The organism is Paenibacillus nitricinens (assembly GCF_052056485.1).
GTDB classification, from domain to species: domain Bacteria; phylum Bacillota; class Bacilli; order Paenibacillales; family Paenibacillaceae; genus Paenibacillus_AQ; species Paenibacillus_AQ nitricinens.
On sequence record NZ_CP183948.1, the window covers coordinates 2710563 to 2768233 of the forward strand.

The following is a 57671-nucleotide window of genomic DNA, read 5'->3' on the forward strand; positions in this document are numbered from 1 at the left end:
ATGGTGCACAACGGTATCGAATATGGTGATATGCAATTAATCTGTGAAGCTTACCAGTTGTTGAAAGACGTTCTGGGTCTGGATGCAAAAGAACTTCACAACATTTTCAAAGAGTGGAATAGCGGTGAGCTCGACAGCTATCTGATCGAGATTACTACAGACATTTTTGCTCAGTATGATGAAGAAACTGGTAAACCAATGGTTGACGTGATCCTTGATTCCGCTGGACAAAAGGGAACTGGTAAATGGACAAGCCAAAGCTCACTGGATCTTGGTGTACCTTTGTCCATGATTACCGAATCCGTATTCTCACGCTTCCTGTCTGCAATGAAGGATGAGCGCGTAGAAGCAAGCAAAGTGCTTAACGGACCAGAAGCTACACCATTTGATGGTGACAAAGCTGAATTCATCGAGAACGTGCGTAAAGCATTGTTCGCAAGTAAAATCGTATCCTATGCTCAAGGCTTCGCTCAACTTCGCGTAGCTTCTGACGAATACGGCTGGGATCTGAAATATGGTGAGTTGGCTAAAATTTGGCGCGGCGGTTGCATTATCCGTTCCCGTTTCCTACAAAACATCACGGATGCTTACGAGAACAATGCAGATCTTAAGAACCTGTTGCTTGATCCTTTCTTCAAGGATGTTATGGACAATTACCAGTCCGCATGGCGTAAAGTTATCGCTTCAGCTGTAACGATGGGTGTTCCAGTACCTGGATTCTCCAGCGCATTGGCTTACTATGATAGCTATCGTACTGAAAGACTGCCTGCGAACCTGCTTCAAGCACAACGCGATTACTTCGGCGCACACACATTCAAACGTGTAGACAAAGAAGGCGTCTTCCACCACAACTGGATGTCAGCTGAATAATTTAGTTCGTTACGTAATAAGCAAAAACGCCTTCCGCGTCCCTAAAAGACGGGTAAGTGTTTATGCGAGAAATATAAGGATAATGTATAACGTGAAACTTATACTTTCTTATATGTTAGAAAAGTGGCCCGAATTGCTTCACCAGAAATGGGGAGGCTTTCGGGCCTTTTTTGTTGAAATTTTGATGTGTATTTACTATGTGAAGCAGATTGTCTAATGTTTTGACCCTGTGTTATGATATGACAAATATCGCGGTTGGAGGATAGACATGGCTGGGGATACTGAAGAATTTAAAAAGTTGAACGAAGAGCAAAGAAATAAGAACATTATTTTAGTAGGGATGATGGCAACGGGAAAGTCAACGGTAGGTGCTATTTTGGCCGAGGAACTGGGCTATGAGCTGGTTGATTTGGATCATGTCATTGTTGAAACTGAAGGCCGAAGCATTGCAGAAATTTTCGCGGAAGATGGAGAGCATTACTTTCGAAGCGTGGAAACAGCAGTACTAAAGCGTATGCTAGAATCTGAGAATAAATTAATATCTACGGGTGGTGGCGCGGTATTGGCGCCGGGGAATACAGATTTAATGCTGAGTAAAGGGCATGTGGTTGCGCTAACGGCAACAGAAGAAGAGATTATTGCCCGCGTTAGCGGAGATCAGAATCGTCCGCTGCTCGCCGGCAATGCAGAAGAACGGGTTAGACGTATCATGGAAGACCGCCATGAAGCTTACCTGTTCGCGCATTACACGGTCGATACAACGGGACTGACAGCGGCAGAAGTGTCGCAACATATTTTAATGCATTACCGCGGCTGAGCTTTTAAGAGAGTGTTTCATTCCATTCAATCATACCGCCGTTTAAATTTGTAGCATGAATGCCAAACTGCTGTAGATATTCGCAGACACGTTGGCTTCGAGCACCGGAACGGCAGATGAAGATCACTTTGGCATCACTTGGAATATCCTCAGTGCGGTGTGGAATTTCTCCCATGGGGATATGCTGTGCACCGGGAATCATCCCGAAGGCGACCTCTTCGTCTTCACGAACGTCGATGAGTACAAGGTCTTCCCCTGTCTCTAGACACTGCCGCAATTCTTGCGGTGTGATTTGTGGAACATTATGCATGGTTGTGACCTCTTTTCATCAGAAGAATGGTTTAATGATAACACAAGCATAGAATACCCTGTCAAACAAGCACTACATACAACTATATCTACTAAGGAGAGTTTATATTATGGACGTTATTGTTAGGCCAACGCCATCCCTGCAAGGAGAATTTGGGGCCCTCTCTTCCAAAAACTATACCACTCGTTATTTGCTGGTTGCTGCATTGTCAGAAGGCGTAAGTACGATCTATCATCCGGCACATAGTGAAGATAGCGATGCCATCCGTCGTTGTATTGCAGATTTGGGAGCTGTACTCACAGAAGATGATGAGAAGATTGTGATTCAGGGCTTTGGACGTAAACCTAAGGATGTTAAGGAACTTAATGTGGGGAATGCTGGAGCCGTATTACGTTTTCTAATGGCTGTAGCTGCTTTAAGCCCTGAGGTCACATTCGTAAATACGTATCCTGACTCTTTGGGCAAACGTCCACATGACGACCTGATCGTGTCTCTAGAACAGCTTGGTGTGAAGGTAGAGCATAATGAAGGTAAGCTGCCGATCACGATCCGCGGTGGCAAACCTGTTGGGGGGAGAATTACAGTTTCAGGTGCTGTCAGCTCCCAGTTCCTAAGCGCTCTACTATTCTTGACACCATTGCTTGAAGAAGATAGTGAAATTATTGTCCTTGATGATTTGAAATCAAAGGTTGTCGTAGGTCAGACGCTAGAAGTATTGGAGCAGGCTGGAATTGTGGTTCATGCGGCGGATGATTATATGACCTTTAAAGTACCAGGTCGTCAAGCCTATGCGGCAAAGACATATACTGTTCAAGGTGACTATCCTGGCTCTGCGGCTATTCTTGCGGCTGCTGCTGTTACCAAATCAGATGTTAAGGTACATCGACTTGTGGAACAGAGTAAGCAGGGAGAAAGAGCCATTGTTGATGTGTTGCGAATGATGGAAGTACCACTTACTCATAACGAGGGAACAGTTCACGTACAAGGGAACGGCGTTCTAAAAGCTGTTGAATTCGACGGAGATGCTGCCACCGATGCAGTGCTGGCTATGGTAGCTGCTGCAGTATTTGCTGAAGGCACTTCACGATTCTATAATGTTGAGAACCTTCGGTATAAGGAATGTGATCGTATAACTGATTACTTGGCAGAATTGACTCGTGCTGGAGCCAATGTTGAGGAACGCCGCGATGAAATTATCGTTCACGGCATGCCTGAAGGCGTTGAAGGTGGTGTGACCATTAACGCGCATTACGACCACCGTGTAATTATGGCGTTGTCCGTAGTAGGTTTACGAGCGCGAAAACCACTTTTGATCAAGGATGCTCACCATGTCGCTAAGTCGTATCCACAATACTTTGATCATCTGCGTGCGCTTGGTGCGAATGTGGAGTGGGTACAATAGAAGTAAGGGAGCTAGTGAATTTAGCTTCAGTTATATAAGGATCATAAAGTGTAACTATGGAAAGGGGCACTATGTATGAGCTTTGAGAATCCAAGTCGGGAACAGATCGGAGATATCCTTGCTTCTGCAGGTAATATTGCAGTTGTTGGCCTGTCTGACAAAACAGACCGTACCTCCTATATGGTCGCGGGTGCTATGCAAAGTCGGGGATATCGGATTATCCCTGTAAACCCATTGGTTGATGGTGAAATATTGGGAGAAAAGTGCTATCATACGTTGGCGGAAATTCCAGAGCCGGTGGACATTGTCAATGTGTTCCGTCGAAGCGAATACTGCGCAAAGGTAGCACAGGAGGCCGCTGACATCGGCGCACGTGTGCTCTGGCTCCAGCAGGGTATCATTAGCCAGGAAGCCGCTGAAATCGCTGCTGAGCACGGTATGACGGCAATTATGGACCGCTGTATCAAGGTCGAGGAAGCAATCACGATGCATGGGCGTAAATAAGCGTTGTTTGATTACGACGGCTGTACAGGCTGTACAGCCTGTACAATTTCTAATGCAAATCACCATTTAAACTTGATATACTGAAGTTAGACGAAGAACGTCCTTTATCCGCATGATTTGCGGTGAAGGGCGTTTTTTTTTATTTTTATAGGGGAGGATACCATAATGGAATTTGAAGAAGCACATGGTTTGTTCATTAACAAGCACTTGAAGGAAAGATCAGGAGAAAGAAAGGGGAGGCTGGTTAGAGGTCATAATTATGCGGAGAAGTTGTTCTTGCAGAATGTATGGTGGCCATTGTTTGAGAGCCTTGATGATTTGCATCCAGAATACGAAGTGTACGACTGGAACCGTAAATCTCAATTTCTGGATTTCGCTTTTCTTCCGCAGAGCGGCGGTAGTCTCGGGATTGAGTGCGATGGGTTTCAAAGCCATGTGAAGGACATGGACCGAGAGAGATTCAACTATGCAGCTAATCGGGACACTTTTCTGACCGGAATGGGGTGGAAGATGGTTCATTTTTCTGTTGATGATCTTCAGCACCGCCCCGAGGTGTGCCGGATGCTTTTGCAATTGGTGCTGGCACCTCATTTAGCGCGCAAATCTGCAGGCGTGGATATTTTGTCTGAGGAGAAGGAGGTTCTGCGGTTGGCTTGGCGACTGGGTAGGGCGATCCGTCCAAAGGATGTGACCACCCATTTCAGCATTAACTTTCGAACGGCGCGCAGATTGTTGCACTCGTTGAGTGAGAAGGGACTAATAAAGCCTGTGATTACGGGAGAACGGGTTCGACAATACGAGGTGAAAGCTATGCGGCCAGATCAAATATGGTAGGAGTGGTAGAGTAATTGCACTATATACAACTATATCGGAAATACCTCTATTCTATTGTGGTTTAGTTGTACTTTGTACACTTATTACACACCAAAGGTAAGAAAAAGGGTGAAATTATTAAAAATAATTGCACAAAGTACACTTATATGGATTTCAGTGCTTCTAGGATATAAATAGTTGCACAAAGTACAATTAATTTCTTTTATAATCATCGGCAGCAAAAGAAAGAGACTCAGTCAGCATACAAAACTTCATTCAATAAATATAACTTATACACTTGAAGCATTATTAGAGACGCACATTCATTTAGAGCAACTTTTTATCGGTTTTAACCAACTTTAGCATTGTTTGCTTTAGTGCTTTGGAATCCCGAGCCCAGAGAATGGTGTTTCTAGGTGATTTTATTGAGGAGTGAGTGTGTATTTGTTTTAAATATACCCGGAACTTTTCCTTCAGTTTATTTTGACAAAAACCCCCGCAGCGCTTACCATTCAATATAGAAAGAAAGGAGAGGGTAGCCTTGAATTGGCTCGGATCATTGCAGCAATTGGGCAGAGCCATAATGCTTCCTACCATGGTACTGCCGGCGGCAGCCATTTTGCTTAGTTTGGGCAGCTTACCTTGGTCTGCATGGGGACTTTCTTCGGTATCCGAAGTGGCTACATACGCTGGGCAGGGAATCTTTTATTTTATGCCTTATTTATTCGCTGTGGGTGTAGCATGGGGATTATCCAATCAAGCTGGAACGGCGGGTCTTGCCGCATTGGCTGGAATGTTCACTTACGACCGGATTGTTACCCATATGGGAGAGGGGCTTGTACAACCTGCAACACTTATCGGAATTTTGCTGGGTATAGTTGCCGGTATTGCTCAAAACCGGTTCAAAAATATCAAGCTTCCAGAGGCGATACAGTTCTTTGGAGGGTCGCGTTTTGTTTTGCTGTTCATGGGATTGTTTTCGGCTGGCTTTGCATGGGTGATGTTAGGGATCTCTCCACTGCTGCAAAGAGGATTGGATGATCTTTTTCAAGGAATATTGCAGACAGGCGGATTTGGCGTTTTTATTTATGGAGTGCTATATAGAGTACTAACAGCCTTCGGTCTTCACCATATTCTCAACAATGTGTTTTGGTTTCAGTTTGGAAACTTTACAACTCCTGATGGTAGCACTGTCGTTCAGGGGGATTTGCCACGTTTTTTTGCAGGCGATCCTACGGCGGGCATTTTTATGGCGGGTTTGTTTCCGATTATGATGTTCGCACTGCCAGCCATTGCTTTTGCAATTATTCAGGAAGCGCGCGAGGACTTGAAGCCTAAAATTAAAAAGACTTTCATGCGAGCGGCTTTGGTTTGTTTTCTGACCGGGGTTTCAGAGCAGATTGAATTCGCGTTTTTGTTTGCTTCTCCGTATTTATTCGCGATACATACTGTAATGTCTGGTCTTGCTATGGTACTGACCTATATGCTGGGAATTCATCACGGGTTCTCTTATTCGGCAGGAGCGATTGACTTCTTTTTGAATATGCATCTGTCGCAGAGGGCTTGGCTTTTGATTCCGATCGGTATTGGTTATGGAATTGTATATTATAATTTATTCCGCTGGGCGATTCGCCGTTTTCAGATCCCGACACCAGGGCGTGAAGAAGGTTCCGAACTTGGTGATTGGGCAGGCAATATCCCATATCAGGCACCACTGATCTTGGAGGCGCTTGGTGGCAAGGAGAATATCGTACAAGTACAATCCTGTATCACTCGTTTGAGGCTAACCGTCCATAATGATCGATATATAGATACGGGGGCGCTAAAAGGTCTTGGCTCTGCTGGGATTATCAAGCTCGGTGGCGGGAATGTTCAGGTAGTATTTGGTACGTATTCAGAGCTTATCCGCGAGGAGATTAATAAGCTAATGCTTCGTGATTTGCCGCAGGTGTTGTTCAGTTCTCCGATGCAGGGTAGAATGATGCCCATTGAGGAAGTACCGGATCACATCTTTGCAGCGAAGCTAGTGGGTGATGGAGTTGCATTTTTGCCGGAAAAAGGGGAGCTTACATCACCTGTATTCGGGAAAGTTATGCACGTCTACCCTACAATGCATGCCGTTGGTATTGCTACACCGGAAGGGCTGGAGGTACTTATGCATATAGGGATCGACACTTCGCAGCTTAAAGGGCCATTTGAGGCGGTTGTAAAAGAAGGCGACAGTGTGGAACCAGGTCAATTGCTTGTTAAATTCGACCTCGCTTATTTGCGTGAGCATGCAGCTTCACTGGCTACACCAATGGTGATTACGAATCCTGATCGAGTAAAATCATGGAGCTATGCTCCATTTAAAAATGTTAAAAAGGGGCAATCTTCAGTAATGTCCGTAGTCTTACATGAAAGTAACGTTGGAGGGATAGAAGGATGATACAAGGCATAGGCGCAGCAGCAGGTGTAGCTATCGGGAAGGCCTTTGTCTTACCGAACTGGGAGTGGAGCTTACCAGACACACAAGTGAACCCAGTGGATCTAGCTAAGGAGTTTGAGCGTTTATACGAAGGTATCCGTACCTCTAAGGACGAGATTGAATTCATCAAAAAAGAATTCAGAGAAGTAGTCGGTCCAGAGGAATCCAGCATTTTTGATGCTCATCTGGCGATTTTGGATGATCCGGTGTTTATGAGTGAAATCCGGGGGATTATTGAACGCCAGTATAAGGCGGCGGAAGTAGCTGTTAAGGAAGCGATTGATCATTTTGTAGCGATGTTTGATCTGCTGGATGATGAATACATGAAGGAGCGGGCGGTTGATATCAAGGATGTCGGTAACCGTCTGTTAAAGCATCTTTTAGGTGCTCCTGAAGTCACGCTGCCATCGGATACACAGCCATATATTCTCGTCGCGAAGGAGTTGTCTCCTTCCCAGTTAGCTCACTTGAACCCAACTTATGTTCTAGGTATTGTTACTATGATGGGCGGTAAAACCTCACATTCCTCCATTATGGCTCGTGCGCTGGGCATTCCGCTCGTAGCAGGCTTGGAGAATAATTTGTCTAACCCAATTCAGACCGGAGACATGCTCGTGATAGACGGAGACACCGGATCTGTGCAAATTCATCCTGATGAGGTAACGATCAATGAATATGTGTCTCTTCGAAATAAGCAGCATAAAAAGAAAGAACAACTGGAATTGCTTGCTACAGTCGATGCCGTCACTAAAGATGGCGTTAACCTGCGATTGGCCGGTAATATCAGCTCCGTCAAAGAACTGAATTTAGCGCTCAAGTATGGAGCTGAGGGTGTAGGTCTATTCCGTACAGAGTTTCTTTATATGGATCGCAGTTCTTTTCCGACGGAGGATGAACAATTCGAAGTGTATAAACAGGTTGTCGAGAAGGTAGGCAGCAATATGGTTGTGATCCGTTCGCTGGATATAGGCGGGGACAAGCATCTGGATTACTTCCAGCTGCCAGAAGAGCAGAATCCGTTCCTTGGCTATCGTGCCATTCGAATCAGCTTGAATCGACAAGATATGTTCAAAACTCAGCTAACCGCCATTTTGCGGGCGAGTGCATATGGGAATGTAAAGCTAATGTTCCCTATGATATCTTCCGTAGAAGAAGTACAAGCGGCAAAAGCTGTATTGGAAGAAGTGAAGGCTGAACTGGAGCTTAGGGGCATACCTTTTAATCGGAATATTCCAGTCGGTATTATGATTGAAGTTCCAGCTGCGGTTATGATTGCGGATTTACTGGCTGAGGAAGTAGATTTTTTCAGTATTGGTACGAACGATTTGGTGCAATATGTACTAGCCGTAGACCGTATGAATGAACAAATTGCGCATATGTATCATCCATATCATCCAGCGGTTCTGCGAATGATCCGTATGACTGTAGAAGCAGCGCGTAATGCAAAAATAGATATAAGTGTATGTGGTGAAATGGCAGCAGATGAACGTTCTTTGCCACTTTGGCTGGAGCTAGGGATTAGTGATCTTAGCATGTCGCCGCAGGCACTGCTTAAGGTTAAACACCGTACCCTGAATACACTGGCTATAGACGCTACAAGGGTTGCCAAAGCTTGCTTCCATCATCGTACAAGCTCGGAGACGGAAGAAATCCTAAGTGCTTATGCTCAAAAAAGCGGTATTACACTTGGATCAAGCGTGGAAACAAAGGAGAAAGCTTCTTCATAGGTTATCAAGCGCTACATCATCAAGTCCACATCAAGGTTCGGCATTCTTGCCGAGCCTTTTTCTTTTGTACTAGATTGTTATAAAAAAACAAAACCGTTTGCGCTTCGGCGCAGTCTATACATAGAGCATGTTGTACAGGAATGATTTATGCGTGAAAGCAAGGGGGGAGGACAAAACAAGCATGGAACACATTATTAAAGACGAAATGGAAATAGTTGCTACGGAAGAAGATACATTCTACGAGCTGGTAGCTGAACAGAAAAAAAAGCTATACAGCATTGCTTACAGCTATTTGCGAAACGAAGCGGATTCTTTAGAAGTTTTGCAGGAGGCAACCTGCCGCGCATGGATTAAACGTAAAAGCTTAAAGGACTCCGAGAAGTTTGCTCCTTGGTTAACTCGTATTCTGATCAATTGCTGTAATGATGAGTTGAAGCGCAGAAATAGGAAGGCTGTCGCAGAAGTTGCTCGAAGTGATGTAGGGGTTATGGAGATGAAGAGTGACCGCAGGTTGGATATGGAACAAGCGCTGGATGGGGTTAAGCCGAAGTATCGGCAGGTGCTTATACTCAAATATTACAAGGATATGACTCTTTCAGAAATAGCAGAGGTTCTCGATAAACCGGAGGGTACCGTGAAGACTTGGCTGAACAAGGGACTAAAACAACTGCGTGACAAAATGAAACGGAAGGGGGAGCTATTTTATGGCTGAGTCGGAAGAACAGCTGCTGAACGATTATTTTCAGAAAATCAATATTGAGGCTGAGGAAATCCCGGAAGTTAAATTGGACATGGCGATCCGTAAGGGGATGTTGCAAGGTAACCGTAAAAGGTTGGCTTTTAGAAAAAGATACGCTGTTGTTGCGTTGGCGGTCCTAACTATCGCCTTATTGATTATTGTCCCATGGGTACATCAGATGGCCAATCCTGTTCGTGCGCAGTTACCACCAAAAAGCTGGGGGAAGCTTGAGGTATTTAGACCCATTATCGCTAATAATCTGACTATAACATCAGCACTTGATGCGGGAATAATGAAGGAAGTAAATATTTCTTCAGCTGAGGTGGACGGAATAAAGTGGACGGTTAACGGAATTATGGCCGATCGAAGAGGAATTGCGGTTCTGTATACAATTGAAAACAATACAGATCGGAAAATGCAACTGTTTGGACTATCCTTGAAAAAGACTCCTGAAAGTAATATTTATCGCACAGGATACAGCGGGTTTAGCACTATTAACGCACAAGAGGTTGGATCTCCTGGGACAACTCGTATGTACGAGCAAATCGTATGGGATGAATATCAGGATGAGTTGGAAGACCCGTTGAATATTTCTCTAAGGTTGCTTCCAGCACCTGATGATCCAGCTTTATCAAGCGGTGAGCTTAAATCTTTAAACATTCAGATTCCAATGGATACCAACAAGGTTTATATTCAAGGAAAAAGAGTTGATCTAAAGGATAATCTGTCCATCGCCGGACAGCAAATTAACATGGAGAATATCTATATTGGACCTACGGGTATTTATATGCGGGAAAGATATGACCAAAAGAATACAATGAGGATATTTAATATGCTTTCACCTAAGCTTGTCATCGGAAAAGGAGAGCAACAAGAGGAGTTAATGTGGGTAAGTGGATCGAATATTTATCATAATGATAATATGAGACCTGATGATCCGATTAAGTTTGAAATTGAAGGGATTTCTTCTCTAGATCTATCTAAGCTGGAGCTTGTGATTAATACCGAAACACAGCAGATTCTGAAGGTACCCGATAACAATCTGACGATTTCCAAACGAATGGAGAACGAAGAGCAGGGAATTTTGGTGTTAGATTACTTTATTCCTAAAGAAGAGGAGGACTCGCTTAATGATAGAGGTTTTGGATTGAGCGATTATTTTGAAGATAGCTCTGGAAGCGGGCATATGATGGAAACTATCAAAAATGATTACTCAGGGTATAGAGAGTTTAATGAAAGTAGTAAGGGAACTACAATAACCTATTTCTTCAATGTAGGTAAGGAGAAGTTACCCCAACCGTTGACTTTCTGGTTTAATTCTTATCCAAACGTAATCAAGGAGAAAGCGTCCATTCGAATGAATTGAGTAACTCGGATGTCGAGCGAATTAAATCTAAAGCCCTGTTCTTCACGTTTAGTGAGCAACAGGGCTTGTTTAATTGTTAGACTATAAATCTACCGTATTTTATTCCCCAGCTAACGCATCGCAAAAAGCTTTACCATAAGGCGGCAGATCTGGCGGGCGGCGAGCAGAAATAATATGTCCATCCGTAACCACAGCTTCATCCTTCCATATCGCTCCGGCATTCTCCATGTCATCACGGATGCCAGGTGTAGAGGTGACGGTTACACCTTCGAGAATTTTAGCAGAAATTAATACCCAACCTGCGTGGCAGATTTGCCCAATAGGTTTCTTAGCTGCATTGAAATCCTGCACAAGCTGTAGTACGGCACTGTATCTGCGGATTTTATCAGGGGCCCAGCCGCCAGGAACTAAAATCCCGTCATAATCTGCGGCATTAAGATCGTCCCAGGAGTACTCTGCTTTTGCAGGCACACCATATTTGCCGATATATGTTTTATCTTTTTCCAAACCTGCCAAGTGAACCTCAGCGCCTTCTTCTCTTACTCGGTACACGGGATACCAGAGCTCCAAATCTTCAAATTCATCGTCTACGAGTGCTATGACCTTTTTGCCAGCTAGTCTCATTTTGTTAAGCTCCTTTCGTATCACATGATCCTTCATATTCTATCAAATTTAAAATACGAAGTCATCTGAAGTGTTGTAAATTATAGACGAATTGCCAATTTAATCATTATATGCAATTAAGGAGGGTTTTAATCGAGAGAGGTCGAATATAGAAATTGAAAAGTCATACTTTGTACTTAATTCATTTCTTGCAAGAGGTGTAGAAGATGTATACAGATAACTTAATGGAGAAGTTGTGCAGCTGTAGTGGCCTCATGAACTTACATATGCATTCATTGATTTTTAATACGAGGGTGAAGATTACAAATGTCCCAGTCTATACTTGTCCGAAATGTACTAGTTATGAGCCCTTGTCGTTTATTAAAGCAGATCTAGGAAAGCTAGTGAAAGAACTGAATGCGGATTTGCCAAGACAAGATTTTTCGTTTACTCAAAGAAATGAATTAGCTAGTGTCCTAAAAGAATCTTTGACAGAGTTTATTGTCGGCGGATTTCAAGAATTAGAGTTGGCTATCCGAGAGACAATTCAGGCTAGAGTGGATATGTTACTTGATCTATACCGACTAGCTGAGGGGCTCGAAGACCAGAATTGGATGGAAGAAACTAGTCGAAGGCTGTCTCAATTAACGTTCCAAACGACTAAAAACGCAAATTATTAAAACATTCTGTGAAAATAATGAAAAACTTTCACGGAATGTTGGATTTTTCACTCACTTTTTGTTACGATAGATAGAAGTTACATTATTGTGCTCGTGAATAGGGAGACCTACACTAGTCAAAAATTGTAATTAGGGGTTACGTCTTCATCCTTGAAAGAAATTTTGAAAGGAAAATGAAGCGTTATCATTGCACAATTGTACAAAGTGTCGTATCATATTTTTAATTAGTCGAACGATAAAATTTATCGCAATGGAGAGAGTAATTTGACGGTAACCATTTACGATGTAGCTCGAGAAGCAGGCGTATCTATGGCTACGGTATCACGGGTTGTGAACAATAACCCTAACGTGAAACCGCAGACCCGGAAGAAAGTTTTTGAAGCGATTGAGCGTTTGGGATATCGTCCCAATGCCGTGGCGAGAGGACTTGCCAGTAAGAAAACGACAACCGTTGGGGTTGTCATCCCTGATATTTCAAACTCGATTTTTGCAGAAATTGCACGCGGGATTGAAGATATCGCGAATATGTATCATTACAATATTATATTGTGTAACGCGGATAAGCGTAAAGAAAAGGAAATCCGTGTCATCAATACCCTTTTGGAGAAACAGGTCGATGGTCTGCTCTTCATGGGTGGTACGGTAACTGATGAACATATTCAAGCTTTCCAGACTTCTGCAGTTCCGATTGTCCTATGTGCTACACGGGATGAGAAGGGGACTTATCCTTCCGTTGACATCGATCATGAAACCGCTGCTTTTGATGCAGTGAATACATTGATCCGTCACGGTCACCGTGAAATCGCAATGATCAGTGGTACACTGCAGGATCCTGCGAATGGATATGCGCGTTTCCATGGTTATAAGAAAGCCCTTGAACAGGCTGGAATCGAATACCAAGAGGATTTAGTTCGTATCGGTAACTACCGCTATGAATCTGGTGTCGAAGCCATGAAGTATTTCCTTGGACTCAAGAAGAAGCCAACCGCTATTTTTGCCGCAACCGACGAGATGGCTATTGGTGCAATTCACAGTATTCAAGATGAAGGTCTGAAAGTACCGGATGACTTCTCCATTATTAGTGTGGACAACATCCGTATGGCTTCGATGGTTCGTCCATTGTTGACGACAGTAGCCCAGCCTATGTATGACCTAGGTGCGGTAGCAATGAGACTTTTGACGAAACTCATGAAGAAAGAGACGGTTGAGAATCCGCGGGTTATCCTGCCTCATGAAACGATTCTCCGCCTGTCTGTTAATCATCTGAATAAGTAATTTAAGAACTAAACAGTATTTCCGTAAAAAGCTCCTTTTGGAGCTTTTTATGTTTTTTACAGAGTAAATCATCGGAGGAGGCGTTATCTTTGCCTGAAATAATCGGATTAATTGGTGCGATGGATGAAGAGATTAAGCTACTACTAGAAAGGATGGAAAATCAGGAGACGAAGGTCAAGGCAGGCATTCATTATTACATAGGAAATATATTTGGAAAGTCTATAGTGCTGTGTAAATCTGGGGTAGGTAAAGTGAATGCGGCAGTTACAACACAAATTCTAATTGATTCTTTTGGTGTGACTCGTGTGTTGTTTACTGGGGTTGCTGGTGCTGTGCACCCTGAGTTGAATATTGGAGATATTGTTATATCATCTACTTGTGTTCAGCATGATATGGATGCTACAGCACTTGGCTTTTCAAAAGGTGAAATCCCTTATCAGGATCATTCTGTCTTTCAGGCAGACTCTTCATTGGTACGCCTTGCTGAGAGGGCGTGTAACGAGCTAGGCCAAAAGTACTTGATCGGCAAAGTACTTTCAGGTGATCAATTCATTTCTAATGCGGAGATTGTAGCCAAATTAAGAGAGGAATTGGACGGAGCGTGCGTGGAGATGGAAGGGGCGGCGGTTGCACAAGTGTGTGTGATGAACGCCACTCCCTTTGTTATAATTCGTTCGATGTCTGATAAGTCTGACGGGTCAGCAAATGTGAGTTTTAAGGAGTTCACGGTGGAAGCCTCGGGGCGCTCACATTCTATATTAGAATATATGCTGCAGCATCTTTAATACTCGTTTAGTACATGAAGCGCTGTCTAAAGCGTACTCTGTCGAAAGTCTCCTGTGAGGACATAGGTACCTCTTGTCCAATACGAACCATTAGGCAGTTTGCTGGATGTGAACAGATTTCGGGATCATCTGTAGCATACCAAACCATATTTACAGTTTTCATTAGCCGCTCCATCATTTGACGATAAGCCCACACATCAAGTCCACTTCCTTTTAAATCCCAGTGCCAATAATACTCTGTTGTAAAGACGATACAATTCTCTAATTGCTCTTGCTCAAAAGCAGTGGAAATCAGCAGCCGGCCTAGTCCGGCTCCCCTATAATCATTACTCACCTCAATAGCTCCAAGCTCAATTAGATCCATCATTCCACCCTGTGACCAAAGCTCCATTTCATCCGGATAATGAAAGGTTACATAGCCTATTATAGTGCCATCCTCTACAGCTGTAATTATTCGTCCTTCTGGCAGGCTAGCAATCTCTATGAGAGCTTCATGCTGTTCAATCGGCTTGCGGAAGGCATCAAGATCATGATGCATGTGGAGGGCTTTGAGGTCCTGTGGAGATCGGGGGCCACTTATTGTTAGTGTCCTGCCTTTATATGAAAGCGTATGGGAAACAGGGATTTTACGATGTTCCATAGCCGTGCTCCTTCCGGATGATAAAATATGGAATGTAAACGTTTGCTATGTTATACTAATTCAGACATAAAAAATTCACATTCAGTGCATTGACATCATTATCTAAGAAAAGAGTCTTACCCTTAAAGCTTAAATCAAACGAGTGAGGGAGGCAAGAGTGATGGGTCAAGTCCATAGCGAAATTTTGCCTGGCCGTGTGCAGAGCTCCAATATGTCTGATTACACCCAGGCAGTAGCCAATTTTAAGTGGGAGGATGTTGAACGTAACTTCTCATGGTATGACACTGGAAAGGTTAATATGGCACATGAAGCAGTGGATCGCCACGTTCAAGAAGGACGGGGAGCGGCAACGGCCCTGCTCTACAGTGATGCGGTGCGGGATGAATCCTATACATTTGCCGATCTGCAGGAACGGTCGAATCGGTTCGGAAATGTATTGCGTAAATATGGTATCGGTAAGGGAGATCGGGTATTTATTTTTATGCCTCGTCAACCGGAACTATATTTTAGTTTACTAGGCATTCTGAAGATTGGGGCAATAGCGGGTCCTCTGTTCGAAGCCTTTATGGAGACAGCAGTTAAGGACCGGCTGGAAGATAGTGGTGCGGTTGCTTTGGTTACTACACCGGAGCTACTTCATCGTGTGAAGCGAGATGAGCTTCCGAATTTGCGTCATATTTTTCTAGTAGGCGGCACCACTGATATCGAGCAAGGTAACTTAGGTTTTACTGAGGAGATGGATAACGCATCTTCTGAGCTCGAATTGGAATGGCTTGACCTGGACGATGGCCTTATCATGCATTATACATCTGGTTCTACAGGAAAACCTAAAGGCGTTTATCATGTGCAAAGAGCAATGATTCAACATTATTATACAGGTAGAGTGGTGCTGGATCTACGTCCGGATGATATTTACTGGTGTACAGCTGATCCGGGCTGGGTGACAGGAACATCTTACGGAATATTTTCACCCTGGTTAAATGGCGTAACGAATGTCGTGAGAGGAGGACGTTTTAGTCCTCAGGATTGGTATAAGACGATTGAACGAAATAAGGTTAGTGTTTGGTACAGTGCACCTACAGCATTTCGTATGTTGATGGGTGCGGGCGAGAGTTCCATTCAGGGAATTGATTTGAGCAGCCTGCGCCATGTCCTGTCTGTTGGAGAGCCATTAAATCCTGAAGTGGTGCGGTGGGGAGATAAATTCTACAACCAGCGCATTCATGATACTTGGTGGATGACAGAGACGGGAGCGCAACTAATCTGCAACTATCCTGGAATGGATATCAAACCAGGCTCTATGGGCCGTCCGTTGCCAGGCATTGAAGCAGCGATTTTAGATGATCGAGGCAATATTCTCCCACCATTCTCAATGGGGAATCTTGCAATACGGACGCCTTGGCCATCCATGATGAATTCGATCTGGAACAATAAGGCGAAGTATGAGGAGTATTTCCGCATTCCTGGTTGGTACATTTCTGGTGATTCTGCTTATATGGATGATGATGGATATTTCTGGTTTCAAGGACGGATTGACGACGTTATCAACTCTTCTGGTGAGCGTATAGGACCTTTTGAAGTGGAGAGTAAATTGGTAGAGCATCCAGCTGTGGCGGAAGCGGGTGTAATTGGTAAACCAGACCTGGTGCGTGGGGAAATTATCAAGGCTTTCATTTCGCTGAGAGAAGGCTATACTCCTACAGCTGCTCTCAAAGAGGAGATCGCGGCATTTGTTAAAGCCGGACTATCTGCGCATGCTGCACCGAGAGAGATCGAATTTAAGGATAAACTTCCTAAGACACGATCAGGTAAGATCATGCGGCGCGTATTAAAGGCTTGGGAGCTTCATCTCCCAACTGGTGATTTATCAACGATAGAAGATTAGAATGGATCATAAAAAAACACCGTTCCCTTATGAATTAAAGGGAACGGTGTTTTGCTGTGTGAAGTTATTCTCTTGACTACCGGTTAATGGTTTCCAGTCGTATTGCCGGCTTTGCCACTATTACTGTTTCCGTTACTGCTACCTTCGCCAGATGGTGTTGAAGTAGGCGTAGGAAGAATGGTTCCTGGAATCTCAATATCCTCTCCTGGTGTACTCTCAGAGTCTGTAGGAGGCGTTGTCTCCGGTTGTTGATCCGGAGTTGGCGTTGCTTCCGGAGTCGGTGTGGTGCCTCCAGCAACGCTGCCAGAAGCTGTCTCATTACCTGCGACATCAACAGCACTGACATAGAATGTTGCATTGGCACTTGCAGGCGTTCCTGGCGAGAATACCTTGCTCTCGTCAGCCATAATTACAGCTTGCTTCTGGAATGACCCGCCGTTTAAAGAACGGTATAAGCGGTATCCGACGACATCTGGAGAGCCGCTTGGAGAGAAGCTGATCACAGCTTTTCCAGTGCTGTAAGAGACAATGACATTTCCAGGGGCAGTAGGAGCAGAGCCATCGTCCACGCGTGGATCGACTTCAGTAGGGAAATCTGTTTTGGCATCCGCTGGCATATAATACTCCAGCGATTTATGCTCCTTCATTTTAGGGAAAGCTGCCAAGAGCTCCTTAACTAATTCCTGGATCGGTTTATCGCGTTTAACTACGATTTTTTCTTTTAGGAAATCCTCCGGTGTTCCTTCGAGCGGGATATAATTGACGCCATTGTAAGTAATATATTTGGCTTTGGATATCCCGTCGTCGCTCTCTTTAGGTACATATTTCACATTGAAAAGATCCGTTGTGAATTTGTCAGTTAGGGCCGTTGGCAGTTTACCGCTGTATGCGGAAACTGTCTTTTTGATAATTCCCTCAGGTTGTGCGAATTTGTCTGTAACGAACAAGTCTGGCTGCTTATCAATAACAGCATTCAGGACTTTAGCCCATAAGGTCTGTGCTTGTCGTTTCTGTGTATCTCCTGTAAGGGTATTAATTTGTTCCTTATAACCAACCCACATGCCAAGTGTGACATCAGGGGTGTAGCCCATGAACCAGACATCTCCGTAGTTCTGAGTGGAGCCAGTCTTACCTACAATCGGAACGTCTTTAAAGTGTTTATAATCTCTTCTTACTGTACTTGCAGTACCTTCTGTAATTACTGTACGCAGCATATCGGTCATTAGATAAGCAGTCTGCTCAGAGAATACTTGTTCAGGGTTAACCTTGTGCTGATAAACGATCTTGCCTTCCGAATCCACAATCTTCTCAATCATATAAGCATCATTAAATGCTCCCTGATTGCCAATGGCGGAATAGGCATTGGTTAATTCTTCAACGGATGTACCGTATCGAAGACCACCTATAACCCCAGTCTGCGCTCTGTAATCATCTTCAGTGAGTGTAGTGATCCCTAGCTTTTTAGTAAAGGCCCAAGCATCCTCTATTCCGACCTTTTCGTTAAATAGTTTAAGTGCCGGTAGGTTGAGGGATTTATTAAGTGCATAGCGAGCCGTAACTAAACCCTGATAGCGATTGTTTGCATTTTTAGGAATATGGAAGCCTTTCCCGCCATCCTTCAAAATGATTGGAGCATCATCTAAGATCCCGGCAGGTTGAATCAGTCCTGCATCTAAGGCAGGTAAGTATGCTGAAATCGGCTTCATCGTTGAGCCAGGTTGCCGGACCATTTGGGTTGCATAGTTCATTTGCTCGATATTAAAATCGCGGCCCTCAATCATACCCAGAATGGCTCCGGTCTTGTTGTCGATCAATATACCAGCCGTCTGTTCAATACCTTTTGTTTTGCTGTCCTTGGTGAAATTACTGCTATCTTCGGAAATACTGTGCATTGCACTGTATACTTTCTTATCAATCGTGGTATAGACTCGGTAACCGCCAGTCATTAACTGTTGTCTTGCTTCCTCAAGAAGTATGGCATTATCACTAGAGCTAGTGGTATCGGTTGTACTGTTTTTCTCTTCATTTAGTGACAAAATAATCTCAGCTGCTTTACGCTCCGTCTCCATCATCAGGTATGGATATGTAGCATAGGCTTTCTTAGTGTGAGGAGCGAGAGAGCTTTTAATATCGAATTTGAGTGCTTCATCATATTGGGAGGTTGTGATCTTGTTCTCCTCCAGCATACGACGAAGTACAAGCTGTTGACGATCCATAGCTCTGTTGAACGCCTTTGCGTTAAATTCTCCAACGCCATTGAATGCTGAATAAGCGGAAGGGAGCTGTGGAAGGCCGGCCAAATACGCCGCTTGGGCAATATTCAGCTTGTCTAGATCATCCAGACCGAATATACCTTTGGATGCAGCTTTAATCCCAAATACGTTATAGCCATTCGAGCCATTACCGAACGGAACCTTGTTCAGATAAGCCGTTAAAATCTCTTGCTTGGTCAAGAAGCGCTCTAGTCTAAGTGAAAGTAGAATTTCTTTTGCTTTGCGGTCTTCTGTTCGATCCAGATTGAGAAATACACGTCTTGCGAGCTGTTGAGTAAGAGTACTGCCTCCGGTCTGAACAGATTCATTTAATATCTTTTGTTTGACGGCACGTAAGGTGCCTTTGAAATCCACGCCATTATGCTCATTGAAATTATTGTCCTCTATAGCGAGAACTGCATCAATAATAATCTGGGGGATGTCGTTGTATTGAATGAGCCTTCGATCTTCTTCTGTACGAAGCTGGCCGATCGGTGCGCCATCACGGAAGTATGCGAATCCGGTGATCGCATTTTGCCCGACTTGCTGTTGAATCATTTCCTCAGAGCGAACAGGTTCATCTTTCACCATGGAAGTGACATATCCTGCTGCTGCACCACCGACGAACAGAATGCCTATTATGCCAAGAATAAACATCCACTTAACTACAGAGCCGAACCTGCTAAGCCCAGATCTGCGGGGTGAAGGCTTCTTTACGTTTTTTTTCTTGTTCTCTTGAACCATCGACGATAATTCCTCCTTTTAACGGAATTATTATAGCACAAATTGGCGATTTTGAATGCAGTCGGAGTGTTCATTACCTATTAGAATAACAAAAAGCCTCCGGATAAATCCGGAGGCTTTGGCCATACTCGCTATAAGCGAGATATTAACGGTTGTAGAACTCGACGATTTGTTTCTCATCGATATCCTGGGAAAGCTCGGAACGTTCTGGCAAACGAATGTATTTACCTTCGAAAGATCCTTCAGCATATTCCAGGTAAGCTGGAAGGTGGGAACGGTTAGCAAGAGCTTCTTTGATGGAAGCCATGCTTTGGCTTCTTTCGCGAAGACCGATAACGTCGCCCAAGCTTACACGGTAAGAAGCGATGTCGACTTTTTTGCCGTTAACAGTTACGTGTCCATGGGATACCAACTGACGTGCACCTGCACGGGAGTTAGCAAATCCAAGACGGTAAACTAGGTTGTCCAAGCGGCTTTCAAGCAAGAACATGAAGTTTTCGCCTGCAAGACCTGGAAGTTTTTGTGCTTTAGTGAAGAGAGTTTTAAATTGCTTCTCTCCCAAACCATACATGTGACGCAGTTTTTGTTTTTCCAAAAGCTGCATTCCGTAGTTACTTACTTTTCTGCGTTGGTTAGCTCCGTGTTGTCCTGGTGGAAAAGGGCGTTTCAAGTCTTTTCCTGTACCGCTTAGGGAAATGCCCAGACGGCGGCTGAGTTTGAATTTAGGTCCGGTGTAACGTGCCATGTTATAGTAGACTCCTTTATAATTGAAATTTCAGGGTAGGGCCTATTTGCGCCGCATTTCGTATCCGTGATTAGCATTAATGGCTTCCACACTGCCAGGGAAGTTCAGCCGCTGCCCTGGCAGTAACGAAATGCGTGAGGGTGACACAACGTTACGCCCAAGTAAGACTTGTTACAGTCTTGTTCAACAATAAATATTATATGAATACAGTATATAAAGTCAAGCGCTTATTAAAAGAGTTTTTGTCAATCTTTGTCGATAGTTCTTTGGTCCTAAAAAAAAGTCCCGGAAATGATGAAAATATAATGCAATGCACAAAGAAAGGGAGTAAAATATAGTTAATTAGTTGTTACTAGGGAAGATAGTTTTCTTAATCAAGATGCAAAGGGGATCTTCGTTATGTCAGAGCAGAAAGCATACGTCCATAAAGACAGCCGTATGCTGTTACAGGACAACATACACGCTAGTAGAGATTCCGAAGATCCCACCGCCTGGCTTAGGGAAACGGAAATAGTAACGCATGACTTCCCTTATCTAGCAAATCTGATTGCAGACAGTTTCAAAGAATGGTTTGATGGGCTCGATGTCCTCCCATTCTCCAGATCTTGGGAATGGTGTGTACTGAATTTTGAAGGTAAATATTTAAACAATAATTTGGGTCAACAAGAACTATGGAGGCAGCACTGGGAACAGGCAGCGGCTTCCAGCTTAATTTCAGGATCAATCTCTGCCATTCCGTTAACCGTAGAAGGTAAGGATCTGAGTTTTTTTACTATACCGCTATTCACTCGCGTCGATAATGAAATTTTTGCATTTTTGGGCTGTTCTATGCCAACGCAACAATATGAAATGGGTGGAAGAGATACTGCAGAAGCTATGTCGCTGCATTACCGCACCTGTTTTTATCATAAGTTTGAACATATATTTGTAGCTGATCTTGCAAGTACCCATATCCATGCAGAACGTGAAAGCAATCGTCGTTCATTGTTATTTCAGATTGTCCAGCGGATGCATGACAATATTGATGTTGATGCTGTACTTTCGGAAGTCATTGATAGCATCTCTGCGATGTACCCTGGAGCCAGACTCGACCTGTATATGTCACAAGATCATCGCAGCACTAATCCGCAGGTCAAACCCTTACCTTTCCACATGTCCAGTGATGATGTCTGTGCCAGGGCGTTCAAGGATGGACGTGTTGCACTGAACACTAGTGATGAAGATCACCGAAATGTAGAAATAGGGCTTCCGTTAGGTGGTAAGCAGGGGGTTTATGGGGTATTCCATATGGTGATGGATAATCCAATCTTCCCTGACGTTGATTTAAGGTTTCTCACAATGGTAGCCGATACGGCTGGAACTGCTTTTGAGAATGCCAAGCTTTATGAGCGCTCCAATCAGCTGATCCGTGAGCTTCGCATGAGTAACGAGCTTACCCAGCGTTTGAATCAAAGCTTGCGATTAGGCGATATTTTTCAATTTGCGTTTGAAGAGCTACTTGAAATGTTTGGTGCAGATTACTGTTGCATCTTACATATGAATGAGGAAAAGGGTGGCCTAGAAGTTATTGCCTGCAACCATCCCTCATTGCAGAATGAAGTATTAGAAGTAGGGGCAGGTTTAGGTGGAAAGGTGTATTCCACAGGTGAATCACTGATCATGTCTGACTACATAGATAATCCTAAGACAACTTCCCGACTAATGAATGCTACCGGTTCACAGTCGCTGATTGCTACACCTCTTAGTGTGGGGGGAGAAGTGCGAGGTGCGATTATGCTGGCACATCGAGATTCGCATTATTTTTCCTATGACAACTACAGGCTGTTGCAGGCGATGGCGGGACATATAGGTCTAGCAGTAGGTAACGCCAGGCTACATGCTGAAGTCAGACGTCTTGCGAACAGAGATAGCCTAACAGGTCTCTATGCTCGTCATTATTTGGACGAAGAGATAAAAGAAAGACAGTCTACGGACTTCTGCGGCTGTTTAATTGTTGTGGATATTGATCAGTTCAAAATCGTGAATGATACCTATGGTCATCAAAAAGGCGATAAGATTCTAAAAGAGGTTAGTGAAATTGTGAAATCTTCCATCCGTCAAGGGGACATTGCCGCGAGATGGGGTGGGGAGGAGCTCTCCGTTTATTTACCGTTGATGGGAATGCAGCAGGCGGGTTATGTAGCTGAGCGTATACGCAAACGCGTTATGGAAGAAACTGAACCTAGTGTAACGGTATCCTGCGGAATAGCGGAATGGAGCTGGATGGACGATCGAGTAAGTGTTGAGTCATTATTTTATCGAGCGGATATGGCGCTGTATAAAGCTAAGAATAACGGTCGGAACCAAGTTGTTTTTGATACCAAAGAAAATGATAGCAATATTAAGAACTCGTGAGGTAAGTCTCAGGGGTTCTTTTTTATATGCGCATTTATTATGGCTCTAATTGCGGTATAAGGCTTGCAGGAAGGGAGAACCCTATACGCGTGGGTTGTACTTAAGTAAAATACTCCGAGAAAGGCCTGAGGTCCGTGAGAAAGCTATTATTACTTAAGGGAGGACTCCTCCCTATAGTTCTGACACTGTATTGCCTGTTATTTAGCGGCTGTAGCGTCATAAGAGACAAACCTGCGAAGGAAGATTTAAGTTTGGTGTTGGCAGGGATGGCTGGAAGTGATGAGGTTGTTTTTGAAGGGGCGAATATGCTGACACGAGGGGGAACAACGGTTCCTGAATCCTTATTGTTCTACGGAGGCACAGTGCAGGATCATAAAAAAGTAAAGCTGTACACCCTTCTTCCAGATAAATCCACGATCCAAAAAACAGCTGCTGGTGGCGTTAAAGACTTAAAGAGTAACGCATATGCTATGAAACCTTATTACAGTCAGTTAGAGAAAAAAGAGGGCAGATGGGAACTTCAGACCACTGAAAATTCCTCGGAGGAGGGAAATCCATTACCTGCGCTAAATCCGTTAAAGCAACTCGAGGAACTTGAGTCCATGGAGAAGAGTGTAACCGAAGAGGCAGGAGCTGGCAGAGGGACAAGTGTGCTGCGAATCGAATTGACGCCTTCAGAAGCTAGGAAGCAGCTGTCTGCTGAATTGGAGAAAGAAATGCAGAACCTTCGTCCTAAAGTTCCTGAATCCGCAGAGAACAACGCAGAGGCTGATCAGGCAGTGACGGAAGCTTTGGAGAAGCTGTGGCAGAAGAAAAATAATGAGCTACAGCAAAAGCTGAAACAGGCTAATGTAGAAACGGTCTACCACCTAACGGTTGATAAGAAGCATAATCTTCCCAGAAGGCTTACCTTGAATCGAAAAGTAAGCTATTCCGGTGAAATGATGAATAAATCTGAAAATGAAACTTATGTATCTAAAGTGGATTTCACAGGTTACCGTTAATCTTTACATTGTTTAGCAGGTCTTGCGCTCCATAAAGGGCGTGCTACAATAGAACAGCATGCTTATTTTTCAGACAGAGGAAGGAAGAGTACACAATGAAAGATCCCAGAATTCAAAAGCTGGCGGCAAATCTTGTAGGTTATTCCGTAGATGTTCAGCCAGGTGAGAACGTGCTTGTAGAAATGATTGGCAATGAAAGAGATTTAATCAAAGCTGTTGTTGAGGAAATCGGTAAAGCTGGCGGTCATGCTTTTGTACAGTTGACAGATCGTACCGTCCTACGCAGCATGCTTAAATATGCAACACGTGAGAGTCTTCAGACATGGGCTGACATTGACTTGAACCGGATGAAGCAAATGGATTGCTATATCGGCATCCGTGCAGGTGAGAATGTAAATGACCTGTCCGATGTTCCAGAAGAAAATATGAAATTGTATAATTCTTTGTATTCCCATCCAGTGCATAGTGAACAACGCGTGAAGCATACAAAGTGGGTAGTATTACGTTATCCCAATGCGAGTATGGCTCAGCTTGCAAATATTAGTACAGAGGCATTTGAGGACTTTTATTTCGAAGTGTGTAATTTGGATTACGCCAAAATGGACAAGGCTCAGGATGCATTGGCTGATCTCATGCGCAGAACTGATAAGGTACATATTTCAGGTCCTGGAACAGATCTTAAGTTCTCCATCAAAGGAATCGGTGCAGAGAAATGCTCTGGACAAAAGAATATTCCGGATGGCGAGGTTTACAGCGCTCCTGTTCGTGATTCTGTAAATGGAATGATCAGTTATAATGCACCGTCCGTTTATAATGGAGTAACTTTTGAAAATATCAAATTCAAATTCGAGAATGGTAAAATTGTTGAAGCAACAAGCAATGACTCCGCTCGCTTGAATGAAATCCTGAATTCAGATGACGGCGCACGTCACATTGGAGAATTTGCCATAGGCTTTAACCCTTATATTTTGCACCCAATGAATGACATTCTGTTTGATGAGAAAATTGCAGGCAGCCTGCACTTTACACCAGGACAAGCATATGATGTTACAGATAACGGAAACCGGTCCTCCATTCACTGGGATCTTGTATTAATCCAACGTCCAGACTATGGCGGCGGGGAGATTTATTTTGACGATGTATTAATCCGTAAAGATGGAATCTTCGTGTTACCAGAACTGGAAGGTCTGAATCCTGAAAACTTGAAATAAGCTGTAAAAGTAAGAAAACACCTTGCACAAGTAAGCGGATTCAAGGTATCATAAGAAATGATTACAAATGACTTATGTTTCATAATCAAGTTGCGGAGGGATTTCTATGTCCAGTAACAATGCGGCAATCGTTGATATTGCTCAAACGGCAGGCCAGTTCAACTCTTCAATCGTTCTTCAAGCGGACAACAAGTACATTGATGTTAAGAGTATCCTTGGTTTGTTCACGACTTTGGTATCAAGCCAAAGCTACGAGCTTCATGTTCACGGAACAGATGCAGAAGAAGCTAAGAAGGCAATGAGTGAAGTTTTTGCTAAACACGGTTTGAACTTTACAGTTGTAGCTGAGTAATAGTTGTATGTAAAGACGTCCTACCGATTTACGGTGGGGCGTTTTTTCTAGAAATAGATGAGGAACTAATGCTATCCCTTATAAACAACATAGCTGCTTCTTTCAAATAAATGGTTAGTATAAACAGAATTGTTGTATTGATATCCGATTTCGACTAATATTAAGTAAAATAGTAAAAGCAGCTTAACTTTTGGACATGGGGGGGAAGAGGCATGACTTCGTCGGAATTACAGGAACAGTTTAATCTTAAAGCGATCAATCTTCTACAAGAAGATGCCGATAAAATTCAGCAACTTATTGAAGTGCAGATGGAAAATCTGGCAACACGCTACTGCCCTCTCTATGAGGAAGTGCTCGATACCCAAATGTACGGTTTCTCAAGAGAGGTCGATTTTGCGGTTAGAGCAGGTTTGGTGCCAGAGATTACCGGTAAAATGGTGCTGAGTAAGCTGGAGCGGAATTTAGCAGTACTCTATGAGGCATTGAATAACAAAGCAAAAGAAGAATAAGTTTTGATTTATAGTATTCATAGAAACGCACATGAGGACAGATCGTCACTCATGTGCGTTTTTTTGAGAATTATAGAATGAATGGGGAGTACTTATACTAGATAAAAGGAGACTCCAAGAATTAGATAAACCGTTAATAGCAAGAGACCCTCATACCAGTTGGTCGAACCATCCTGAGTGATTGATTTGGCAATAAAGACGGCGACGCCAATGGCGACAATTTCGATCGTTGTAAACACAATGTCCATAGTGTCACCCATAAAATAACTGGCGAAGATAAGTACAGGCGCTACAAATAGTGCAATTTGAAGACTACTCCCGACGGCGATTTCTACTGCTGCACCGATTTTATTCTTCATAGCCAGCATAATGGCTGCACTATGTTCTGCGGCATTACCGATGATTGCCACGAGGAAGGCGCCTACAAACAGTTCACTAAATCCAAAGCGCTCAGTTAGTGTCTCAAGCGTCCCTACCAGCCACTCACTCACAAAGGCTACCATTACGGTAGCAAGAAGCAGATAAAGGATGGATCGGTTTCTGGACCACTTAGGCGCATGCTCATGAGCCATTTCTTCCTTACCGTCTTCTGTAACGTCCTCTAGATGTTTCTTGTGCGTAATCATAGAGAAGATTAACCAGGCCATGTAGGAGGCGATGAGCAGCCCGGCAACGATTAAACTGAGCACGTCTGTATCTTTTTCAGTAATGGAATGGGTATTGAAGAACATAGCCGGTACAAATAAAGCGATCACCGCTACGATCATAAGGGAACCGTTCATACCAGCGAGGGTTACGTTAAAGTTCTGCACTTTGAACTTCATCCCACCAGCGAAAATACTTAAACCTAGGACAAGCAGCAGATTGCCAATAATGGAACCGGTAAGACTGGCTTTCACCATGTCGAACAGTCCTTCCTTCACAAGGAAAAAGGCAATGATTAGTTCTGCGGCATTACCGAAGGTAGCGTTTAGGAAGCCGCCTAACCGCTGTCCAGCATAATGTGCCACACTTTCTGTGGCGCGGCCCAGAAAGCCAGCCACGAACACAACGGCTACTGCAGAGAGAACGAACTGAAGCGTGTGGTCCCAATCTGCATAATGGCCTATGGCACTAAGGATAAAGGTGATTGCCAGCAAAGCTGGTGAAATCCATTTTTTCAATGTAAAGTACACTCCAATCTATGTATTCAGGATCAATTCATAATCAATATACCCAAATTATTCCTAAGTGTAAACGAGAAAGCGAGAAACTGATTTGCTTTTTAGCCTGTTTAGGAATTACAATAATTGATAATGAGTTTAGGGGGGATATGGCATGGCAGAACAACTTCAATTGGAAATGGGAAATATTCGAATTTCAAATGACGTCGTCTCGAAAATTGCCGGATTGGCTGCCTTGGAGACTCCAGGAATTGCAGCCATGTCAGGTGGCCTATCAGAAGGCTGGGCGAAGCGTCTAAGTGGTAAGAACGTTCAAAAGGGCGTTACCGTTGAAGTGGGGCAGCTAGAAGCAGCTGTGGATCTGCGTATTATAGTTCTCTATGAAACACCGATACATGAAGTGTGCCGGATGCTTCAGCAGAACGTACGCGAGGCTGTGGAGAGCATGACTGGACTTCATATTGTTGAGGTGAATGTCAAAGTTGAAGGCGTAGCCTTTAAGAACGATGAAATTGCTTAATGCTAAAGAGCTTGTACATAAAAAAGCAGTCCAAGAAATTTAACTTGGACTGCTTTTTTATATATGCCGTCATATCCGGATTTATGAATCTTACCGGGAACGAACTTGTCTAACTGTAGTTACAGATTTCGTGACTTCCTCTTTAGCCGGAAGATTGGTTTCTCTTGAAATGCTCAGCATTATTCCCATGGACAGCATACTCACAAGAAGTGAAGAGCCGCCATAGCTGATAAATGGCAAAGTTACACCGGTAAGCGGAATGGTCTTCGTTACACCACCAATATTGACAAAGGCTTGAATAGCAATAAGCCCCATAATACCAATGCCAACGAGCGTGCCAAAGGGATCCTTACACCTTAGTGCGATTAGAATACCTCGCCAGATAAAATACAGGTATATCATCAGAAATAATGCCGTTCCTATAAATCCAAATTCCTCACCAATCACAGGAAAAATAAAGTCCGTATACGGGTATTTAAGATAATCCAGCTTTTGAATGCTTTTGCCAAAGCCAGAGCCACTGACTCCACCTTGTCCGAGAGCGGTCAAAGACTGAATAATATTATACCCTTCACCTTCAGGATCCTGATAGGGGTCTATGAAAGCTTGAATTCGACCTTTTTTATAGTCTTGATTAGCGACTACTTTTTCGGAGGCAGGGGCAAGAGAATCAATCGCCGCTTTAGCCCCCATAACTATTCCTACACCTAACACCAAGAGAGCGATAGAACCTAGGATATGCTTCATACTGGCACCGCCTGCATAAATGACAAGTCCGCTGGTAGCCACGAGAATAAGGCAAGACCCCAAATCTGGCTGCATCATAATAAGCCCGGCAACTATACCTACGATAACCATTACAGGGATATATCCAGTACGGAAATCTCTAAACCTTTCACCTTTTTTGGTAATCAGTGCGGAGAGATACAGGATAATCGATATTTTGGCGAGCTCGGTAGGTTGGATTCCTAGCTTTCCGATACTTAACCAGCTTTTGGCGCCATTGATTCTTTCGGAGAAGGCTACAAATAGCAGGAGGATCACGGTGATGATAAAGATAGGTACATACCACTTCTTGAATTTACTGTAGTGAATGTTCATGGCTGTAAACATAACAACGGTTCCAAGTACGATCCAGATCATTTGGCGTTTCATGAAATATAGAGGGTCATTACTGAACTTCGAGCTTGCTAAAGTCAAACTGGAGCTAGCACTGAAGACCATGACTAGACCGAAACCCACAAGTAGTAGTGTTAAGATAAGTAGTTGGAAATCGGGTGTTCCTCTTTTGGGCAGGCTGACATTTTGTTTCGTCTTTCCCTTTCTGTTACTCAAGCCTCCAACAGCTGCTTTAATTCGAGAATCCGAGTAGCAGCAGTGTCCAATACTGGTTTAGGTACCGGGGAGTCATAATCGAGGCCATGGGGGAATGTTGCTTTCCCTAAGTATACGGCTTCAATTGCAAGTACGGCATCAGCTTTCTCCAGCTTCCCCTCGACAGCGCGAGTGTTGATGCGTAGAAAGTATTCGCCGCCATCCTGAGGGTCTTCAATTTTGCAGTCGTAAGTGGCACGATAGTATTCCCATTGCCAGCGAATGAAGCCAGCCTTTGTCGCACTCTCGTCCAGATAGAGAAGATCACTCTTCAATCCTACGAGGCCCGTGTTCTCAAAAATCATAGCACGCACATCCCCCTTATGAAGTATAATGATGAATTCATGATCCGTTTGCTGATGTTCTACCTCATGATAGTATGTTTCTAAACGTTGTGCAAGAGTAGCCACCTCCTAACGATACCCAGTTTTTTGCGTTTCTGCTACAATAAAATAATTATAGCCGTGTACGGCTGGAACAAAGTGTCCAGGACTGCTGTCGCATGCTGTTGATGCGGGTTTATGAAGAAGGGGATGGAGAACGTATGAAGAGCTTAGCGGTTGATTCTCTCATGCCGGAGATCGTGGAATGGAGACGCCATTTACACCGTCATCCGGAGTTGTCTTTTCATGAAAAGGAAACGTCAGCATTTATAGCAGACAAGTTAGCAGAATTCGGTATTGAAGTTAGGAGAAGCACGTCTGGGTATGGTGTAACAGGTATATTGCGAGGACATCGGCCGGGGAAAACGGTAGTCCTTCGCGCGGATATGGATGCACTACCTATTAAAGAGGAGAATAAGAATGACTACGTTTCGCAAAATGAAGGGGTTATGCATGCCTGTGGGCATGATGGACACACTTCAATACTGCTGGGTGTAGCCTCATACTATAGCAGCCGCCTTGAAGAGTTAGAAGGGGAGCTGCGTTTTCTTTTTCAGCCAGCGGAGGAGGTATGCCCGGGTGGTGCACAGGGGTTGATTGCCGAGGGTATGCTGGAAGGCGCGGATGCGGTGTATGGTTTGCATTTGTGGACTCCGCTTCCAATGGGGACTGTGGGCAGTGCGCCAGGACCTCTTATGGCATCTGCTGATGAATTTTTCATTGATATTATCGGCCGGGGCGGACATGGTGGTATGCCGAATCGTACGGTAGACAGTATTGTGGCCGGGGCGGCGCTTGTGACTCAGCTTCAGAGCATCGTAAGCCGCTCTGTGAACCCGCTGGAGCCCGCTGTTCTTAGTGTAGGAACCATTCAAGGGGGATTCGCCCAGAATGTCATTGCTGAGCATTGTCGCATTACTGGAACCGTACGGGCGTTCGACGAGGAGACCCGTTATCTGATCCGCAGCAGAATCGAAGAAATGACAGTTTCAATAGCTGGCGCATACGGTGCAGAAGCTAAGATAGACTATGTTATGGGATATCCGCCACTCGTAAATCACGAGGGGGAATACCAGCGTTTTTCCGAGGTGGTACCAGGAGCACTAGGAGAAGCTGTTCAAGTGATTCGGATGGAAAAGCTGATGCCAGCTGAGGATTTTGCCTACTATGTAAAAGAAATTCCTGGCTGTTTTATGTTCGTAGGGGCTGGGAATCCGGATAAAAATGCAGCTTACCCGCATCATCATAGCAAATTTGATTTTGACGAGGATGCTATGTTGCATGGGATGAAATTATTGATCGCTATGGCGAATTCCTGTTTGCAAGAGAAGACAATCGTATAATTTCGTTTCATAGAGGAGAACCTATTCCATAACATGGAGATTATGTTTAGGAGGGTTCGTTCTTGAAGACAGTGAAAGAGGTTATGACGAAGGAGCCTGTAACAGTCACACTAATGGATAATGTATATGAAGTCGCTGTTAAAATGAGAGATCATGACACTGGATTTATACCGGTCATTGATAATGAAGACGATAAGACATTACTCGGTGTAATTACAGATCGTGATCTAGTAATTAGAGGTTACGCGGCTAAACACCCTGGATCAACAGCTGTGGAAAAGGTAATGAGTAGAGAAATTCAGTCCGTCTCTGAGAATACATCTGTAGATGAGGCTGCAGAACGGATGTCGAGCTGGCAAATTCGCAGATTGGCTGTGACTAGTGGCCAGAAGCTGATGGGTGTAGTATCCATCGGTGATTTGGCTGTGCGCAACATTTTTGCGGACGAGGCTGGCGAAGCACTTCATGATATTTCGCAGCAGCATTTACATTAAATAGTTTTATAGGGAAGCTCATGACCGTTATGCGGGGATGAGCTTTTTCCTGTTCACATATCAGAAAATATAGATTTCGCACAATACTTTATCCTTATATTTCTCGCATAAACGCTTTCCGTCCTTTTGGGGCGTCGAATGCGCTTTTGCTTGTATGAATGTAAGCAGATTACATAGCGCAAGCTTGAATAAAACGAATGATTGGGGAGGGAACGTTATGAATGAAACAGGGGCTTGCATTGTGCGAAGGGATCGGACGGTTTTACTGGAATGTGCACATCCTGGTTTTGAGAAGGCAAGAAAAGAACTAGGAACCTTTGCAGAGCTCGTAAAGAGTCCCCCGGCTTATCACACCTATAGAATCACTCCATTATCATTATGGAATGCAGCAGCGCTTAATTATACAGCTGAAACGATTATTTTAAGTCTGCATCAACTCGCGCGCTGGGGTGTTCCTGCGGGGCTGGAGGATGAGATCGCAGCTCTTCTCTCTAGGTATGGGAAGCTTACCCTTCACGGTCAGGAGACTACGAATGAGATCATTACGCTTAAGGCTGAGACAGCTGAAATTCTGAATGGACTAGTTAATGAATCAGGTCTAAAGGCGTTAGGTTTGCAGAGAATAAATTCACTAGAAAGCTCATGCCGTGCGGAGAACAGAGGGCTTTTAAAGCAAGAACTGATAAGACTAGGCTATCCTGTACTGGATTATGCTGGTTATCATGTCGGACAAGCTCTAAGTTTGGCCTGGAAGGATTCTAAAGATCACGTAAAGGATGGAGCGAAAGGTGAAGCTTTTGGACTGCGTGAATATCAGCAGGAGGCTGTTCAGATGTTTCAAGGCATAGAAGGGCAGGGGGGCAGCGGGGTAGTTGTGTTGCCTTGTGGAGCAGGTAAGACGGTAGTGGGATTGGCCGTTCTTGAAAGTCTACAATGCGAAACACTGATCTTAACTTCAAATACAACTTCGGTAAGACAATGGGTAGACGAGCTGCTTGAGCGAACCGATTTGGATGATGAGTCTATTGGTGAATACTCCGGTGAAAAAAGAGAAGTGCGGCCTGTTACTATAGCTACCTATCAGATATTAACGCACCGTCAATCCAAAGGCGGTCCTTTTCTCCATATGAAGCTGTTCAATGAACGCAACTGGGGTTTGATTATTTATGATGAAGTTCATCTGCTTCCAGCTCCAGTCTTCCGGGCTACAGCAGATATTCAGGCAACTAGAAGACTAGGTCTCACTGCAACTCTGGTTAGAGAAGACGGGAAGGAAGGGGACGTATTCTCATTGATCGGGCCCAAGCGTTATGACATGCCTTGGAAGGAGCTGGAGCAGCAGGGCTGGATTGCAGAGGTAGAATGTGTCGAGATGATCGTACCGATGAGCTCTGAGCTGAGACAGAAGTATTTGTATGCTGAAGCGAAAGAGAAATTTCGTATGGCCTCATGCAATCCTGCAAAAGCTGAGGTTATAGTCGAGCTTCTAAAAGCTCATCAGGGATCATCGGTTCTGGTTATTGGACAGTATCTCGACCAATTAATTGAACTGGCAGACAAGATCGGTGCACCTTTGATTACGGGTAAAACGAAGCAGCGGGAAAGAGATGAGTTGTATGCAGCTTTTAACGAGGGAATAATACAGGTGCTTGTTGTCTCTAAAGTAGCGAATTTTGCGGTGAATTTGCCAGACGCGACGATTGCTATTGAGGTTTCAGGAGCTTTTGGATCCAGGCAGGAGGAGGCCCAGCGTTTGGGACGAATCTTGCGTCCGAAGGCGGGTGAGAACAAGGCGTACTTCTATTCGCTGGTATCTGAAGATAGCCGGGAGCAGGATTTCGCTATGCGCCGCCGGATGTTTTTGACAGAACAGGGGTATGAATATGTCGTTAAAATGGTGCCGAACAGAAAGGGGCTAACGATCCATTGAACCAGCTATCAGCGGAAGCCTTAGAGGTCTTAAAGCGATTATGTGCTGCTCACGCGTCCCAGCCTTTTGACGAGGGGAAAGAAGAGCGTTTGCGTCCTGCGTCGCTCTGCCGGGCAGAGCAAAAGCTTGCAATGAATGAACTGCGGCGCGCAGGACTGTTAACTGCGAGGCATAAAATATTGGGGGAGAAGCTGTATCAGATTCCTGTTGAACAACTATCAGCTCTAGAGCAAGAATTCTTCCCATACCAACCTAAGTTTATTGAGGGTTATTCAGTGAATCTATCCATGGAGGCGGGTGCTGGACTGGCAGTAGATCTGTTTCGGGCTTTGCTGTTCACCGCTCGTGAAGGCTTACCTTTAACCGCTAAGGGAATTATTCATAAAAAGAATTTAAATCGTTTAGCGTCTCAGCTTTCTTTTCAGGAAAAGCATTTAGCGGGGCTCTCTATGGGCGCTCCATCGAATGAAATGGATGCTCTGTCAGCGGCTCTTGTAGTAGATATTATGTTGTGTCTTGGGCTTATTACCAGACTGAAAACCGGCTATAGACTTGACAAGGATATGCTGAGACGTTGGTTGCAACTTCCTGAGACAAGAATGACTGACATCCTGTATGGGATTGGTATTCATCGTTTTGGAAGCATTGGGCCTGCCGATCAGCATTTTCGCTATTTAATATCCGGCAATGCTTTTATATCAGAGAAATGGACAGCGTTGCCTGAGCTTCTGGACTGGATGGCAGAAATGAATTTAACTGGAACAGTTACCCGAAAAGAGCTGGAACAATCAAGCTTGAACTGGCTTCGTTGTCTAACAGGCTTTGGATGGTGTGAACTGGGGAGCACGCCTGAGGGTATCCAGTGTTTTCGCTGGACTGCTTCAAAACCGAAGCTGTTGTACAGTAGCGAGTCCTTCCCTGATTCTGTGTCAGAGCATTCGAATGACCAGTTTATTGTGCAGCCCGATTTTGAAGTCCTGATTCCACCTGATGTTCTCTATACTGTGCGCTGGGTTTTAGCTGAATGCGCTGAACTTCTGCAAACAGATACGATGTGGAGCTTCCGGCTGACTCGTGAGATGCTAGTGCATGCATCAGAACGAGGGATGCCTCCAGAAGAAGCGATAGCTTGGATTAAAGAACATGCACTGGGTGGTCTGCCATCTGTGGTGGAGCTGTCTTTAGAGCAATGGGGAAAGAGCATTGGTCGAACATCACTCTCTGAAGTGATTCTGTTGACTTGCCAGACGGAGGAGGACGGAGCGGTTATTGCCGCCCATCCGCGACTGCAAGGTAGCCTTAAACGTATTGGACCGCTTCATTTCCTTGTAGCTCCGGAATCTGTGGAGCAGATGCGTAAGGAGCTGTTCTTAGCAGGATTGGCCCCTTCCAGGATGATTGGAGAACGTGAGGAAGAGGTGGACACTGATTGGTCTTCATTTCATCAAGCAACCGAAACCGAGCCAGAGTTGTATTCACTTCCAGTACTAAATGTTGAACTTAGGCTACTCGACAGAGGGAATCCCTTTTTAAACCTACCTGTAATTTCTCCTGAGCAGGAGGAAGATATCTTATTAGGTGGAGAAAATGTGCCACAGATCTGGAGCAAGGAATGGCGCCATTATCATAGCTCAACCGCTCAGAAAGTAATGGAGCAAGGGCTGAAATGGGGAATTAAGGTGCGGTTTTCCTTAAAGGACCAAATGTTAGATTTCATTCCCTCCAGAATAAAAGGTAATCCTTGGAAAGTGGAAGGGTATCTGCTGTATAACGATGGTGAAACGGTTGAGGAAATAGAGCTGACTCCTGAAGATTGGAAGGAAATGAAGTTAGTAATTCCCAAAAGACGAAGAAATTCCTCTTCTGCTGAAGCGAGTGATTATGGTATGATAGAAAAGTCTACTGAATTCGGTAGAACATTAACGTAGAAAAGAGCTGAGTTCATGAGCGTAGCGGAATTAAATACGGTCGATATGACTGAAGTGCTGACATACGCCTATGAATTAGGCGATATGATTAATCAATCCGCTGAAGTGTCGGATTACTTATACTGGAAAGGACGGGTTGATTCGAACCCGGAAATTCAGGCCATGGTCAAACAACTTCAAGCCAAGAAGGAGCTGTTTGAAGAAACACAGCGATTCGGACATTTTCATCCGAATTATCATTCAGCGAAGGATGAGGTTTCGGCAGTAGAAGCGGAATTGGAGAAGTTTGAAGAGGTTGCTCGTTTTAAGCTGGCAGAGATGACTCTTGATGACATTCTGCATTCTATGTCGGAAGCGATTGCTTTTTCAGTATCGGATAGCATTAAAGTACCAAGCAATGATCCTTCCCCTAAAGGTGGATGCGGTAGCGGGGGAAAATGCTCCTGCGGATAAGCTTCCCTTAGGATTTAGAGAGAGAAAGGCGGTTTAGCTTATGTTTGCGGAACGGACAGGATACATCATTTGGGTAAGTGACGTTAAAGCGGCACGTAACCTTGAAAAATACGGAACATTACATTATGTTTCTCGGAAAATGCATTATGCAGTGATGTATGTAAATGCAGAACGTGCCGAGGAAGTTATGAAGAATGTCCGCAGACTCTCCTACGTTCGTAAGATCGAAAGATCCTATCGTAACGAAATTAAGACAGAGTATACTAGTAATGGGCCGGACAAGTCCCGTAATTACGGTATGTAATTCTTGGAGATGAACAGGTGCTTAAGTAGCACCTGTTTTTTTATGCTCTGATCTGGAGCGAACACGGTTTCTACCGTGGTATGGAACTTGTACAACTTTCAGCAATGAGGTAAGATGACAACATTAAGTACATACAAAGACCCTTATGGTGGAGTGTGATGATGATGCGCAACAAAGGGACGGATTGGCCCAGCTCTTACGAGCCCTTCCACATCATGCTGAACGACTACAGGGTCGCTGACATCGTTATAACAAATCATGCGAAGAGTCGTTATTTGGACCGGATCAGTAAAGGTGTAAGCAATGACGAAGAGGTCGCCGCATGGATGTGGCAATGCCTGATGCAGAATCGGCTCAAGCCCTTTTCAGACAGTGATTTTAACGCGTATTTAATTGACGATGACTCTGTAGTAATCGCTGAGTTCACGGAATTGATAGGTGAAAAAGATATTTCAGGTCAGCCATTATATTCTATGATCATCGTTTCGTTTCTTGGGAGAATCTCTGCGACACCTCAGTTGAGAGATTTAAAAACTTACTTTTCGCTGCTGCGCAATTCCCGCCGCACTAAGCTAACGAAGAAGAAGCGTAAACGCAAATAGTGTATAAAGAACAGACAGGAGGCATGCGGCGTTGGCTGCATGTCCTTTTTGAAAATAAGCTTTTATAAGCTTCATATCGTACTGAATCCTTAAGATTCTTTTATAGATAGCACAAGGAGTTGCAGAGCATGAACTTTCATCAATTACATATTTTTTATACTGTCTTAGAGCGAGGGAGCTTCTCGGCAGCGGCACAGACATTACATATGACTCAACCGGCAGTGACCATGCAAGTACAGGCGCTGGAGGATTATTTTGGAACCAAACTCTTCAATCGTTCTACCAAAAAAATCGTGCTCTCCGAAGCAGGTCATACGTTAATGCCATACGCGCTGCGCAGTATTCAATTGATGCGTGAGACAGATCAAGCGATGTCGGCGTTTACGCATATGTTGGAAGGGCGCTTGCAGCTTGGGGCAAGCCTTACCATTGGGGAGTATGTGCTGCCACGGCTCTTAGGTCCTTTTGGAAAGCAATATCCGAACATTTCAATCATGATGAAAGTTATGAATACCTCGCAGATTATGGAGGAAATCCTAAAACATCAGTTGAATTTTGGTTTAATTGAAGCGTCGGTAACACATCCTGATATGGTGATTGAGCCGGTGATGGGGGATGAATTGAAGTTGATTGTGCCCCATGATCATCCGCTTGCAGAGCAGCAAGAGGTCACTTTGGAGGATGTGCTTCAGCATCCCTTCGTCCTGCGTGAGCAGGGCTCGGGAACGCGGCGTGTGATGGAAGAACAGCTGTTCTCGAAGGGGCTTGATCCGGGATCAATGAAAATAGTGATGGAGCTTGGTAGTACGGGGGCTGTGAAGTCGGCAGTGGAGGCGGGTCTTGGGGTTACTATTATCTCGACTTCTTCTGTTAAACATGAGGTTGCGCTTGGACTACTGAAAATCGTGAATATCTCGGATGCCTCATTTAAAAGACAATTCTACGCCATTCATCTAAAATCGACACTGCTGCCAATTTCTGCGGTGACGTTCTTGACTTTTCTGCGCGAGCATTCGAATGATAACTAAAGTTATATGACCAGAGGCAGGAAACTTAGAAACTAGCGGTAGAGGTGATAGAAATGGAGAATGAAACTAGAGTGGATGAACTGAAGGGCGACAGAATGGAGAATATTGACGCCGCACGATGTGATCTTCACACGCATACTCAAGCCTCTGATGGCATGCAGCCACCGAAGGAAAATGTACGTCTCGCTAAAGAGAAGGGACTAATCGCAGTTGCCATTACGGATCATGATACTGTGGCTGGTGTGAAGGAAGCTCTCGAAGCAGGAGAGAAGTACGGAATCACTGTTGTACCGGGTGTAGAGATCAGCACTCGTGCTGGAGGAAAAGATATTCACGTCCTTGGATACTACATAGATCCAGCAAATGAGTTGTTTCTTTCCCGTTTGGAAGGGCTAAGAGAAACCCGGGCACTAAGGAATGAGGCGATCATCTCTAAATTACGTGGACTTGGGATTGAAATTACGCTTGAGGCAGTTGTCGCTGGGATTGGACGGGAACTGAAGCCTGATGAGAGTATTGGTCGACCACATATTGCTGATGAGCTTGTTCGTCTTGGAGCAGCTACGGATATGAGAGATGCGTTCAATAAGTATTTAGCCGAAGGTGCAGCAGCTTACGTGTCGCCTCCACGAATCACGCCCGAGGAAGCCTGTGATTGGATTATAGAGGCGGGTGGGTCTCCAGTATTGGCACATCCAGGCTTATACGGTGATGATCAGCTAGTACGAGAAATTGTGGAGCGGGGGACTTTTAAAGGGATTGAGGTCTATCATTCGGATCACGAACCCGCTGATTCAGAGCGTTACCTAACAATGGCTGAACAGTATGACCTGATTATAACTGGTGGTTCGGATTTTCACGGTGCCCGCCAAGGGGTTGTTTTTCACGGAGATATCGGTAGTGTTACGGTATCTGTTGAAGTGTTGGAGCAGTTGAAGAAGGTTGCTGGCATGTTACGTTAAAACTAAGTTCATTCAGTTGCACATAATACACTGAAAAAAGAAAACCGGTTGTCATCCATACCAGGACGACAACCGGTTCTTTTTGTTGTTTAGCTTCTCAAAGTATTGGGAAGTCGCTTAATTCGATCCTCATCCGGTGTGACAAACAACGTCTTCTGATGATCATAGATCACAAATCCGGGTTTGGAGCCACTTGGTTTACGGACATGGCGGATCAGCGTGCAGTCTACAGGTACACTGCTTGACTGCTTCGCCTGGCTGAAATAAGCCGCAATCTGGGCTGCTTCTTCCAGGGTGGCATCCCCAAACTCTTCACTTCGGATGACCACATGAGAGCCAGGGATATCCTTGGTATGCAGCCAAGTGTCATTGGGTGAAGCCAGTCGGTTGGTGACGTATTCGTTCTGTAAATTGTTTTTTCCGACATAAATGTCGATGCCTTCAGACGAGGTGAAGACTTGCAATGTAGGTCTGGTTGCTTTTTTCTTCTTCTTTCCTTTTTTGCTTCTGTCGCGTAAATATCCTTGACTTACAAGCTCGTCGCGGATCTCCTCAATATCATTCAATGAGGCATGAGCAAGCTGCTGAAGTAAACTTTCCATGTAGGTGATTTCCTCATGGGTCTTAATCAACTGCTCATTAATGACTAGAAGGCTGTTCTTATATTTGTTGTACTTTTTAAAATAACGTTGTGCGTTATCCGATGGGCTTAATAAAGGATCGAGTGGAATGACCATTTCAGCCTGATTTTCGTCATAATAATTGACCAATGAGGCTTCTTTATCTCCTTTGGACACGACATGTAATGACGCGAACAGCAGCTCACCCCAAATGCGATAGCGATCTGCGTCCTGCGCTTCGTCTAGATCCTTCTGCAGATTGGCAAGCTTCTTAACATTTTTACTTCTTTCGTTGCTCAGGAATCGGATCAAATCACTGACCCGTTGTTTCACCGTATCACGTTCGGCTTTATCCCCGTAATAGTCCTCCATGCACTCACTGATCGAGTTGTATGTCTTCGCATTTTCACCCAATAGAGTTAAAGGAATCGCGGAGAATATCATTTTTCCTTTCGCATTCGCACCTGAAACTGGAGAGAATTCGCAACGATGTACGGGTCCCATAACAGATTGGAAGCTGTCCCATAATTTTGTTGGAAATTCTGCTGTAGATCCCTGTGTACCGCCTGCCGCCAGGTCATTTCTGAGGCGCAGAGCAATCTCTCCGGCAACAAGTGGGCTCATTCCGCTGAAGGCGTGCACCATCCAGCCTACAGGGTCAGCCGATGGGGAGGGACCGCCTGAGCCGTCTGGTTTTTGCTCAACTTCTTCTTTTGTAATCAGATTAGCCAGTTCGCCTTCTATGATTTCTTCCGGTTCGCTCTCCTTCGCATCATCTTCCAGTAAAGCGGCTTCTTCAGCAGCCGAGATTAAATTGAGAAATTGCTCTTTGTCAATTTCCAGAGGGTTCAGCTTATGCTGCTGGGGAGGCTCTGTGTAAGCGACGCCGGGCATTACAATCCGGTAGCTGCTGATCGATGGAGTAACATGATGAATGCCGTCTATGATCGTACTAGTGCTAAGATCTGTAAGGATGATATTACTGTGACGTCCCATGAGCTCTATGATGATCTTTTTGGCGGAGACGTCTCCGAGCTCATCTCTAGTCTTAACGTTTATGTGAATAATTCGTTCCATGCCTACCTGAGTGATACTCTCGATAGCCCCACCTTCACAATGCTTACGCATGAGCATGCAGAACATAGGGGCTTCTGATGGGTTTATGCTGCTTCTTTCTGTAAGATGCAGACGCGGATATGTCGGATTAGCAGAGAGCAATAGCTTGCCACCGCCGCCTGCACCCCGCAGGTTGAAGATAAGATCGTGATTATTCGGTTGATATATTTTGCCTATGCGCGCACCGATGAATGATTGCAGTTCGTGCACGATAGCTCGGGTAACAATGCCGTCTAATGCCATGATAAAGTTCTCCTGTCGACGTGAAATGAATTTCTGGAAATATAAGAAAGTATAAGTTTCATACATTACTTTATCCCTTATATTTCTCGCTTAAACCCTTACCGTCCTTATAAGAACGACGAGGTCGTTAAAGCTTACCTCTCTATGATGCCATACTTTGGGACATTCGTGCAAAAGGGGAATTGGTTAAGCGGTGATATTATTGGACGACCTTGAATACACTTGGTCATGAACAGGTGGAAAAGCTGTGCGCCGCCGGAAGTCAAGAAACGACCGGGAGGGAAAGAAAAGTCATGGAACAAAACAGTTGGCACCGGCTCGGTGCAGAAGAGCTGCAGAAAATGTTCAATGTCCATCCGAGGACGGGCCTCAGTGGAGAGGATGCCGCGGAGCGACGGAAGCAAAATGGGTTTAACGAGCTGTCCGAAGGAAAGACGGTATCCCCGTTTACCCTGCTGTTGAACCAGTTTAAGGATTTCATGGTGCTTGTGCTCATGGGTGCGACGCTCGTGTCCGGCTTGCTTGGCGAATATTTGGATGCCATCACGATCATCGCAATTATCCTTCTCAACGGAGCCCTTGGGTTTGTCCAGGAGTTTCGCGCCGAACGTTCGCTAAGAGCTTTAAAACAGCTCTCCGCACCTTCTGCCAAAGTGCTGCGCGGGGGGAATAGCGAGGTAATTCCAGCCAAGATGTTAGTCCCTGGTGATATTGTCTTGCTGGAGAGCGGTGATCGAATTCCTGCGGACATACGATGGCTGGATTGCAGTTCTTTATATGTGGAGGAATCCGCGCTTACTGGGGAATCATTGCCTGTCTCGAAGCATTCGGATGTGATCCACGCAGAAGAGATTCCGCTTGGCGATCAAAAGAATCTCGGGTTCATGGGCACAATGGTAACCAGGGGGACTGGTAAAGCTATCGTGGTTCGAACGGGCATGAACACAGAGATGGGTAAGATTGCAGATCTGATCCAAAATACGGAATCTCAGGAGACCCCGCTTCAGCATCGGCTCGAACAGTTAGGGAAAATTTTGATCTATGTATCACTAGGTTTAACGATTGTGGTTGTAGCCGCCGGTATTTTACATGGACAGCCTGCCACAGCTATGTTCTTGGCTGGGGTAAGCTTGGCAGTCGCTGCGATTCCCGAAGGGCTTCCAGCCATTGTAACTATTGCACTTGCACTGGGCGTTCAAAGGATGATAAAACGTAAGGCCATCGTTCGTAAATTGCCTTCGGTCGAAACCTTGGGCTGTGCATCCGTAATCTGTTCGGACAAGACGGGAACATTGACTCAGAACAAAATGACGGTGACCCGATTGTGGACGGGTGGACGTGGGCTTGATGTAACAGGTGAAGGTTATGCTCCGAACGGACAGGTTCTGGAGAAAGGGAAGCCTGTTGATCTCAAAAATGATCAAAGTTTACGACGGATGCTACAGGTTGGTGCTTTGTGCAGTAATGCGGAGATTATCGAGACCTTTCCTGCCGAAGTAAGGGGTAAGCGTAAAGGAAAGGATAAGGATATTGTCGTTGATAAGTCATCTGACAGCTCGTCCATCTGGGAACTCAAGGGAGATCCAACCGAAGGAGCGCTTGTGGCACTTTCAGGGAAGATGGGTTTAACCGCCCAGACGTTAGCCGTCACTTACTCCCGGGAGAAGGAATTTCCTTTTGATTCCGAGCGGAAGTTAATGTCAGTGATTATTGGTCATCCCGGAGGACGAATGGTATGTACGAAAGGCGCGCCTGATGTACTGCTTAATCGCTGTTCTTATATGCTCTGGGAGGGCGGTGTGGAGCCTTTAACGCCAACTTTACGGCAGAAGGTGCTTGAAGCGAATGAGCAAATGGCCTCGGGCGCGCTTCGTGTACTAGGTATGGCTTATCGTGATATGCGCCCAAGTGAACATGTAAATAGTGAAAAAGATGCAGAAAGCCAACTCGTCTTTATCGGATTGGCTGGAATGATTGATCCACCGCGGCGTGAAGTTCGTGATGCCATTAGCATCACACGCCGAGCAGGGATTAAGACTGTAATGATTACCGGGGACCACGGAACAACTGCAGAGGCCATTGCGCATCAATTAGGAATTTTACAACGTGGGGGCACGGTACTGACAGGGGCTCAACTGACTCGGATGGATGATGATGAGCTGGATAAAGTATCGGATAATGTGTTTGTATTCGCCCGCGTATCTCCTGAGCATAAGCTTCGTATCGTGAAGTCTTTGCAGCGCCGGGGTCATGTTGTGGCTATGACCGGAGACGGAGTCAATGATGCGCCAGCGATTAAAGCAGCAGATATAGGTATTTCTATGGGGATCACCGGTACAGATGTGACCAAGGAAGCATCTTCACTCGTTTTAGGGGATGATAACTTTTCAACCATTGTTGCCGCTATTGAAGAGGGTAGAAACATCTATGAGAACATTCGTAAGTTCATTCGTTACCTGCTCGCATCGAATGTAGGAGAGATCTTGACCATGTTCTTTGCGATGATGCTCGGTCTGCCTCTGCCGTTAGTGCCTATTCAAATTTTATGGGTCAATCTGGTGACAGACGGACTTCCAGCGATGGCGCTTGGTGTTGACCAGCCCGAGAAGGATTTGATGGAGCATAAACCGCGTGGTGCGAAGGAAAATATTTTTGCCCGCCGTTTAGGCTGGAAGATCATAAGCCGTGGTTTTTTAATCGGTTTATGTACGTTAGGTGCATTTTGGCTAACCTTACGAGTGGCACCAGAGAATCCAGCGCAGCTGATTCGAGCACAGTCCGTAGCTTTTGCGACACTCGTTATGGCTCAGTTGATTCACGTCTTTGATTGCCGCAGTTCCCGTTCGGTGTTCCATCGAAATCCGTTCCAGAATAAGTACCTGGTTCTTGCAGTATTGTCATCCGTAATTCTGATGCTGGCTGTGATGTACGTACCCTTTCTCCAGCCTGTCTTCAAAACGGTGCCGCTTAATTTCCGCGAATGGTGTCTAGTATTTGTGACAGCGGGGATCCCGACCTTCTTGATGGGTGCCGGAAGTGTTTGGGGTGGTAAACGTAACAAAGGACGTAGCGGCAGTAATTCAATGATAAAAAGTACAAAAATTTCAGCATAAAGTCAATACTAATGCTCCATTCCTAAAGGTATACTTGTTGCAGTTAACAGCTCGTATACGTGCGCTGGGCTATATTACACAGATCATTAAGCTTAAGCGAATGCTAACATAACATAACCTTTAGGAGTGGACGTTTAATGGAATTCACAAAAATGCACGGCCTTGGTAATGACTTCATCGTAGTTTTTGGTGAGCAAGAGCTTCCGAGCAATGCAGCGGAACTTGCTATAACACTATGCAATCGGTTCTTCGGAATTGGTGCGGACGGACTTGTCTACATCCTGCCGTCTGAACGTGGCGATTTTATGATGCGCATTATGAACTCTGATGGTTCGGAAGCGGAGCAGTGCGGAAACGCCATTCGATGTGTCTCCAAATATGTCTACGAGCATGGCTTGGTGAACTCCGAGCAGATTGTTATAGAAACGATTGGTGCCGGAGAACAAAAGGTTACCTTGAATGTGAAAGACGGTGTAGTTGAAACAGTAACGGTGGATATGGGTGAACCTGTATTGTCCGGACTTCAAATTCCGGTAGCGATTGATGCAGAACCAGTGCTCTCAGAGCCGATTGAATCAGACGGAACCGTATTTAAGTTTACTGCAGTGTCTATGGGTAATCCTCATTGCGTTATATATGTCGAGGATGCCGTAGCCTTTGATCTTGCGACATGGGGGCCGAAACTAGAAGTGCATCCATTGTTTCCAAGAAAGGTTAACGTTGAATTCGCGACGGTTCTGAATCGAGGCCGAGTAGATATGCGGGTATGGGAACGTGGAGCTGGACCAACCTTAGCCTGTGGGACTGGAGCCTGCGCAACTCTAGTGTCTTCTGTGCTGAACGGTCTGACAGACCGAGCGGCTTGGATTAGTCTAAAGGGTGGTGATCTCTACATTGAATGGAATGAAGAGGATAACCATGTGTATATGACGGGACCGGCTGAAGTTGTATTCACAGGCAGTGTGGCTCTTTAAAGATTTCTATTTTCGAATCATATCATTGGAATAAACGGCAGTCTAAGAGATCGTTCTTGGATTGCCGTTTTTTGTTTTGTATAAATGAAAACACTGGAGCTGGAACTGGAATTGGAATAATGGAAGACATAACCGAGAATAATACTTCCAAGCTTGAGAACAAAAGGGAGGGATCTTGTTGAACATCAAAGGATTAAATAGAAGATATAAATCCGGTAAAAGCCAACAAGATTCTCCGCCATCGCTGGGTAGATTATCGATCATTCTCACACAAACGTTAGAACAAATAATAAACGAGCTAGGAGATAGTCCCGATCTAAAAATACGCCATTTAAAAGTGGGGGAAGATTCTTCTGTATCGGTAGCGGCTCTTTACCTCAGTGGTCTAGTGCAGAAAGAAGTTGTTGATGAATTCATCGTGGGTTCATTAGTCGGGGTAACGAGCGAAATGATAAATGAAAAAGTCCCTGCGTCTGGAAGTTTAATAGAGTTTATTTTGAATCGCACTTTGGAAATTGGTGATGCGGTGATACAAGAGGACTGGAAAGAGGTTCTGCTTGCAATTCTTTCGGGAGAAACAGTGATTTTAATTGACGGGTATGCCAGTGCCATTGTGTGTGGTACCCAAGGTGGCGAAACACGTTCAGTCACTGAACCGTCCTCTCAGCTTGTTGTCCGTGGCCCGAAAGACAGTTTTGTAGAATCCCTAGCCACGAATATTTCCTTAATCCGGCGGAGATTAAAGACCCCTAATTTAAGACTGGAGTATATGAAAATTGGTGAGGTATCTCATACATATGTGGGTATGCTGTTCATTAAAGGCATCGTTGATGAAAAGCTGGTCAATGAGGTTAGAGAACGGCTGAATGAAATCCAAATCGATGCGATCTTGGAATCTGGGTATATTGAAGAATTGATACAGGATAAAACCTTTACTCCATTTCCGACCATTAATAACAGTGAGCGCCCAGATGTCGCTGCTTCTAATCTGTTAGAGGGTAGAGTAGTGCTGGTTATAGACGGAACCCCTTTTATTTTGATTTTGCCGGCGGTATTCACACAATTCTTTCAGTCTTCATCGGATTATGCTGAAAGGTTTGATATTTCTATATTAATGCTGTTCATCCGGTATATCAGCTTTATTATTCTAATTCTTGGACCTTCCATATATATAGCACTGACCACGTTCCACTATGAGATGATCCCGACAACCTTACTGATTAATTTATTGTCGCAGCGGGAGAATGTCCCCTTTCCTGCCTTCGTGGAGGCAATAGTGATGGAAGGTGCGTTCGAAATCATCAGAGAGGCTGGGGTGCGGATGCCTCGCGCAGTGGGGCAAACCGTTTCTGTTGTAGGTGCTCTGATTCTAGGTCAGGCTGTCGTAGAGGCCGGAATTATCACACCGGTTATGGTTATTGTGGTAGCGCTGACCGGTATCGCAAGTTTTGCTATACCTTCGTATAACATGGCGATTGCGGGCAGGCTTATTCGTTTTGCTTTTTTAATATTTGCCGGGATGTTTGGATTTTATGGAATTACACTGGGTCTTATTATACTCGTTGCGCATATGAACAGCTTGCGTTCATTTGGTATTCCTTATTTGTCACCTATAGTGCCTTTATCTGTGAAGCGGCAAAAAGATACCTTTTTAAGATTACCTATGTGGACACACAGTGTGGATCAATCATCAACTCAAGGTAAGCGCAGAAATTCGCCGGAAGGTGAGAAGATAAACGCAAGTCATCCAGAGAATCTTGCTCCTGTCATCGAAGATATGGCTGATGATGTAGGAAGGCAAAAGAGAGGAGCTCTTGATGAAGGATAAACAATCAGTGTATATAAGAATCGGTTTAGCCTTAGTGATGATCCTTATGCTTACTGGCTGCTGGGATAGCGTTGAACTAAACAGAAGAGCGATTGTCTCGGGTGTGGCGATTGATAGGGGGGCAACGGAAGCAGATAAATATGTCTTATCGTTCCAAATTATTGTTGCAGACGAAATTTCAGGTGAGAACGCTAGGGGGACTTCTCCTGTTGCTATATATAAAGGGACTGGTCGCACTATGTTTGAAGCCTTAGCTGATGCTTCGCGGCAAACCGCGCGATTTTTGTCATTAGGGCATATTCGAGTAATAGTGATTTCAGAGAAATTTGCCCGGGAGGGGATTAAGGATATTATGGATGTGCTGGAAAGAGAAAGTGAGACTCGTCTGACGAGCCTTCTCTTTATTTCCAAGGGGCAACCGGCAAGTGACAGTATGACAACTATGACCGTGTTCGGAAGGATCCCAGCTAACGATCTGGTGGAAAAGCTGGAAACTACCTCTAAACAGTTTGGATACAATTATCGAATGGAGGTGGATGATATAGTCCGTGGGATTCAGATGCCAAGCGGAGGACCGATGATTAATGGCGTTGAAGTCATAGGAGATATCGAGCAGAGAGACTCGAACGATAATTTAAAAGCGATAAAACCGAAAGCTACTTTGAGGGTAACAGGAATCGCAGTTTTTAAAGAGGACAAGCTGGTGGGTTGGCTTCAAGGAGAAGAAGCGGTCGGCACTTCGCTTTTAAAAAATAAAATTACACAAATGCCCGCATTCGTATCTATCGGAGAGAATAAGTATTTGTCTTTTAATATTTATCTTTCACAGGCTCGTATCGTTGTTGATGCTAAGGATATTGAACATCCAGTCTTTACGATAAAGATTACACAGCAAGCAGGGTTAAAAGAATCGCCCAATCCTTTGGAGTTGACGAAGCCTGATGTGGTAAATGATCTTACGGAGCTTCTGGAAAAAAACATTCGTGATCAAGTATGGAAAGCAATAGCCAAGTCCCGAGCATTAAAGAGTGACTATATAGGTTTCGGGGAAATAGTAGAACGTGAAAATCCACAAGGGTGGAAAAAAGTCAAAGATCATTGGGAGAATATGTTTGCAACATGCGAGATTAAAGTGGAAGAGGATGTTGTAATCAGACACACCGACATGCGTAGCGATTCTTTTCAGATCAATAAGTAATAATGAAGCTAAAAGGAGGGGCGTATATGCATAGTGGCAGTATAAAAATTGGTTTGCTCCAATTCTTCACCTTAACATTATTGTTCGAAATGGGGACAGCGTTAGTGGTGAATCTGGGAATGGAAGCGGGGAAAGATGCATGGATTTCAATATTGATTGGAAATGTAATAGGTCTTGTAGTTTTTGCTGGATATGCCTATTTATATAGAAAGTTCCCGAAGCTGCCGCTAACTGCGTATACCCGAAAACTAGTTGGAAAATATTTGGGTTCGGTGATCTCGGTGCTTTACATTATTCTGTTTATCAATTTGGCGGGTCGTGATTTAAGGGACGGAAGCTCTATGCTGGTAATGGCTACTATGCATCAAACGCCGTTGTTTATCGTCTCTTCCCTGATGATATTATCCAGTGCATATGTGCTTCATAAAGGTGTAGAAGTCCTCACCAGAACCTCTTTGGTTTTTGCAGCTCTGGTGATTTTGATTGGTATCTTTTGCTCGATGATGCTGATGTTTTCAGGGTCTATACATTTACAACAGCTGCAGCCCGTTTTTGAGAATGGTGTTAAGCCTGTATTAACTTCTGTAGTCAAACAGAGTTACATGTTTCCATTTGGTGAAATGATCTGTTTTACTATGCTTATGCCTTATTTGAACCATACGAAAAAAGGACCTTGGGTGATTGCCGCGGCAATTTTCGTTTCGGGGTTACTCCTCAGCCTTACTATGGTTTTGAATATATCGGTACTGGGGTCAGATATTATTAAACGTTCACCACTGCCGCTGATGCCGACGATCAGCAAAATCTCCATATCAGATTTCATCCAACGCGTTGACATTCTAGTTGTCATGGTATTAATTATAGGTGTGTTTTTCAAAATGTCTGTTTTTTTCGCGGCAGCGCTTATAGGCATATCGGAGTTATTTAAGATTCCTTATCGGAGAATGATCTATCCGTCAGCTTTAATTATTTTGTTTAGTTCTATGCTGAATGCTCGCAGTTTTATCGAACATCTTAATGAGGGGGGGAGATTATTATACACGGTTTATCCTTTGTTCATGGTGTTGATTCCGGTTATTCTTGTGATTATTGCCGCTATAAAAAGTCACTTTTCAGCTTCACGACCGGGTTGACTTCCTCGAATCCAAGAAATGATATCAGGAACAAGCAGACAGAGCAATAAGAAGACGGCTGTTGTTTTTTCAGATGCAGTATACAGTAAGTAATTTAGAATATATCCAATGTTCCCAAAGCCATATCCGAACATCCAGTCCACCAAATAAAGATAAAGCAAAGAGAGCGTGGTCAGAAATACTAAGATCAGATATTTTTGCAGTAACACTTTCCTGTTTTTTTTCTTCATCTGATTCATCCCTTCTTTTTTACGTAAATAACAGATTTATTATTAGTATGTAGTATTTAATCCGTGACCATGCAATGCGTATAAATGTTGTTACTATCTTTTATAGTGAAAGCTTATCATCCATACCGATTTATGATACATTAGTATGAAACTATTGTGTCAAGGGAGGATCTTGCAGTGAAGCCGGATTTACGTTCCGCATGGGGAAACAAAGTATTGGTCGGAGACGGAGCGATGGGTACCTATTTATATCAAAAGGGTTTCCCTGTTGGCATTTCCTATGAAGAATTAAATTTGACTTCTCCAGGTGTTATTGAAGATGTCCATCGCAGCTATATCGATGCAGGGGCGGTGCTGCTAGAAAGTAACACGTTCTCAGCGAATTTTGACAGGCTGTCCAAATATGGTTTGGAGTCCAAGGTTGAAGAAATTAATCGCGCTGGCGTAAGAATCGCTCGTAAAGCTGCTGGGGATAATGGTTATGTACTAGGTGCTGTAGGCTCTATTCGTGCCGGTAAACGTGCAAATCTCTCATCAACAGAGTTGAAGAAGTATTTCACACAACAGATTACCGCATTGCTTGAAGAAGAAGTAGACGGTATTATGCTAGAAACTTTCTATGATGTCGAAGAACTGCATCTCGCACTAAGAACAGTACGTAAACATAGCACTCTCCCAGTCATCTGCCAATTTGCTGTGGATGAATCGGCACGGACATTAGATGGACTGACGTTGCCAGACGCTTTTCGCATTTTAGAAGCTGACGGAGCGGATGTCATCGGATTTAACTGTAATACGGGTCCAAATGGAATTAAGAGAGCGCTAAAAGCTGTGCAGGGTAATCTGGTTTTACCTACCTCGGTCTATCCGAATGCGGGTGTTGCGGACTATGTAGACGGAGAATACCGGTATGGGGCTTCACCTGAATATTTTGGACAGATGGCAGTGACTTTTGCAGACATGGGTTGCAGAATTATCGGAGGCTGCTGTGGTACTACTCCGGAGCATATTGCTGAAATTTCCTCTGCATTGAAAGGTTATGTACCTCAGCCACTTCCAGAACCGACACTTCCGACTGTGGAGCGTGTATCTTTGCAGGAGCATTTTGGCGAAGATGAGGGAAGAAATGGTCGTGAGCCGAATCTGGTTGATCTAGTAAAGGAACGTCATACGGTTATCGTTGAGCTTGATCCACCTCGTGATTTGGATATTGCTAAGTTCATGAAGGGTGCAGAAGCGTTGAGAAGAGCAGGCGCGGATGCGCTTACGCTCGCCGATAACTCTCTGGCTGTTACACGGATGAGCAATATGGCCTTGGGCCATTTGGTGTACGCAAAAACGGGACTTCGTCCGCTGGTACATATTGCTTGTCGGGACCGAAATTTGATCGGTACGCAATCGCATTTGATGGGTTTTGATGCGCTTGGAATTGATCATGTACTGGCGGTCACTGGAGACCCAGCAAAATTCGGGGATCTTCCTGGCTCAAGCTCGGTTTACGATTTAACCTCTTTTGAGATTATTCGGATGATTAAGCAGTTGAATGATGGCATCTCCTTCTCTGGTAAACCTTTGAAGCAGAAAGCAAACTTTGTAATTGGTGCTGCCTTTAACCCGAATGTCAAACATTTAGATAAGGCAGTGCAGCGGCTAGAGAAGAAAATTGCCTCTGGTGCAGATTATATTATGACTCAGCCTGTCTATGATCAGGAACTGATCGTGAAGATCGCTGAAGCCACAGCACATCTGGAAATCCCCGTGTTTATTGGTGTGATGCCACTTGCTAGTGGACGTAATGCAGAGTTCCTTCATAATGAGGTTCCAGGCATCCAGCTTACGGATGAAGTTCGGAACCGCATGAAGGGACTTGAAGGGGAAGCAGGAAGAGCTGAAGGGGTTGCCATCGCTAAGGAGCTGCTAGATGTTGCTACAGCCCATTTCAATGGGATCTATTTGATGACACCGTTCATGTTCTATGATATGAGCGCACAGCTGATGGAGTATGTATGGGAGAAATCAGGACGTAAATTGTCCCCCTTGTTTCGCTAGTAATAATCAATTACAATAGTGTAATGGATGTGATTCCGTTGTCATTTAGCATGACCGGATACGGTCAATCGTCCCTGCAATTCGGCGGCTACAAGATTATGTTCGAAGTGAAATCGGTGAATCACCGGTACTGCGAAGTTGTACTGCGGATGCCCCGGGATTGGACGGGTTATGAGGATGTGCTGAGAAGAAAGGTTCAGCAGCACGTCAAACGGGGAAGGATAGATGTTACCATCAATAGAGAGCACGATGAGTCGTCTTCCGGACCGGTTCTGAATCGCTCTGCTGTCATGTCTTATCTTAAGGCGGCAGATCAGCTTAAGAACGAGTATGGTTTGTCCGGTGAGTTGACTCTACGTGATATACTTTCTATACCCGGTATTATGGAAAGCAAAGATGAGGCTGCGGGTGCCGTGTCCGCGGCCTTAGAAGACTACTCTGAAATGTTGGAGACGGGACTTGAGCAGAGTTTGCAGTCTCTGCTGGAGATGCGCGCCCGTGAAGGCAGTTTTCTAGCCGCAGATCTTGAACAGCGCCTCAATCATCTCGAGACCATGCATGCTGAAATGGTTGAACTTGCACCTGTTGTAATCATTGAATATCGTGACAAGCTTCGTCATCGATTAAATGAGTTAAATGATGGGACGTTCGCTTTTGATGAGCATAAATTCGGGATGGAAATCGCTATTTTTGCTGATCGCTGTAATATTGATGAAGAATTGACCCGGTTGTATAGTCATTTCGAACAATGCAGAACCCTCCTGAAGGGGAAAGGACCGGTAGGTCGCAAGCTGGATTTTCTCATTCAGGAGATGAACCGGGAGACGAATACAATCGGATCGAAATGTAATCATCTAACTCTCGTGGGTCTTGTGCTAGACATGAAAGCGGAGCTGGAGAAGATTCGTGAACAAGCGGCAAACATAGAGTAACCGGGAACAGGTAATAGCATAGAACTTTATGGGGGGAACTACCGGAACATGGCAATCAAACTTATTAACATTGGCTTTGGGAATATTGTGTCCGCCAACCGCATTATTTCCATCGTCAGTCCGGAATCTGCACCAATCAAACGTATTATCCAGGAGGCTCGAGATCGGCATATGCTGATCGACGCCACCTATGGCCGACGGACTCGTGCCGTAATCATTACAGATAGTGATCATGTCATTCTGTCGGCTGTACAGCCGGAGACTGTGGCACATCGCTTATCCAGTAAAGATGACGACAACGACGAATAACAACTAAATGGAGTGTATTATGTCAAAAGGATTGCTCATCATATTATCCGGACCTTCCGGCGTGGGTAAAGGTACTGTATGTACTGCACTACGACCGAAGATGCCCGGGCTTGTCTACTCAGTTTCTGCTACTACCCGCAGTCCGCGTGCGGGTGAAGAAGACGGTGTGAATTATTTTTTCAAAAGTAAAGAGCAGTTTGCGGCAATGATAGAAGCTGACCAACTGCTTGAATATGCGGAGTACGTAGGTAATTTTTACGGTACTCCACGTGATTTTGTAGAGAGAACTCTCAATAGCGGCAAAGATATTATTCTCGAAATTGAGGTTCAGGGAGCTCTCAAAGTCAAAGAAAAATTCCCTGAAGGTATTTTTGTGTTCCTTCTTCCACCTTCTATGGATGAGTTGAAGGATCGCATACGCGGACGGGGTACGGAACATCCAGATGTAATCGATCACCGCATGACTGTAGCGGAGGATGAGATTAATCTAATGCAGCATTACGACTATGCTGTTGTGAATGATGAGATTGATCTGGCCTGTAAGAGAATAGAAAGCATTATTATCGCCGAACATTGTAAAGTTAGGTAATGTATGCTGAAGGCCAAATTGTATTACCAGTAAACTATGAAGAGGTGTCCCTGTGCTATATCCATCCATTGATGAAATGATGACCAAGGTTGACAGTAAGTATTCACTCGTTGTAGCGGCAGCACGTCGTGCTAGACAATTGCGTGAAGGTGGCAAGACAGATGTGAAGAACCCTAAATCGCATAAATTTGTCGGTGTTGCTCTTGAAGAAATTTACGAAGATCGCATTACTCTAACCCGCGGTGAAGAGTAGTCTCAAGCCTATTTAAATAAGACCCTTTGTAGAAACGGATACCGCCTATTTGTAATTAGGCGATGCCGTTTCTTCTTGGGTTATGGAGCATTTATGGGTCTTTAATGAATGATGATAGCCCAAGACCGGGCTGTTTCTGACAACCGGAAGGTTGTTATTTTTTTCTCAAAATATAAAATATAAGTAGTAAAGAAATAGATCATTCGTTGTAAGAGTAGGGAACAGGGGGGAGATCATGTTGAAGAGCTTGAAGGGGAAGACTATTTTACTTGGGATTACAGGAGGAATTGCTGCTTACAAAGCAGCGGCCCTGACCAGTAAGCTTGTCCAAAAAGGAGCTGAAGTTCATGTCATTATGACAGCTTCGGCAAAGCAGTTCATTACAGAATTAACTCTACAGTCACTGTCGAAGCAACGAGTATACAGCGATACATTCCAGGAACGGGATCCATCCTCTATCTCACATATTGATTTGGCTGATTCAGCCGATCTTGTAATAGTAGCACCTGCAACTGCGAATATTATTGCTAAAATGGCGCATGGCATTGCGGATGATATGTTATCCACTACGTTACTCGCTACTACTGCACCTATAATGGTGGCACCGGCTATGAATGTCCATATGTATCAGCATCCCGCTGTACTAAGCAATTTGGATACCCTTGCTAAACGAGGAATTCAGTTTATTGAGCCAGGGGAAGGTTTGCTGGCATGTGGTTACGTGGGTAAAGGTCGTTTAGAGGAGCCGGAGACGATTGTAAGTCATGTTGAGGAGTTTTTTGCGCTGCAAGAAAGTGTGAAGTCTAAACCGCTTAAGGGTAAAAAGATCGTCATCACAGCAGGAGGTACAGTAGAACGGATTGATCCGGTACGCTATATCTCCAATGATTCCTCCGGTAAAATGGGTTTTGCTTTGGCGCGTGCTGCACGTGCTATGGGTGCTGAGGTTACTTTAATTGCTGCTCGAACAGATGAAGAACCTCCTCAAGACCCGGATCTTTCCGTTATTCGTGTTCAATCCGCACAAGAGATGTATGATGCGGTTACTGCGCTGTGGGACAACTGCGACATTTTGATCAAGGCGGCGGCTGTATCAGATTATCGACCTAAGCATAGTGAAACATCCAAAATTAAAAAAAATGGAGATACGCTAACTCTTGAGCTTATAAAAACAACAGATATCTTGGAAACGTTAGGTAAGAGCAAGGATAAGCAGTTCTTGATCGGCTTTGCTGCGGAGACAGGAAATACAGAATTTTATGCAAAGGACAAGCTGGTCCGTAAAAACTGCGATCTCATTGTTGCGAACAATGTAGCGGCTGCAGGAGCCGGATTCGGATCGGATACGAATATTGTATCGATATACGATGTAGATGGATTGGTGCTCGAATTGCCACAATTGTCCAAGGATGAGGTTGCTCGTCGTTTGCTGACACTCGTGGCAGAACGAATTACTGGAGCTTCATTATAATGGATATTGCCAAGGTCATTGTGGATGTGCCTGTACGCAGCACTGACCGGCCATTTGATTATAGTATTCCTGAATCACTAAAGTTATGGATTGAAGTGGGCAGCCGGGTAGCGGTCCCGTTCGGACACCGCACAGTGCAAGGTTTTGTCGTTTCACTGGAGTCAGGAGAAACACTAGTGAATCCGGGTCTTAAGCCTATTCAAGAAGTGCTGGATTTGCTTCCGCCTTTATCTCCTGAATTAGTTGAGCTAGCAGACTGGATGAGTAAAAGATATGCATGCAGACGAATATCAGCCCTGCAGGCGATGCTGCCTACCGCTCTAAAGGGGAAGGCAGAACGACTGATCTCGCTGGGAGATGTGGAGGAAGAGACAGCCTTTCCGGCTGATGAATTATTCCCTATGTTTGCCGATACAGGGAATGAGGAACGACTAATTACTGAATTTATTGGACGTAATGGCGAAGTATCCATGAAGCAGCTTACCCGTGCATTTCCAGAGGCTGCGGAGACGGTGAAGTTCATGCTAAGGCGTGGAGTGCTTGTAGAGAGCCAATCGATCAAAGATAAGATGGGCAAGAAGAAACTGAAAGCGGTAGATCTTGCAATAGGAATTACGGCTGCTCGTGAAGCGTTGAACAAATTCCCGAAAAAATCGGCGCGACAGAAGGAAGTACTAAGCTTTCTGATCGAAAGGGAAGCCACACTCCCCATGGCGCTTAAGGAAGTCTTATCAGCGCTTCAAGTCACGGCAAGTACCGTGAAGGGGTTAGAGGAAAAAGGCTTTATCGAAATCAGTGAAATTGAAGTCTATCGCGACCCTTATCAAGGACGTGATTTTAAGCCTACTACGCCTCTGCCACTTACAGCAGAGCAAGAGGTTGTATACAATCGTATTTCACGAACGCTAGAAGAACAGATGCATGAAGTATTTCTGTTACATGGCGTTACAGGGAGCGGTAAAACTGAGATCTATTTGCAATGTATCAAACGTTGTATGAATCAGGGGAGACAGGCCGTCGTTCTCGTCCCGGAAATCGCATTAACACCACAGATGGTGGAGCGTTTTAAAGGGCGGTTCGGGAGTGGTGTGGCGGTAATGCATAGCCGATTATCTGTCGGTGAGCGTTATGATGAGTGGCGGAAAATCCGTGAAGGAAAAGCTACGGTTGCCGTTGGCGCCCGGTCGGCGGTGTTTGCACCGTTCTCTAATCTAGGTTTGATTATTATGGATGAGGAGCATGAGACCTCCTATAAGCAGGAAGAAAATCCGAAATATCATGCTCGTGACGCTGCGATTCGCAGAGCCGAACAGTGTGGGGCAGCCGTGATTTTAGGTTCCGCCACGCCTTCGTTAGAAAGCTATCATGCTGCTAGAGCGCAGAGTGATATTCATTTTTCACCAGTACTTCTTGAGATGCCTACTCGAGCGCTTGGCAACGAGCTGCCCAAGGTAAATGTTGTGGATATGCGGGAAGAGCTCAAAGAAGGGAACCGCTCCATGTTCAGTCGGAAGCTTCATTCTGCATTGGCTGAAAGGCTGGAACGTGGAGAACAGACAGTGTTATTGCTTAACCGTAGAGGTTTCTCAACGTTTGTCATGTGCCGGAGTTGTGGTTATGTAGCAGGCTGCCCAGAGTGTGATATTTCGTTGACGTACCACAGCCGTAGTGACAATTTGCGTTGTCATTATTGTGGTCATGCAGAGCCAGCACCGAAACTTTGTCCAGAGTGTGGAAGTGAGCATATCCGCTTCTTCGGAACGGGGACGCAGCGAGTGGAAGAAGAGCTTGGTAAGTTGTTCCCGGGAATACGGGTGATTCGTATGGATGTGGATACAACGACTGAAAAAGGTTCGCATGAGAAGCTGCTGAATCAATTCAGAGACAAAAAAGCGGATGTTCTGCTGGGCACTCAGATGGTAGCGAAGGGGTTGGATTTTCCTGACGTAACTCTAGTAGGCGTAATTACAGCAGACTCCGCGTTGAACTTGCCCGATTTTCGAGCAGCGGAGAAGACATTCCAATTGCTTACACAAGTTGCGGGAAGAGCGGGTCGGCATCAGCTACCGGGTGAGGTAGTTGTTCAGTCTTATACACCGGAGCATTATTCTATTATTCATGCTAGCGGGCATGACTATCTCTCTTTTGTAAGGGAAGAGTTGAAGCATCGCAGAGGGCTACATTATCCGCCTTATTGCAGACTAATACTCGTTACATTATCTCATGAGCAGTTACCGCTACTCCTCCGGATGGCAGAGAATTACGCTATGAATCTGCAGGGGAAGGCTAGAAATCTAAGATGGTATGGGAGTCTAGATAAGCTAACTAAGGATGTACTAGATCTGTTAGGTCCTGTAGCTTCTCCAATCCCTCGCTTAAAGGGTAGATATAGATTCCAATGTATGATAAAATGGCGCGGCGCCATCGATGTGATAGGGCTTGTTCGGCAAGTGGCTGAGGAGTTGGAGGATTCTGTACGGGATACAGGACTCCAGATCAGCATTGATGTTGATCCGCAAATGTTGATGTAAATCGTTATCATGTTACAATGTAAAAAAAGAGCTAGATCAATAAACTCTAAATATAGAGATGTACAGAACGGGAAGGTGTTTGTAATGGCGATTCGTATGATCGTTAAGGAACCGGATGAAGTGTTGCACAAAATAGCAAAAGAAGTAACTGTAGTTACACCTAATGTGAAGAAATTGTTAGATGATATGGCTGATACGATGTATGACGCTGAAGGTGTAGGGCTGGCGGCTCCGCAAGTTGGTATTTTGAAGCGCCTAATTGTGGTGGATGCAGATGAAGAGCACGGGCTGATCAAAATGATTAATCCGGAAATCATCGGTACAGAAGGCGAACAGCTTGGACCTGAAGGATGTCTTAGTATTCCTGGATTGAATGGTGATGTACGCCGTGCAGAGACAGTTACCGTACGTGGTCTTAACCGTGAGGGAAAAGAAATTACCATTACCGGCAGTGGTTTACTTGCTCGGGCTTTTCAACATGAGATTGACCATCTGAACGGAGTA

51 protein-coding genes (2 of these 51 cut by a window edge) are annotated in these 57671 nt (G+C 44.6%); 41 read left to right on the plus strand and 10 right to left on the minus strand.

Annotation, left to right across the window (positions count from 1 at the left end):
- Both gndA and ACN6KS_RS11850 read left to right on the plus strand, forming a co-directional pair.
- A protein-coding gene (gene gndA / locus ACN6KS_RS11845; protein WP_094871406.1) for an NADP-dependent phosphogluconate dehydrogenase crosses the window boundary here: on the plus strand, positions 1-870 show its 3' portion. Its footprint begins 546 nt before the window's first position; only the last 870 of its 1416 coding nucleotides appear in the window; its start codon lies off the left edge, out of view; the stop codon is at positions 868-870.
- Positions 871-1138: 268 nt separating this feature from the next.
- The gene (locus tag ACN6KS_RS11850; protein WP_179281481.1) at positions 1139-1687 is read left to right on the plus strand and encodes a shikimate kinase; all 549 of its coding nucleotides are present in this window, start codon (positions 1139-1141) and stop codon (positions 1685-1687) included.
- A 4-nt stretch (positions 1688-1691) separates the two neighbouring features.
- On the opposite strand, the gene ACN6KS_RS11855 is transcribed toward ACN6KS_RS11850, so the two are convergent.
- Positions 1692-1997, minus strand: a complete 306-nt coding sequence (locus ACN6KS_RS11855; RefSeq protein WP_094868505.1) for a rhodanese-like domain-containing protein — start codon at positions 1995-1997, stop codon at positions 1692-1694.
- A 109-nt stretch (positions 1998-2106) separates the two neighbouring features.
- Between ACN6KS_RS11855 and aroA the strand changes: the two genes are divergently transcribed.
- The 7 genes from aroA (at position 2107) to ACN6KS_RS11890 (ending at position 11015) form a co-directional block, all read left to right on the plus strand.
- The gene (gene aroA / locus ACN6KS_RS11860; RefSeq protein WP_094868506.1) at positions 2107-3399 is read left to right on the plus strand and encodes a 3-phosphoshikimate 1-carboxyvinyltransferase; all 1293 of its coding nucleotides are present in this window, start codon (positions 2107-2109) and stop codon (positions 3397-3399) included.
- A gap of 75 nt (positions 3400-3474) precedes the next feature.
- The gene (locus ACN6KS_RS11865; RefSeq protein WP_094868507.1) at positions 3475-3903 is read left to right on the plus strand and encodes a CoA-binding protein; all 429 of its coding nucleotides are present in this window, start codon (positions 3475-3477) and stop codon (positions 3901-3903) included.
- Positions 3904-4068: 165 nt separating this feature from the next.
- The gene (locus tag ACN6KS_RS11870) at positions 4069-4737 is read left to right on the plus strand and encodes a hypothetical protein (protein ID WP_094879014.1); all 669 of its coding nucleotides are present in this window, start codon (positions 4069-4071) and stop codon (positions 4735-4737) included.
- 520 nt (positions 4738-5257) lie between these two features.
- The gene (locus ACN6KS_RS11875; RefSeq protein WP_440962072.1) at positions 5258-7144 is read left to right on the plus strand and encodes a glucose PTS transporter subunit IIA; all 1887 of its coding nucleotides are present in this window, start codon (positions 5258-5260) and stop codon (positions 7142-7144) included.
- Complete coding sequence (gene ptsP / locus ACN6KS_RS11880) at positions 7141-8910, plus strand: phosphoenolpyruvate--protein phosphotransferase (RefSeq protein WP_094868510.1); 1770 nt, start codon at positions 7141-7143, stop codon at positions 8908-8910. The genes ACN6KS_RS11875 and ptsP overlap by 4 nt, the downstream gene beginning before the upstream one ends.
- A 181-nt stretch (positions 8911-9091) precedes the next feature.
- Positions 9092-9622 (plus strand): sigma-70 family RNA polymerase sigma factor, encoded by a 531-nt coding sequence (locus tag ACN6KS_RS11885; RefSeq protein WP_094868511.1) that lies wholly within the window; start codon positions 9092-9094, stop codon positions 9620-9622.
- Positions 9615-11015: a DUF4179 domain-containing protein gene (locus tag ACN6KS_RS11890; RefSeq protein ID WP_440962073.1), complete on the plus strand. Its 1401-nt coding sequence runs from the start codon at positions 9615-9617 to the stop codon at positions 11013-11015. Before ACN6KS_RS11885 ends, ACN6KS_RS11890 begins: the two co-directional genes overlap by 8 nt.
- A gap of 99 nt (positions 11016-11114) precedes the next feature.
- Here the strand turns inward: ACN6KS_RS11890 and ACN6KS_RS11895 are convergent, their stop codons facing one another.
- On the minus strand, positions 11115-11639 hold the full coding sequence (locus ACN6KS_RS11895) for a type 1 glutamine amidotransferase domain-containing protein (RefSeq protein ID WP_280788667.1): 525 nt from the start codon (positions 11637-11639) through the stop codon (positions 11115-11117).
- 206 nt (positions 11640-11845) lie between these two features.
- Between ACN6KS_RS11895 and ACN6KS_RS11900 the strand changes: the two genes are divergently transcribed.
- The 3 genes from ACN6KS_RS11900 to ACN6KS_RS11910 all read left to right on the plus strand — a co-directional run bounded on the left by ACN6KS_RS11900 (position 11846) and on the right by ACN6KS_RS11910 (position 14358).
- Entirely contained in the window at positions 11846-12298 is a 453-nt protein-coding gene (locus ACN6KS_RS11900; RefSeq protein WP_440962074.1) for a hypothetical protein, read from the plus strand.
- 264 nt (positions 12299-12562) lie between these two features.
- Entirely contained in the window at positions 12563-13573 is a 1011-nt protein-coding gene (gene ccpA, locus ACN6KS_RS11905; RefSeq protein ID WP_036686140.1) for a catabolite control protein A, read from the plus strand.
- An 89-nt stretch (positions 13574-13662) separates the two neighbouring features.
- Positions 13663-14358 carry a 5'-methylthioadenosine/adenosylhomocysteine nucleosidase gene (locus tag ACN6KS_RS11910; protein ID WP_094868514.1) on the plus strand — a complete coding sequence of 232 codons (696 nt, stop codon included), beginning with the start codon at positions 13663-13665 and terminating at the stop codon, positions 14356-14358.
- 7 nt (positions 14359-14365) lie between these two features.
- Here ACN6KS_RS11910 and ACN6KS_RS11915 read toward each other — a convergent pair whose 3' ends face one another.
- Positions 14366-14998: a GNAT family N-acetyltransferase gene (locus ACN6KS_RS11915; RefSeq protein ID WP_094868515.1), complete on the minus strand. Its 633-nt coding sequence runs from the start codon at positions 14996-14998 to the stop codon at positions 14366-14368.
- Between the two features lie 160 nt (positions 14999-15158).
- Between ACN6KS_RS11915 and acsA the strand changes: the two genes are divergently transcribed.
- Positions 15159-16883 carry an acetate--CoA ligase gene (acsA, locus tag ACN6KS_RS11920; protein WP_440962075.1) on the plus strand — a complete coding sequence of 575 codons (1725 nt, stop codon included), beginning with the start codon at positions 15159-15161 and terminating at the stop codon, positions 16881-16883.
- An 83-nt stretch (positions 16884-16966) separates the two neighbouring features.
- Here the strand turns inward: acsA and ACN6KS_RS11925 are convergent, their stop codons facing one another.
- Entirely contained in the window at positions 16967-19879 is a 2913-nt protein-coding gene (locus ACN6KS_RS11925; RefSeq protein WP_440962076.1) for a transglycosylase domain-containing protein, read from the minus strand.
- Between the two features lie 145 nt (positions 19880-20024).
- On the minus strand, positions 20025-20624 hold the full coding sequence (gene rpsD / locus ACN6KS_RS11930; RefSeq protein WP_042126823.1) for a 30S ribosomal protein S4: 600 nt from the start codon (positions 20622-20624) through the stop codon (positions 20025-20027).
- Positions 20625-21023: 399 nt separating this feature from the next.
- Here rpsD and ACN6KS_RS11935 point away from each other — a divergent pair, with 399 nt between their 5' ends.
- From ACN6KS_RS11935 to ACN6KS_RS11955, 5 genes are all read left to right on the plus strand, one after another.
- Entirely contained in the window at positions 21024-23018 is a 1995-nt protein-coding gene (locus tag ACN6KS_RS11935; RefSeq protein WP_440962077.1) for a sensor domain-containing diguanylate cyclase, read from the plus strand.
- A 251-nt stretch (positions 23019-23269) separates the two neighbouring features.
- The gene (locus ACN6KS_RS11940; RefSeq protein WP_440962078.1) at positions 23270-24022 is read left to right on the plus strand and encodes a hypothetical protein; all 753 of its coding nucleotides are present in this window, start codon (positions 23270-23272) and stop codon (positions 24020-24022) included.
- A gap of 95 nt (positions 24023-24117) precedes the next feature.
- Entirely contained in the window at positions 24118-25233 is a 1116-nt protein-coding gene (locus ACN6KS_RS11945) for an aminopeptidase (protein ID WP_094868520.1), read from the plus strand.
- A gap of 106 nt (positions 25234-25339) precedes the next feature.
- Positions 25340-25585: an HPr family phosphocarrier protein gene (locus ACN6KS_RS11950; RefSeq protein ID WP_042126831.1), complete on the plus strand. Its 246-nt coding sequence runs from the start codon at positions 25340-25342 to the stop codon at positions 25583-25585.
- Between the two features lie 212 nt (positions 25586-25797).
- On the plus strand, positions 25798-26094 hold the full coding sequence (locus ACN6KS_RS11955; RefSeq protein ID WP_042126833.1) for a YlaN family protein: 297 nt from the start codon (positions 25798-25800) through the stop codon (positions 26092-26094).
- Between the two features lie 92 nt (positions 26095-26186).
- Here ACN6KS_RS11955 and cax read toward each other — a convergent pair whose 3' ends face one another.
- On the minus strand, positions 26187-27257 hold the full coding sequence (gene cax / locus ACN6KS_RS11960; RefSeq protein ID WP_094868521.1) for a calcium/proton exchanger: 1071 nt from the start codon (positions 27255-27257) through the stop codon (positions 26187-26189).
- Between the two features lie 154 nt (positions 27258-27411).
- Between cax and ACN6KS_RS11965 the strand changes: the two genes are divergently transcribed.
- Entirely contained in the window at positions 27412-27777 is a 366-nt protein-coding gene (locus ACN6KS_RS11965) for an Asp23/Gls24 family envelope stress response protein (RefSeq protein WP_042126837.1), read from the plus strand.
- Positions 27778-27867: 90 nt separating this feature from the next.
- Here the strand turns inward: ACN6KS_RS11965 and ftsW are convergent, their stop codons facing one another.
- Both ftsW and ACN6KS_RS11975 read right to left on the minus strand, forming a co-directional pair.
- Positions 27868-29112 (minus strand): putative lipid II flippase FtsW, encoded by a 1245-nt coding sequence (gene ftsW, locus ACN6KS_RS11970; protein ID WP_440962079.1) that lies wholly within the window; start codon positions 29110-29112, stop codon positions 27868-27870.
- Positions 29109-29456 carry a YugN family protein gene (locus ACN6KS_RS11975; RefSeq protein ID WP_094868523.1) on the minus strand — a complete coding sequence of 116 codons (348 nt, stop codon included), beginning with the start codon at positions 29454-29456 and terminating at the stop codon, positions 29109-29111. The genes ftsW and ACN6KS_RS11975 overlap by 4 nt, the downstream gene beginning before the upstream one ends.
- A 197-nt stretch (positions 29457-29653) precedes the next feature.
- Here ACN6KS_RS11975 and ACN6KS_RS11980 point away from each other — a divergent pair, with 197 nt between their 5' ends.
- From ACN6KS_RS11980 to ACN6KS_RS12020, 9 genes are all read left to right on the plus strand, one after another.
- On the plus strand, positions 29654-30877 hold the full coding sequence (locus tag ACN6KS_RS11980) for an amidohydrolase (RefSeq protein ID WP_440962080.1): 1224 nt from the start codon (positions 29654-29656) through the stop codon (positions 30875-30877).
- 62 nt (positions 30878-30939) lie between these two features.
- A complete protein-coding gene (locus tag ACN6KS_RS11985; protein WP_094868525.1) occupies positions 30940-31371 on the plus strand; it encodes a CBS domain-containing protein in 432 nt (143 codons plus the stop codon).
- Positions 31372-31588: 217 nt separating this feature from the next.
- Positions 31589-33301, plus strand: a complete 1713-nt coding sequence (locus ACN6KS_RS11990; protein WP_440962081.1) for a DNA repair helicase XPB — start codon at positions 31589-31591, stop codon at positions 33299-33301.
- Positions 33298-35229, plus strand: a complete 1932-nt coding sequence (locus ACN6KS_RS11995) for a helicase-associated domain-containing protein (protein WP_440962082.1) — start codon at positions 33298-33300, stop codon at positions 35227-35229. Before ACN6KS_RS11990 ends, ACN6KS_RS11995 begins: the two co-directional genes overlap by 4 nt.
- 15 nt (positions 35230-35244) lie before the next feature.
- Positions 35245-35682 (plus strand): YlbF family regulator, encoded by a 438-nt coding sequence (locus tag ACN6KS_RS12000; protein WP_094868528.1) that lies wholly within the window; start codon positions 35245-35247, stop codon positions 35680-35682.
- A 40-nt stretch (positions 35683-35722) separates the two neighbouring features.
- Entirely contained in the window at positions 35723-35986 is a 264-nt protein-coding gene (locus tag ACN6KS_RS12005) for a YlbG family protein (RefSeq protein WP_042126853.1), read from the plus strand.
- 164 nt (positions 35987-36150) lie between these two features.
- A complete protein-coding gene (locus tag ACN6KS_RS12010; RefSeq protein WP_094868656.1) occupies positions 36151-36588 on the plus strand; it encodes a hypothetical protein in 438 nt (145 codons plus the stop codon).
- Between the two features lie 128 nt (positions 36589-36716).
- Positions 36717-37616 (plus strand): selenium metabolism-associated LysR family transcriptional regulator, encoded by a 900-nt coding sequence (locus ACN6KS_RS12015; RefSeq protein ID WP_440962083.1) that lies wholly within the window; start codon positions 36717-36719, stop codon positions 37614-37616.
- A 53-nt stretch (positions 37617-37669) separates the two neighbouring features.
- The gene (locus ACN6KS_RS12020) at positions 37670-38578 is read left to right on the plus strand and encodes a PHP domain-containing protein (RefSeq protein WP_440962084.1); all 909 of its coding nucleotides are present in this window, start codon (positions 37670-37672) and stop codon (positions 38576-38578) included.
- A gap of 89 nt (positions 38579-38667) precedes the next feature.
- On the opposite strand, the gene ACN6KS_RS12025 is transcribed toward ACN6KS_RS12020, so the two are convergent.
- Complete coding sequence (locus ACN6KS_RS12025) at positions 38668-40557, minus strand: Rqc2 family fibronectin-binding protein (protein ID WP_094868530.1); 1890 nt, start codon at positions 40555-40557, stop codon at positions 38668-38670.
- Positions 40558-40850: 293 nt separating this feature from the next.
- Between ACN6KS_RS12025 and ACN6KS_RS12030 the strand changes: the two genes are divergently transcribed.
- The 5 genes from ACN6KS_RS12030 (at position 40851) to ACN6KS_RS12050 (ending at position 48803) form a co-directional block, all read left to right on the plus strand.
- Entirely contained in the window at positions 40851-43670 is a 2820-nt protein-coding gene (locus ACN6KS_RS12030; protein ID WP_440962085.1) for a calcium-translocating P-type ATPase, SERCA-type, read from the plus strand.
- A 137-nt stretch (positions 43671-43807) separates the two neighbouring features.
- The gene (gene dapF / locus ACN6KS_RS12035; RefSeq protein WP_094868532.1) at positions 43808-44644 is read left to right on the plus strand and encodes a diaminopimelate epimerase; all 837 of its coding nucleotides are present in this window, start codon (positions 43808-43810) and stop codon (positions 44642-44644) included.
- Positions 44645-44822: 178 nt separating this feature from the next.
- Entirely contained in the window at positions 44823-46472 is a 1650-nt protein-coding gene (locus tag ACN6KS_RS12040) for a spore germination protein (protein WP_440962086.1), read from the plus strand.
- Complete coding sequence (locus tag ACN6KS_RS12045; protein ID WP_440962087.1) at positions 46462-47670, plus strand: Ger(x)C family spore germination protein; 1209 nt, start codon at positions 46462-46464, stop codon at positions 47668-47670. Before ACN6KS_RS12040 ends, ACN6KS_RS12045 begins: the two co-directional genes overlap by 11 nt.
- Before the next feature lie 26 nt (positions 47671-47696).
- On the plus strand, positions 47697-48803 hold the full coding sequence (locus ACN6KS_RS12050) for a GerAB/ArcD/ProY family transporter (protein WP_440962088.1): 1107 nt from the start codon (positions 47697-47699) through the stop codon (positions 48801-48803).
- On the opposite strand, the gene ACN6KS_RS12055 is transcribed toward ACN6KS_RS12050, so the two are convergent.
- On the minus strand, positions 48776-49033 hold the full coding sequence (locus ACN6KS_RS12055; RefSeq protein WP_094868536.1) for a hypothetical protein: 258 nt from the start codon (positions 49031-49033) through the stop codon (positions 48776-48778). The genes ACN6KS_RS12050 and ACN6KS_RS12055 overlap by 28 nt on opposite strands.
- 177 nt (positions 49034-49210) lie before the next feature.
- On the opposite strand from ACN6KS_RS12055, the gene ACN6KS_RS12060 reads away from it, so the two are divergent.
- From ACN6KS_RS12060 to def, 8 genes are all read left to right on the plus strand, one after another.
- Positions 49211-51082 (plus strand): bifunctional homocysteine S-methyltransferase/methylenetetrahydrofolate reductase, encoded by a 1872-nt coding sequence (locus ACN6KS_RS12060; protein ID WP_094868537.1) that lies wholly within the window; start codon positions 49211-49213, stop codon positions 51080-51082.
- Positions 51083-51120: 38 nt separating this feature from the next.
- Positions 51121-52014, plus strand: coding sequence for a YicC/YloC family endoribonuclease (locus ACN6KS_RS12065; protein WP_094868538.1), 894 nt, complete (start codon positions 51121-51123; stop codon positions 52012-52014).
- Positions 52015-52062: 48 nt separating this feature from the next.
- Complete coding sequence (gene remA / locus ACN6KS_RS12070; protein WP_006209218.1) at positions 52063-52323, plus strand: extracellular matrix/biofilm regulator RemA; 261 nt, start codon at positions 52063-52065, stop codon at positions 52321-52323.
- Positions 52324-52342: 19 nt separating this feature from the next.
- Entirely contained in the window at positions 52343-52912 is a 570-nt protein-coding gene (gmk, locus tag ACN6KS_RS12075; protein ID WP_094868539.1) for a guanylate kinase, read from the plus strand.
- Between the two features lie 52 nt (positions 52913-52964).
- Positions 52965-53165: a DNA-directed RNA polymerase subunit omega gene (gene rpoZ / locus ACN6KS_RS12080; protein ID WP_094868540.1), complete on the plus strand. Its 201-nt coding sequence runs from the start codon at positions 52965-52967 to the stop codon at positions 53163-53165.
- Positions 53166-53400: 235 nt separating this feature from the next.
- Complete coding sequence (coaBC, locus tag ACN6KS_RS12085; protein WP_440962089.1) at positions 53401-54636, plus strand: bifunctional phosphopantothenoylcysteine decarboxylase/phosphopantothenate--cysteine ligase CoaBC; 1236 nt, start codon at positions 53401-53403, stop codon at positions 54634-54636.
- On the plus strand, positions 54636-57167 hold the full coding sequence (gene priA / locus ACN6KS_RS12090) for a primosomal protein N' (RefSeq protein WP_440962090.1): 2532 nt from the start codon (positions 54636-54638) through the stop codon (positions 57165-57167). Before coaBC ends, priA begins: the two co-directional genes overlap by 1 nt.
- An 84-nt stretch (positions 57168-57251) precedes the next feature.
- Positions 57252-57671 carry the 5' portion of a peptide deformylase gene (gene def / locus ACN6KS_RS12095; RefSeq protein ID WP_094868543.1) on the plus strand. Its footprint extends 66 nt past the window's final position, so 420 of the gene's 486 nt are visible here — the first part of the coding sequence; its start codon is at positions 57252-57254; its stop codon lies beyond the right edge, outside the window.

Excerpts from the sequence above, each read along its gene's own strand:
- ACN6KS_RS12030 (WP_440962085.1), top strand. The coding sequence starts at position 40,851 with ATGGAACAAAACAGTTGGCACCGGCTCGGTGCAGAAGAGCTGCAGAAA.
- ACN6KS_RS11935 (WP_440962077.1), top strand. The coding sequence starts at position 21,024 with ATGTCAGAGCAGAAAGCATACGTCCATAAAGACAGCCGTATGCTGTTA.
- acsA (WP_440962075.1), top strand. The coding sequence starts at position 15,159 with ATGGGTCAAGTCCATAGCGAAATTTTGCCTGGCCGTGTGCAGAGCTCC.
- remA (WP_006209218.1), top strand. The coding sequence starts at position 52,063 with ATGGCAATCAAACTTATTAACATTGGCTTTGGGAATATTGTGTCCGCC.
- ACN6KS_RS12050 (WP_440962088.1), top strand. The coding sequence starts at position 47,697 with ATGCATAGTGGCAGTATAAAAATTGGTTTGCTCCAATTCTTCACCTTA.
- ACN6KS_RS12020 (WP_440962084.1), top strand. The coding sequence starts at position 37,670 with ATGGAGAATGAAACTAGAGTGGATGAACTGAAGGGCGACAGAATGGAG.
- ACN6KS_RS12015 (WP_440962083.1), top strand. The coding sequence starts at position 36,717 with ATGAACTTTCATCAATTACATATTTTTTATACTGTCTTAGAGCGAGGG.
- ACN6KS_RS12025 (WP_094868530.1), bottom strand. The coding sequence starts at position 40,557 with ATGGCATTAGACGGCATTGTTACCCGAGCTATCGTGCACGAACTGCAA.
- ACN6KS_RS12045 (WP_440962087.1), top strand. The coding sequence starts at position 46,462 with ATGAAGGATAAACAATCAGTGTATATAAGAATCGGTTTAGCCTTAGTG.
- priA (WP_440962090.1), top strand. The coding sequence starts at position 54,636 with ATGGATATTGCCAAGGTCATTGTGGATGTGCCTGTACGCAGCACTGAC.
- ACN6KS_RS11895 (WP_280788667.1), bottom strand. The coding sequence starts at position 11,639 with ATGAGACTAGCTGGCAAAAAGGTCATAGCACTCGTAGACGATGAATTT.
- ACN6KS_RS11900 (WP_440962074.1), top strand. The coding sequence starts at position 11,846 with ATGTATACAGATAACTTAATGGAGAAGTTGTGCAGCTGTAGTGGCCTC.
- ACN6KS_RS11925 (WP_440962076.1), bottom strand. The coding sequence starts at position 19,879 with ATGGTTCAAGAGAACAAGAAAAAAAACGTAAAGAAGCCTTCACCCCGC.
- ACN6KS_RS11885 (WP_094868511.1), top strand. The coding sequence starts at position 9,092 with ATGGAACACATTATTAAAGACGAAATGGAAATAGTTGCTACGGAAGAA.
- ACN6KS_RS11850 (WP_179281481.1), top strand. The coding sequence starts at position 1,139 with ATGGCTGGGGATACTGAAGAATTTAAAAAGTTGAACGAAGAGCAAAGA.
- ACN6KS_RS11865 (WP_094868507.1), top strand. The coding sequence starts at position 3,475 with ATGAGCTTTGAGAATCCAAGTCGGGAACAGATCGGAGATATCCTTGCT.
- ACN6KS_RS11975 (WP_094868523.1), bottom strand. The coding sequence starts at position 29,456 with ATGATTTTTGAGAACACGGGCCTCGTAGGATTGAAGAGTGATCTTCTC.
- ACN6KS_RS11955 (WP_042126833.1), top strand. The coding sequence starts at position 25,798 with ATGACTTCGTCGGAATTACAGGAACAGTTTAATCTTAAAGCGATCAAT.
- dapF (WP_094868532.1), top strand. The coding sequence starts at position 43,808 with ATGGAATTCACAAAAATGCACGGCCTTGGTAATGACTTCATCGTAGTT.
- ACN6KS_RS12010 (WP_094868656.1), top strand. The coding sequence starts at position 36,151 with ATGCGCAACAAAGGGACGGATTGGCCCAGCTCTTACGAGCCCTTCCAC.
- ACN6KS_RS11965 (WP_042126837.1), top strand. The coding sequence starts at position 27,412 with ATGGCAGAACAACTTCAATTGGAAATGGGAAATATTCGAATTTCAAAT.
- ACN6KS_RS11950 (WP_042126831.1), top strand. The coding sequence starts at position 25,340 with ATGTCCAGTAACAATGCGGCAATCGTTGATATTGCTCAAACGGCAGGC.
- ptsP (WP_094868510.1), top strand. The coding sequence starts at position 7,141 with ATGATACAAGGCATAGGCGCAGCAGCAGGTGTAGCTATCGGGAAGGCC.
- ACN6KS_RS11870 (WP_094879014.1), top strand. The coding sequence starts at position 4,069 with ATGGAATTTGAAGAAGCACATGGTTTGTTCATTAACAAGCACTTGAAG.
- ACN6KS_RS11855 (WP_094868505.1), bottom strand. The coding sequence starts at position 1,997 with ATGCATAATGTTCCACAAATCACACCGCAAGAATTGCGGCAGTGTCTA.
- aroA (WP_094868506.1), top strand. The coding sequence starts at position 2,107 with ATGGACGTTATTGTTAGGCCAACGCCATCCCTGCAAGGAGAATTTGGG.
- gmk (WP_094868539.1), top strand. The coding sequence starts at position 52,343 with ATGTCAAAAGGATTGCTCATCATATTATCCGGACCTTCCGGCGTGGGT.
- ACN6KS_RS11890 (WP_440962073.1), top strand. The coding sequence starts at position 9,615 with ATGGCTGAGTCGGAAGAACAGCTGCTGAACGATTATTTTCAGAAAATC.
- ACN6KS_RS11990 (WP_440962081.1), top strand. The coding sequence starts at position 31,589 with ATGAATGAAACAGGGGCTTGCATTGTGCGAAGGGATCGGACGGTTTTA.
- ACN6KS_RS11915 (WP_094868515.1), bottom strand. The coding sequence starts at position 14,998 with ATGGAACATCGTAAAATCCCTGTTTCCCATACGCTTTCATATAAAGGC.
- coaBC (WP_440962089.1), top strand. The coding sequence starts at position 53,401 with ATGTTGAAGAGCTTGAAGGGGAAGACTATTTTACTTGGGATTACAGGA.
- ACN6KS_RS12000 (WP_094868528.1), top strand. The coding sequence starts at position 35,245 with ATGAGCGTAGCGGAATTAAATACGGTCGATATGACTGAAGTGCTGACA.
- rpsD (WP_042126823.1), bottom strand. The coding sequence starts at position 20,624 with ATGGCACGTTACACCGGACCTAAATTCAAACTCAGCCGCCGTCTGGGC.
- ACN6KS_RS11945 (WP_094868520.1), top strand. The coding sequence starts at position 24,118 with ATGAAAGATCCCAGAATTCAAAAGCTGGCGGCAAATCTTGTAGGTTAT.
- ACN6KS_RS11980 (WP_440962080.1), top strand. The coding sequence starts at position 29,654 with ATGCTGTTGATGCGGGTTTATGAAGAAGGGGATGGAGAACGTATGAAG.
- ACN6KS_RS12055 (WP_094868536.1), bottom strand. The coding sequence starts at position 49,033 with ATGAAGAAAAAAAACAGGAAAGTGTTACTGCAAAAATATCTGATCTTA.
- ACN6KS_RS12005 (WP_042126853.1), top strand. The coding sequence starts at position 35,723 with ATGTTTGCGGAACGGACAGGATACATCATTTGGGTAAGTGACGTTAAA.